This window comes from Asticcacaulis excentricus CB 48 (assembly GCF_000175215.2).
In the GTDB taxonomy this organism is placed as follows: Bacteria; Pseudomonadota; Alphaproteobacteria; order Caulobacterales; family Caulobacteraceae; genus Asticcacaulis; species Asticcacaulis excentricus.
In genome coordinates, this window is sequence record NC_014816.1 from 2544155 (window position 1) to 2588221 (window position 44067).

A 44067-nucleotide genomic window follows, 5' to 3' on the forward strand; every position below is an offset into this window, starting at 1 on the left:
GAGAAGAACGAGGCACCGAACTCGGCGCAAACAGTCTATTTGTCTTGAAAAACGATTCCGCTAAGAGCAAGGCTGTAGCCCTTGTCATACACACGCTTCATGCTGTTCGAGTCGAAAGCCATCAGGCCGCCTCCAGTAAAATCATCTGGCAGAGAGGCGACAGATACCTTGAATCCGTTGCGAGTGGAGAAGGCCTGTATCCCAAACAAGGTTGCGCGCGCCTGGGCCCGAGCCAGGGTGTCGATGCTCCTCGTGATGATATCGACCGCGCCATACTTCGTGAAGGTAAAGCGTGGATTGATATTACCATTGATGAGAACATAAAGCCGCGCGTTCAGAGCGACATCGGGCGGTACCTGCCATGTCAGCATCGACTCCGGTAAAATAAACAGGGGCATGGTCACGCTCCCGTCCGCGTGCATTTCTTGCAGCACATGGGACGCGCCGTCTTGCGCAAAGGATGCCGGGATAAACGCGGGCGCGAAGGCCCCAGGGATACTGGCCGAAGCCACCAAAATTTCGCGAATCAGATCACGGGCGCGGACTTTCCCTGCTGGCCCCTGGGCCACCCCCTGCGACGCAATGGCACCGAGATCCCAGATTACACCCGTCTGCGAATCGAGATTGGTTGTCCCGATTTGAAGGCGTCGGCCTTTGCTGTTTTCATCCGCTATGTCCTCGACCATCTGGATACTGACATATTTGGCTACCCGCGCTTTGAGACCCTCAGAGCTGTAAGCGCCGGGGCTGAAAAAAGCGCCCAACCCCTTTGACTTCAGCAGGTTCGAGGCCCCTTCACCCAGATAGGCCTCTTTCAACTGAGCGTCGTAACTGGAGCCCAGATACGCAAAGGGCGCAATCAGAGCGCCTGTGGACACGCCGGTAACGACACTGAACTGCGGTCGGTCTCCCCTTTCCGACCAGCCAGTCAGGACGCCTATGCCAAATGCACCATCAGCACCGCCACCCGACAGAGAGAGAATGGAGATTTCGGCGCTTGGATTGGTCCGCAACCCGTTACGCAGATCATTTTCCAACCTTGCTGCTAATCCTGCGTCCTGGGGCGAAACGCGGATATTACTAAATCCCGCGGGTTGCGCGAGCGCCGCCTGGGCTGCGTCAAAGGTCTCCCTATGAGGACCTGCGCAGCCACACAAGAGCACGAGGCCGACCGCCACGACGACTGAGATTTTCAATTTCGTCTCCCCAAAAACGGGCTTCAGGGAGATCGTGGAGCGCGACCAACCCATTAACAATACGAAACGGTTTCGTTTATTATTTTTACCTGCCTGTATTTGTCAAGAAGGAAACGCTAAAGTGCAGATAATCGCATCAAGAGGACATTGAATTGAGAACACATAATAAGCTCGGCACGCAGCGACGCCAGGGGCGCCCGGCGGCAATTGACGTTGAGGCGTTAAATCAGCTTATCCTTCAGACGGCAAAATCGACCTTTATTAATGACGGGTATGAGGGCGCATCCGTCGAGCGCATCTCCGCTTTGGCGGGTATTGGAAAGGTCACCATCTATCGACGATACGAGTCAAAAGAAGCTCTGTTCCTTGCGGTTCTCGAAGACATGACGGCCGGGATGTGGCGAGGTCCCGAGTCCCTCAGCGCAAACACGGATCCTTTAGAGTTGCTGCGTGCACGCTGCGAAGTCCTTCTAGAAATGACCTCGACAGCAGATGGCCTCGCGATTTACCGCGTCCTGATTGACGCGAGTCGTCACTTCCCGGATTTAGTGTTGTCCACGGTTCAGAGAATGCGTCTCCCTGTCGAGGGGAAAAATCTCGAACTCCTTAAACTTGCGCAACAGCAAGGCTCTGTTCGGTCTGATATTGATGTTGCCAGTCTGGCTCGAGTACTCTCAAGCATGATAACGGGGTGGCCTCTTCTTAATGGACTCGTTGGAGATGCGGGCCTCCGAGACTCCACGGAAAGAGCCGCCTACTTTGAAACGGCGTGGTCACTGTTTCTAAGGGGCATACGCCCATAGCCCGGGTCACGGGCCGCGCGCGGCCCATCAGGCTTCCAATTGTAGCTATTGCATCAAACTGACCAGCATTCGAATTATCCAAAGATTACAGATGAAATGACCTGGCTACCGCCCGCGTAAAACTTTGTTCCACTCACGCCCGCGAGAAAGCCGCTTGACCCCTTATCGGCACTAAATTATACGATACGGTATCGTTCTTTTTTAAAAGGAGGTCTAAATGCGTAAATTCTCTTATCTTCCCTTGGTCGGACTTTTTATGGCTGTGGCGGCGTCTGCAGCTCACGCCCAAACCGACAGCCGCGCCTACGGACGAATTGGTGTTGGCGGTGCAAAGGTGAACGACGAGACTTTTGAAGCCGTAACACTTGGCTTTGGTTATAATCTGACGCCCCACTTCGCTGTGGAAACGGATGCAAATGTAGGTATGACCGACAAAGAAGTCGATCTAGATGGCGTTAAGCTAAAAGCCAAACTCGACTATACCGCGGGTGCCTATGCCCTCTACACCTTCCCCATTGGCGAGCAGTTCGATATTTTCGCCCGCGCCGGCTATTTGTGGTCGAAGACCTCACTTCCAGTGAACCGAACGTCAATTAAGGAGTCCGCAGACGGCCCCGCTTATGGCCTCGGTTTTCGCTATTTCCCGGGTGCCGGCAGTAACGGTGTGCGGCTGGACGCCACCCACTACGATTTCGGCAACGACCTCAAAGGCGAAATCTACCAGCTCTCTTATGTAAGAAAATTCTGACAGCAAGGGCAGACACACCGAGGATGCCACCTGTAAATGCATCCTCGGCTACAAGCCAATGTCGTTTGCAGGAGGGGCAAAACAACGCCGTTACGATAAATCTTGGCGCACGTAAGAGCCTCCCAGCAAGTCTAGCCCGCCTAATTCACGGTGCCGGCAAAAAGGTGCAGCGGGTGTGGCGCAAGGCATTGTTTTGTAATAGATTTTGCTTACCACACCTGACCTAACCCCAAGACACGCGAAGCCACACCCTGTTGATTTTCACCTAAGCTTGACCCTGCATGTTCGCCACGGATTGACCCAAGTCTACCCTTCTCGTGTAACGGGTCCATCACAAAAACGAGGGGCAATATGAAATGAAAATTTCGACCCCCAAGGGGTCATTTTCTGGCGAAACTCAACACATTTGTCACATCCGCCTTTCTCAGCGACGTGGAGATGGCGCTAGCTTATTTGACCGCTGTCTTTGAAGACGGTGGGATTGCGGAAAATTGCTCTGCCGCAAACGAGGCAGCGATCGCCTTGGGTCTTTCGGACGAAGACGCGGCCCTTTCTGAGGAGCCAACCCTCAGCGCCTTTCTCAAGGTACTGGATCTCCTTAAGGGCAGGGTTTCGATTTCAATCGAGCCAAAACGCACCTGTTAACCCCAGACTAAGGGGGCACGTAGTCACCGCTCTGGCCATTCGTCTTCACAACCGTACAGTTAACCGCTACCATCAGGTCATGCAGGCGCGTTTATGGCGTCCAAATGGGAAATGCGTGGAAGGCCATGTTCGGCCTGCTATCCCGTTTATGCGAGTTTTGACGGGGGACGGATCATGGCTATCACTGACATTCTTTTTTTAGCGGCGGTTGCAACGGTGGGCTCTGAACCGCCATTGCCTCCCGACATTCCTCCGAATGCTGTTTTCTACACGCAGGAGGACGTAAAGCGCTACCGATTCCCAAAGCCTTACCTCCCACCGGAGGCGAAGGCTGCAAAGGTGGACGCGGACGCTGTCGTCGCCTGCGAGGTCAACACGAACGGCAGGATGAAGCGTTGCGCAGTCGTAATTGAAAACCCACCCGGGATGGGATTCGGCAAGGCCGGCGGCTATCCTGTTTTTGAAGAATGCTAAATTAGAAACAGAGACAGGAAAAATCTCACCGGGCACTTGGAAGAAGTTCAGGTCTGTATGGCGCTATCAAGATTATAAGTAGACAGCACACACGTGGTATAACGGGTCAATAACGATACGCCAGCCATAGGCGTCGGCCCCAGCCTTGTATGGCGAGGGCGCACCGGAGACGCAGGTCGGGCGTCAACAACCTCAGCTGGCGTGTAAAGCGCTAATGCGCCACCGTTGCCTGTCTTTGAAATTGAGCCCTCTATGCGCGAAGGTTGATCCACCGCAAGATGGAGAAGTCAACCATAGCTAATAGCCTGCCGAAGTCGGCAAGATCATGTCGGCGCATGCCGACGCTGAATCAGCTTTTTCGTTCGAGGAAAACCCCTTACACAGTTGCCGAAGCGAAGGTCGGGATCGCAGGTGTGAAAAAGCAGCTTCAGATATTCGAGAATAAACTGGACGAAGATTTGATCGTCGATGTCGAGATGTATCCGGACCGCTACGTTTTGAAACCAGGTGACGTGCTCCACATTACTTACGACCATGATGGTGACGGCTACGGCCTACACACCATCGTTCATAATGGGGCGCTGCAAATCTACCTTCAGCACTTCGACACCGCCGTCGTGACCATCAGTGGCAAACCTGCCGAACCGTGGTCCTAATAGCATGTGAATTTATGAGTTTACGACCTAGTTCAGAGTGGACATGACCTCGTGCGCAGACTTTCCCTCCTTGATAGCGTCGATGGCCTTCTGAAACCGTTGTGCAGACTCACGGTCGTGAGGATTGCTGACGAAGGGGGTGAGCAAGGCAATGGCTTCTGGACGCTTATCCTTGGCGAGGTTCACATATGCGGCATAGACCGCGTATTCACGCACGCTTGGTGCGAGGACATGTGCGCCATTGGCGGCGTTTAGAGCATTGGTATTCGGATAGTCGGGCTGGGCCTCATAACTCTGCGAAAAGAAATACAGATTGGGGGCATTCAGCTTGTTGATCTGATAAGCGTTCATGAAAAAACTGCGAGCGGCATCGGTGTAGTCGGTTCGGTCTTGTCCGCTCGCTGCCTGCCCCATCTGATAATAGACGCGCCCCATGAGATAGTTAGCTTCAAAATCTTCCGGATTCTTTTGGACGATGGGACCGATAATGGCCTCAGCGTCTTCCGCCTTGCCAAAAAGCAGGTGAGCGCGTGCGAGCGCAGACTGATACGCGATGTCGCCGGCAAAATCGCCCTTCAATTTCTCCAGGCGCGCCAAAACCGCCTTGCCCTGTTCAGCTTGCATGCAGGTCGTAAGAAGCGAACGGTCAAGAAGGTAGGCGCTTGTGGCCGGATTAAGCTTCGTCACCTGAATCTTGTTTTCGGGATAGTCAGGTATCGGAATGCTTAAGTACGACATACTCGCACGATACCGCTTCAGGATCGACGACAACTGATTAACCTTGATGCCCGTGCTCTCTTCGAAACTGGCAATCGGGTCAGCGCCATTGCCAACCTGAGCGAAATAGGTGTTCAGGTCGCGGGCGCGCTTTGGATCGCTGAGCATGTAGTGGGTCAGGAGCCACGACTGAGCGTAGAAACGCTCGACATCCCAATCCCTGTTCGACTTATCGCCGGCAAAGCCAAAACTGGGATTGAGTATTTTCTCAAAACCTATCCAGCGGTCTTCGGCGAGCGTCCAGCCACGAATAACGGAGGGCTCACCGACCGTGATCTTCCCTTTGGCAGGATATGCCGTGGACATATACTCGGCAAACCCCTCGATATACCACGCCGGGTAGTAGGAGCGAGCATGCTGGAACATGATGTAGTGGCTGTATTCATGGAACAGAATAATTAAGCTTTGATCGACATTGCCCTCACTGGCGCCGTCCCCAGGGGCCGTGCCGTAGGCGCTCGTTCCTTCGCCACAGTTGAAATAAACGCCCGCGACATTATTGGAAAAGCTAGGCCTTACGACCTGGATGTCATCCCTGTTTTTAAGCAAATAGATCTCAAACCGAACCTTGGGTCCGGCATCGCCGCTGCCAAGGAGAAGATTGGTCAGGTTACGAAAGACTTCGAGCTTTTTTACATAGCCGCGTGTCGTCTTTTCCGGGGCAGAGCTATAGACGGTGAAGTTCTCAGACTCCGCCTTTATCCAGGTTTCCGCTTGCGCCGGCATGGCCGCAAGGGTCGACAGCCCCAATGCGAGAAGGGCCCACGCGAGAACGCGCTTGATGCGGTTATTTGTCATGATTTCCCCCGAAACCTGTATCGATCGCAGACACCCACATGTCACAGGGCTCTGACTCATTTTTTTGCCATAATATCAAACAGTCAATCGCCTGTGAAGTCGGTTTGCAATGAACAGTGCATACCGATTAAACGGCGTGGGACAGCTTTGTGCGCTATAGGATCGACATCGTTGCGTTCATCGAGGCGCTGCGAAGACAGGCCTCTGCACCATCGTTTCGCCTTCACGACGGTACGGTTAAAGACTATCGTCTCACCCATCAGCCGAAGGGTGTTCAAGTGAGAAATGCCGGTGACACATTCTAGGAGAGCCCGGGTGCGTTCATTGCTTACAGGCCTTTGCACCGCCGCGCTTCTTATGGCCGCGCCGGTTATGGCCGCCGACATCAGCTTCTGGGACACCCCGCGCCACGGCGGCAACAGCTTCAATGAGAAGGCGCCCGACGAAGCCTATTTCCGTGCGCTGAAGGCCATCGGTGCGACCTGGGTACGCCTCACCTTCTCGAAATGGAAAGGCGAAGACCGCGACTTCCTGATCGGTAATGCCGACGACTACAAAGCCATACCCGCGTCAGATCTGGCGCTTCTCAAAAAGACTCTGGATGCGGCGGACGCCGCCGGCATCAAGGTCGTCCTCACCCCTCTCTCCCTGCCCGGTGACAGGTGGGTCCAGCACAACGCCAACACGCCAGATGATCGTCTTTGGAACGACCGCAAATACTGGGATCAGTCAGCCGCCTTCTGGCGCGATCTCGCCGCCGCCGTGAAAGACCATCCGGCGATCGCCGGCTATAACCTGCTCAATGAGCCGACCCCCGAAAAAGGCATGGGCCTGGACGAACACGCCGCGCCTGAGGTGCGCATCGCCTGGTACCAAAAACACAAGGGTACGACCCATGACCTGCCGGGGCTTTACGAGCACCTGATCAAAGCGGTGCGCGAGGTCGACCCCACCACGCCGATCATGGTCGATGGCGGCTGGTATGCCAATGCGTGGAGCTTCAGCTACTGGACGCCCTTGAGCGACGACAAGGTTCTCTACGCTTTCCATATGTACGAGCCTTGGAACATCACCAGTACGCCACAGATAAAGCGCAAGCCACAACGGCCTTACCCGGGCTCCGAGGTCACCTGGGGCGAAAAGACCCTGACCTTCGACAAGGCGGCGATGCAGGACTTTCTGGCCAAACCGTTCGACTGGGCGAGGGTCAATGGCGTGCCCGCCAATCGCATGGTCGCAGGCGAGTTCGGCTGCGTGCGCGTGTGGACCGATTGCGGCGCCTATCTCGGCGACGTCATCGATACCCTGAACAGTCACGGCGCACACTGGGCGTTCTACAGCTTCCGCGAGGACGTCTGGGAAGCCATGGATTACGAGATTCCCCCCGCCTACCCAGCCGGCCAGGTCTATTATCTGCGCGAACAGGGCAAAGGCGACAAGGTGCCGATGGACAGCCCTTTGATGGAGATTATCAAAAGCAAGATGGCGAAGTAGCCGAGACCGTCAGGAACCAGAGCTTTCGGGTAAATCAGCCAGAAGATCAGGCCTGTTCGCCAGTGTTGACGCCCAAACTTACGCGTAAGAGCTCTCAGAACGGACGCGAAGACAGCAAGGGGGGCCGAGACTGACATAGAGCACGGCCTTGCGTAGATCGGCTGGCATCCGGTTCTAAAAAACCGCCCTGAGCGGGTTATGCGGCTCAGACTCAAGCGCACAAAAGGCGCCACAGGCGAGTGAATAGCCTCACGGGGCGCGTTGTGGAGACATGATGCGTGATAACGGTTGTCCATCTTTACCGTAATGGGTTCGACAAGCTGAGTACGCGAAGGTCTGATCTGCAGCGGGCGCGCATAGATCGGGCGATGATTTGGGCGGCCATCCCCGACCCAGCACGCCTTACAGGTCCGTTGACACCCGCTTAGAGGCGTGGGATGCGTTAATGCAACCGGGGCAATACCGGGGGGAGGGAAAATGATTACCAAACGTCAGTGTCTGGCAGGACTGTCGGGTCTTGCGCTCGCCGCATCTTCTGCGCAGGCAAACGAGATTTCAGTACCGATCGCCGTGACCCGATCGCGGCGGATAATGACCAGCCTCACCATCAACAACCAAGGTCCATTCTACTTTTTCATAGATACGGGTGCATCCATAAGTTTCATCCGCCCGTCCCTGGCCCGCAAACTGGCCCTGCGCCGTGTTGAGAGTATGCGCACCTTAGGCCTTGGGGGCAGCGATTACACCCAGATCTACGAGGCAAAAGATGTGGTCTTCGGCGAGAGCTTCCGCGTCAAGGCGATGGCCTTGGGCGGACTGGAGATGCTCGAAAACCGTGATTACGAGGGCCTTCTGGCTGCGGGTTTTCTGACAGGGGTGACGAGCCAGCTCGATTTTGAGTCCTCACGCATTCGGTTCCAGTCCGGCAGCGAAACGATAGACACCACCGGATATCAACCCTGGCCCAGCCGACGCGAGCAGCAGGGTGCGGGCGAAAAAATCTATGTCGACATCCTGATTGACGGCATAAAGGCCAATTGCCTGCTCGATACAGGCGCTCCTCCAGCCCTTACTCTGCATCCCAGTTTTGTAAAAAAGAACAAGCTCTGGGACCGCTATGCCAATCCTCGGGAGCAGACTGTCAAGGGTATACACGGCGACACCACCAAGTCGCGTTATGTCCACGCGGACTCTCTCGACATAGGCGGGTTCCCGATAAAGGGCGCCCCCGTGACCTTGTTGGACCCTGAAGGCACGCGCGGTTTCGGTCTGGATGACGGCATTATCGGCATGGGCGCTATCGGCCGCTTTAATCACATCTTCGCCAAAGAGGGTCTACTCGTTAAACCCAACCGTTATTTTGACAAGGTGGAACCACTTTTCTCGGCGTGAGCAAAGTCACCTCTCTTTCCTTTCCGGGCGCAAGGCGTATATGTAAACCGTGCGCTTCGACGATCGGTTTCTGGAAGAATTAAAATCCCGCTTGCGGCCATCTGAGGTCATCGGCAAGGCGGTCAAGCTGCGCCGCAACGGCCGCGAATGGGTCGGCCTGTCGCCCTTTTCCAAGGAAAAAACACCCTCCTTCTACGTCAACGACGAGAAGGGATTTTTCCATGATTTCTCTTCCGGAAAGCACGGCGACATCATCTCCTTCCTTCAGGAGACAGAGCGTCTGAGCTTTGTCGAAGCGGTCGAACGGCTGGCCAGCGAAGCGGGCATGGCCCTGCCGGTGCAAACGCCGCAGGCGGCGCAGGCCGAGCAAAAGCGACAATCGCTGAACGACTGGATGGAACTGGCGGCCCGATGGTTCGCTGCGCGTCTGCACGACAATACCCCAGGGGCAAAGGCTGCGCGTGACTATCTGAAAAAGCGCGGCCTGTCTGATCAGGACGTGGCACATTTTGGTCTGGGCTACGCCCCGAAAGAGCAGACGGCGCTGAAAGACGCGCTGGTGCAAAAAGGTGCCAAGGTTTCCGAACTGGTCGAATGCGGGCTGCTGATCGAAATCGAGGGCAAGGCCCCCTACGACCGTTTCCGCAACCGCCTGATGTTTCCCATTGAGGACGCCCGCTCAAAAATCGTCTCGTTCGGTGGACGCGCGCTCGATCCCGACGAAAAAGCCAAATATCTCAACGGGCCGGAAACCCCGCTGTTCCACAAGGGTTCGCTGCTGTACGGCCTACCCAAGGCATTGAAAATCTTAGGCTCAAGCCAGACCGGGCCGGAACTCGTCGTGGTCGAAGGGTACATGGACGTGCTGGCGTGTCAGCGGGCACAAATAGCCGCCGTCGCACCCTTGGGTACCGCGCTGACCGAGGAGCAGATCGACATTTTATGGCGTCGTCATCCGGAGCCCACCTTGTGCTTCGACGGTGACAAGGCGGGGATGCGTGCTGCCAATCGGGCGCTCGACCGTGCCCTGCCGAAACTCAAGCCTGGCAAGTCATTCAAGGTCTGCCTGATTACCGGCGGCAAGGACCCGGACGATGTGCTGCGTGAAAAAGGCGCTCTGGCCTTGCGCGAATCTCTCAGCGAGACCCAGCCCTTCGTCGAGGTGCTCTTTAAGCGGGAGAGGGAGCTAGAGCCGCTCGACACACCCGAGCGCAAGGCCGGCCTGCGCAAGCGCCTGCGGGCACTGGCGGCGCAGATCGAAGACAAGGACCTGGCTGACTCCTACCGGCAGGACCTGATGGCACGCTACGACGCCCTGTTCCAGCGTCAGCCACAGAATTTGCAGCCGCGATTTCAAAGTGCGCAAGGGCGCGGACGCTTTGCGTACCGAGACGCGCAAGGCCGCCTGATCGAGCCGCCAACCATTGCCACCCCAGAAGGTCAAATGGCCGCGCGCGCCCTATCGAAAGCCCTCGATCCGATGGCGGCGGCGCTGGCGCAGGGTCTGCTCGATCATCCCGACTGGATGTTTGATCATATGGAAGCGCTGGAATCCTATGGGCTTGGCGACCCGGCGCTCGACGCCCTCGTTCGCGCTCTGGTGTCTTTAAGTTTTTCCACAAGCCCCCTTGACTCAGGCGCTGTGAACCGCCATCTGCAAAATCAAGGTTTCGGCGCATTGTTGAGCGAGATACAAAAGGCGGCCCTCAGATCGGCCTCGCCAATCCTCGCACAGGACAAGACTCTCGCAGATGCGCAGGCCGGCTGGATCAAAGCGTTCAATGCGTTCGCGCGTTTGACGGCCTTGGATCGTGCGTTAAAGGCGGCCCGTGACGACGCTTCGGCAGAATTTGATGCTGAAATTTTCGCACGGACCAAGCAGGAACGCGACAGTCTGCGCAAAGCCTTGAAAAGCGGACAAATTTTTGAAGCGGAAAGCGACGTCTAGGTTAAGACTTCGTTGATCTTCTTCGTAAATATAGGTTTGGTGCGGCAAAAATGCCGCATCTGGTTCCAAGGTCTCATGGCGGTTGCGTCATGGGCGGAGAGATAGATGAGCACAGCGACGGACAAACCCGAAGCCGATACGCCCTCCGACGGCCCCCTTCTCGACCTGACCGATGCCGGCGTCAAGAAATTCATCAAGAATGCGAAGGCCCGCGGCTACGTCACGATGGACGAGCTGAACAAGGTTCTGCCGTCCGAAGAGTTTACTTCGGAGCAGATCGAAGACACGCTAGCCATGCTCACGGAGATGGGCGTGAATGTCGTCGATTCCGAAGAGGAAGCGACCGAAGGTGGCGAAATCGCCGTCCGCGAGGAAACCGGCGGCGTGGTCGTTGCCGAGAAGACCTCGGCTTATGACCGCACCGATGACCCTGTACGCATGTACCTGCGCGAAATGGGCTCGGTGGAGCTTTTGTCGCGCGAAGGCGAAATCGCAATCGCCAAGCGCATCGAAGCCGGTCGCGACACCATGATCCGTGGCCTGTGTGAATCAGCCCTGACCTTCGAAGCCATCATGATCTGGCGCGAGGAACTGGAGTCTGGCCGCATCCTGCTTCGCGAAATCATCGACCTCGAAGGCACCTACGGCGGCGGGCCGTCAGAAGGCCCGCCTCCGGGTGCATTGGATGATGAGGCCGAAGAAGAGGACGCCGACGCCCCGATTGCGATGCGGGCGCCCGAACCTGTTGTAAAGGCCCCAGAACTCAAGCCCGAACCCAAGCCAGAACCGCAACCTGAGGCCAAGAAGCCGGAGCCGAAAAAGAAGGCGGACGGCGGGGACGAGGATGAGGACGATTACGTCCCGATGGATGAGGAAGAGAAAAAGCCTCAGCCGGAAGAAGAAGAGGAAGACGATTTCGACGATGGTGCCGGTCCTTCGGTGTCAGCGATGGAATCCGAACTGCGCGAAGGCGTAATGTCGACGCTCGACGCTATTGCGGGTGAGTTCGAAACCTATCGCGGTCTGCAAGAGCGCATCCTGGGCGCTCGCCTCGAAGGCTTGCCTGTCGACCCTGCCGACAAGGTGGCCTATGATGAAGTCACCTCGGCCATCACCCGTCACCTCAAGACGCTGAAGCTCAACAATCAGCGTATCGAAGCCCTGGTGGAACAACTTTATACGATCAACAAGCGCCTGATGTCACTGGAAGGCCGCCTGCTGCGTCTGGCCGACTCCTATGGCATTTCACGCCAGGAATTCCTGCAGAACTACTACCACCGCGAGCTCGATCCTCAGTGGACGGATAAAGTGCGCGCGCTTGGCGTGCGTTGGCAGAAGTTTGCTGACAATGAAGCCGGCTCCATCGGCCGAATCCGCGCCGACATCATCCAGCTGGCTACGGATATGGGCGTGGCCGTGGATGATTATCGGCGTATCGTTCAGACGGTGCAAAAAGGCGAGCGCGAGGCGCGTCAGGCCAAGACCGAAATGGTCGAAGCGAATCTGCGCCTCGTCATCTCTATTGCCAAGAAGTACACCAACCGTGGCCTCCAGTTCCTGGACCTGATTCAGGAAGGCAATATCGGTCTGATGAAGGCGGTCGATAAGTTTGAATATCGCCGCGGATACAAGTTCTCAACCTACGCCACCTGGTGGATTCGCCAGGCCATCACACGCTCGATAGCCGATCAGGCGCGCACCATTCGTATCCCCGTGCATATGATCGAAACGATCAACAAGATCGTTCGCACATCGCGCCAGATGCTGCACGAAATCGGACGCGAGCCGACCCCGGAAGAACTGGCCGAAAAGCTGGCCATGCCGCTGGAGAAGGTGCGCAAGGTTCTCAAAATTGCCAAAGAGCCGATCTCCCTCGAAACCCCGATCGGGGACGAAGAAGATTCGCACCTGGGCGATTTCATCGAAGACAAGAACGCTGTTCTGCCTATCGATGCGGCGATCCAGTCGAACCTCCGCGAAACGACAACACGCGTTCTGGCCTCACTGACGCCGCGTGAAGAGCGCGTCCTTCGGATGCGCTTTGGTATCGGCATGAACACCGACCACACCCTTGAAGAGGTGGGTCAACAGTTCTCGGTGACGCGCGAGCGTATTCGTCAGATCGAAGCTAAGGCTCTGCGCAAGCTAAAGCACCCCAGCCGCTCGCGCAAATTGCGTTCGTTCCTCGACTCTTAGTCGGTATAAACGCTTAGAGAAAAAGCTCCGCTGGCATCCAGCGGAGCTTTTTTTTGTCCCCGACGTTTCGTCTAACTACTCCTGATATGTGGTCACGCCCGAGAGTTGTGTTACGCTGTGGAAAAAAACACAGGGGCTCAGGGTGGACAAGACAGAACCGCTTCGTGGCGACGACAAGGATAGGGTGCGCTCACATTCTCCGATTTCGGCAACGAAATCTGCCGCATTAACCGGGCTCGCGTTTCCCCTGTTGAGCGCTTGTGGCGGGGGCGGCGGCGGCGGGAGTGCCACGTCCGCATCCCCCACACCTTCATCCCCAACAACCTTAAGCTACACGCCACAGGAAGCCGCAAGATTTCTCCTGCAGGCCCAGTTCTCGTGTTCGCCTACAGAGGTTCAAAGCGTAAGAACCTTAGGCTTTGAGGGGTGGCTGACCCAACAATTCTCGGCACCTCAAAGCCAGACCGCCACCGCGTGGCTAGACTCAAGAAACTTCTACGTGCCTGACGAAAAGGATAAGTATTTCAATCCCGTCCCAGGGGACTGGATGGCCTGGCGTATGATGATGACGGGTGAGGATCAGCTTAGAAAGCGGTGTGCCCTGGCCCTTTCTGAGATGATTGTTGTCTCGCTCAGCCCCATCGACGGCTTTTGGCCACCCTATGTCATTGCGGGCTATTGGGATCTCCTCAATGCACACGCCTTCGGGAATTTTCGGACCCTTCTGGAGGAAATCACCCTCAATCCCGCCATGGGATTTTATCTCAATACCAAAGGCAATCAGAAAGCCGATCCCGCCACCGGGCGGGTCCCTGACGAGAATTATGCTCGTGAGATCATGCAACTCTTCACCATTGGTCTTACCCAGCTCAATAGCGATGGCACGCACAAATTGGACGCTCAGGGCCGTACACAAGACACTTACAGCCAGTCCGACATAACAAATCTGGCACGTGTCTTTACCGGCTATGACTGGAATTACGATCGGGTGACCTGGCAATCTGTACCGTGGCTGACCTATAAGATCCCATCGCCCGAGTTTAGCCGTGACCGGATGAAACTCGACCCGGCAAAGCACTCCGGTGAAGCCGTTTCCTTTTTGGGTGTAAACATTCCGGCGAACACGCCGGCTTCAGACGCCCTGAGGATTGCCCTCGATACGCTTTTCAACCATCCGAATACGGCGCCATTCGTCGCCAGGCAAATGATCCAGCGGCTCGTTACCTCAAACCCATCACCCGCCTATGTGGGACGCGTCGCTGCCGCCTTTGCAAACAATGGGACGGGTGTGAGAGGCGATATGAAGTCTGTGTGGCGCGCCATCCTTCTCGATTCCGAGGCAAGGACCCTGTCCGGCAGCGTCACCTCCGGAAAATTGAGAGAACCCATTGTGCGCTTTACGCAATGGGCCAGAACCTTCCAGGTGTCCAGTTTGACCGGCAAATGGGAGATCTATGACACATCAAACGGCGATTGGGGACTGGGCCAAAGTCCCTTGCGTTCGCCCTCTGTGTTTAACTTTTTCCGTCCCGGCTATGTTCCGCCGCAAACGGCTTTGTCCACCAGTCAACTGGTCGCACCGGAGTTTCAGATTCATAATGAAACAACGACGGCTGGATATCTTAACTTCATGACCTCGGTCATCAAGTCGGGATACCAGGACGTAAAGCCAGACTATAGTGCAATCATCGGCATTTCGCATCAGACCCGCGAACTGCTCGACTGGCTCAATCTCTATCTCGCTGCAGGCCAAGTCTCTGAGACCACACTCGCTCTGATACAGTCAGCCCTTGACGCTCAACCCCTGACCTCAACCTCTTCGGAATCCGCCAAGCTGGATCGCATCTACAGCGCGATCTTACTCATCATGGCCTCCCCCGAATATCTCGTTCAGAAATGAGCCCGCAGATGAACAGCGCATCGATCCGCAATGTCAGTCGTCGTGTTTTTCTTGCCCGCGCCGGCGCCCTGGGGGGAATGGGTCTTGCGGCGCCCATGGCCATGAGCCTGGCGGCTGCCGGAGACGCCGCAGCCTTTACTTCTAGTGATTACAAAGCGTTAGTCTGCGTGTTCCTTTATGGCGGCAATGACTGTCACAATACGCTTATCCCGGCAGATATTCCAAATTATGATCGCTATAGCGCCATCCGCGGCGGGGCGAGTGGGCGAAAGCGAGGCGGGATTGCCTACGGTCTCGATGAGCTTGTCAGCTTAAGACCCGCTATCAATCAAACACTGACCGACGCGCTAAGCTACGGCCTTGCGCCATCGCTCATCAAAACGGGTGCACTCTTCAACAGCGGCAAGCTCGCAATCCAACTGAACGTTGGCCCCCTGGTCGTTCCCCTCACCCGCGCTCAGTTTCAGTCGGGCGCTCTGCCGCTTCCGCCAAAGCTCTTCTCCCATAACGATCAGCAATCGGTATGGCAGGCGCTAGGCGCCGAAGGTGCGACCGTGGGCTGGGGTGGCCGCATTGGTGATCTCGCCCTTTCGAGCAACACCAATAGTCTTCTGACCTGCATATCGGCATCGGGAAATGCGGTGTTTTTGTCAGGCAATGACGCGCTTCAATACCAGATCAGCCCGGGCGGTGCGATTCCGATATGGGCCGCAAAAGGCGCAAGCTTCGGCTCCTCGCGGGCGTCAGAAGTGCTCAAAACCCTGATAACTGAGCCCAGGGCCCACGTCCTTGAGAACGAGTTTACCCGGGTGACAAAGCGTTCAATGGTAATGGAGGATATCGTCAATACGGCCCTTAGCCCCGTAACGCTTACGACGTCCTTCGACACCGATAATAAACCGAACAGCCTGGCCAACCAGTTAAAGATTGTGGCGCGCCTGATTGGCGCACGTAACGCACTGGGCTCAAAGAGGCAGGTTTTCTTTGTCTCACTCGGCGGCTTCGACACCCATGATGGATTGATGGAGACCCATCCAAACCTTCTGGCGCTCCTTGATGAGGCACTCTCAAGCTTCTACGCCGCCACTGTAGAAATGGGCGTCGAGAACCAGGTGACGACATTCACGGCGTCTGATTTTGGCCGCACCCTAACCTCTAATGGCGACGGCTCTGACCATGGATGGGGCGGGCACCACTTTGTTATGGGGGGCGCCGTCAAAGGCGGACGTTACTTTGGCACAGCGCCCCAGGTGTCCGTCACCTCAGACGATCAGGTGGGGCAAGGACGGCTTTTGCCGTCCACATCCGTCGATCAGATGGCGTCTACCCTTGCGCGGTGGTTTGGCGCCTCTGAGAATGAACTAACGACTATTCTCCCGAGGATCACCAATTTCTCATCCTCGGATCTCGGTTACTTCTCCGCCTGAGGTGTAACGCATTAAGTCGGCCAGGTGTCCGGTGATAGGGCCAGGACATCTCCGGCCAGGTATAACGAACCACAGATCAGCACGCGCACCGGCCCCTCTGTGATAGGCGCTAAAGCGTCCGTCACGCTCTGCGCGACGTTCGCCGCAAAGCCGCTTTCCCCCGCCCTGGCAGCCAGTTCGGCGGGTGGGATGACGGCCTCAGACGAAAACCCGACGCAGGTCATCATGGCGTCAAGCGCTTTGAAGTGCGCGAAAAACTCAGATGCATCCTTGGTATTGATCAGCCCGCAGATTAAGTGCAACGGCTTGGGATCACGCGCCTGGAGGCGCTCGATGTGGGCGCGCAGGGCGCGCGCCGCGTGCGGGTTATGGCCCCCATCGAGCCAGAGTTCCGAACCGGGGGGTAGTGCCGCCACGAGAGGGCCAGACTTTAGACGCTGCATGCGGGCAGGCCACACAGCGCTTTTCAGGCCCTGATCCATAGCATCTGAGCTCCAGCCCAGCAGCCGCGCTGCCTTAATAGCGAGCGCCGCATTGTCGATCTGATGATCACCTGCAAGGCGTGGCAGGCTTAGGTCAAGTAAGGCATCTTCATCCTGAAAGACGAGGCGACCATTTTCTTCATGCGCCTCAAACCCCTGCCAGGCCGTATAGAGGGGGCTGCGCGCCTTCAGCGCGGCGCGTTCGATCACGGCGTCAGCCTCATCCGCCTGACGCGCGCTGATGACCGGGCAACCCGGCTTAATGATCCCCGCTTTCTGCTTCGCAATTGTCGTCAGATCGTTGCCCAGAAAGGCCTGATGATCATAATCAACGGGCGTGATAATGCTGATGTTCGGTGTACGGATTATATTGGTAGCGTCCAGCAAACCACCGAGCCCGGTTTCCAGAAGAAGCACATCGGCCTCAACCTCTGCAAAGGCCAGAAAGGCCGCCGCTGTCGTCGCTTCGAAAAAGGTCAGGGGCTCGCCGGCATTGGCCTTTTCAACGCGATCCAGTACATCCGCCAGATAATCATCCGTAATCAGATGACCGGCTATGCGTATGCGTTCGGCAAAGCGCACCAGATGCGGCGAGGTGTAGACGTGGACACGCAAACCCTGCGCCTCGGCCATGGCCCGAAGCAGCGCCAGGGTAGAGCCCTTGCCATTTGTCCCCGCCACATGGATGACGGGCGGGAGGTGATCATGCGGATTCCCCAGCGCCTCACAGACCCGCATCATACGATCGAGCGTTAGATCGATCTTCTTGGGATGAAGCGCTTTGAGCCGCTCCAGCGGTGCGTCGAAAGGCAAAAGTCGGTCGGTCATAATGCGCTCTTAGCACCTCTACGGATCAAGCGGTATAGCCCAGAACCAAAGTGCAACTTTCGCAGGGATCTGGATTTAATGCCGAAAGCAACGAGACAGGGTTGATGCCAGCGGGGCAAGAGGTGCACGATCAAGCCAACGTGGCTCAATTAAGAAGAATAAGATGCCAAATTTGGCTCTTTATATTGGCTCTGCAGACATAAGGGGTCAAATCTGGCACCTTAATGGGAACAACAAACCCGCGCATACAAAAGGCGTCCGTCATACTTGACGCCACGGCTCGAACTTTAATCCCATCCGAAAATCACTGATGCGCAACCCGAGAAACGTCTGACTCGCCAGGCTCTCACCCAATTACCCTCCCCCGCGGGTTAGGACCACGTCCAGCATGAGCGCCAACGCAATAACTGGGTCCAGCCCCTGGGAAACTCTGAAAACGCCTAGAACGAGCTCAAATTCAAGAAGAGGTCTCCAAGGCCATTTCCAAAGAGCGTTGCCATTGTGATGACAATAGCGACCACAACATAGGCCACCCAACGACGCCGAGCGCCATGGCTAAGGTTTAAGAGGGCCAGCTCATAATCCGAACGCGCAATTCGGCCGTTTTCCAACTCAAAACTGAGCCTAGACTTGACTTGAAAGCGCTTTATTGAATGGACCACAAATACGAGCGACATAACGAGAAAGGCGATGCCTAATTGCTCGCCTGGATCAGAAACCAATAAAAAACCGTCCACTATATGACCTCCACGACATGGTTTTTGGAGACGATGCTATCCCCATGCAATATAGAGGCCCTGAACAGGTTCAGCGGATGCAGTAAGCTGAATTAAATTTAAGCAATGTGGTGCCACTCAAAAACGAATGACCTGGGTCAATGCAGCCGCGGGCCACATGAACGCGAACGCCGCCGCTTACCGCGTTGAAAAAAGCCCGCATGGAGTGTGCAACCGGCCAGCAGCCTTTCGCCGTCACAGGCTTCTGTTCGTCACCGGCTACGCGTTGGAAGGCAGGGTCAATAACCCTGGCGGCGTTTACCATCCATCAGCATGGACATCAGAGCACCCAGAACTTCGGGAAGTTCCGCACGCGGAACAACGCGATCTACCATGCCCTTATCAACAAGATACTCGGCGCGCTGGAAGCCTTCGGGCAGCTTTTCGCGGATGGTGGTTTCGATCACACGCGGTCCGGCAAAGCAGATCAGCGCACCAGGCTCCGCCAGATGAATGTCGCCCAGCATGGCGTAAGACGCCGACACACCACCCGTCGTCGGGTCGGTGAGGACAACGATATAAGGCAGTTGCGCGGCCTTCAGTTCCTGAATAGCGAGCGTCGTGCGCGCCAATTGCATCAGGGACAGTGTCCCTTCCTGCATTCGCGCCCCACCCGAAGCCGTAATGGCAACCAGAGGCACCTTTCGCTCAGCGGCATAACGGCAGGCGGCGATAAAGGCTTCACCGGCAGCCATGCCAAGCGAGCCACCCATGAAGGTAAAATCCTGCACCAGCACCACGCAAGGAACGTCCGCCACCTTGCCATAGCCGATCTGCATGGTGTCCTTAGCGCCAGAGGCGTCACGCGCGGCCTTTAGGCGCTGCGAATAGGGTTTGCCATCAGAGAAATGCAGCGGGTCTTCCGGCACGGCCGGGGTGTCGAGGGCTTCGTATTCACCGTTGTCGAAGGTGAAGCTGAGGCGCGTCTGGGCATTGATGCGCATATGCCGGCCCGTCGGCGTCACCCAGAGTGAGGCTTCGAGATCGGGGCGGTAGATCATCTCGCCCGTGTCTGGGTCCTTGACCCAGAGGTTTTCAGGCGTTTCGCGCTTGGACACAAATTTGGAGACGCCGGGGGCGATCTTGGCGAGCCATCCACCGCTGTCGCGGCGGTCCGTGGGTCGGGCGGTATTCGTCAAAGCGCGTCTACTCTTGGCTAATTTATCGGCAATGGCCATGTAAGGTCACTAACTCCGGGGGCGCTCAAAAATCTATGCATTTTTCTGAGGTCAGCCGTGCCAAAAAAGGGTTAATGAACCCTTTCATTGACAGGCTTCCACAGTTTGAGGGCCTAGTTTCTCGCGTTACGGACAGCCTGAGCCAAAAGGCTCGCGGTTTCCAGCACTTTTGTGTTGGATGGGGAATTTTCAAGTAAAGATTTCGCTACTGCGTCTACCAGCACGGAACCGACAACGCTGCCGTCGGCGATACGGGCGACTTCGGCGGCACGCTCTGGCGTCTTGATGCCGAAGCCCACCACAACGGGCAGGTTGGCAACCTCACGCACATGGGACACGGCCTCGCGGATCCCCTCGGCGTCGGCTTCCTTTACGCCGGTGACGCCTGCCACGGAGACGTAGTAGACGAAGCCCTTCGTGCGCTTCACCAGCGTTTTCAGACGATTGTCGTCGCTCGTCGGCGTTATCAGGCGGATCAGGGCCACGTCAGCGGCATCGAGCGCATCGATCAAACGCTCGGCCTCTTCCGGCGGACAATCGACGACGATCACCCCATCAACCCCGGCTTTGGCACAGGCTTCAGCAAAGGCCGGATAGCCCATATTCTCAACGGGGTTCATATAGCCCATCAGAATGAGCGGGGTTTTGGCGTCGGATTCACGAAAGCGTGAAGCCAGCGCAAAAACGTCGGCCATACGCGTGCCATTCTTCAGCGAGCGTTCGGCGGCCAGCTGGATGATCGGGCCTTCGGCCATCGGGTCGGAAAACGGGAAGCCCAGCTCGATAATATCGGCCCCGGCCTCCACCAACCCTTTCAAAAGGTCGAAAGAGGTATCGAGGTCCGGATCGCCGGCCATGATGTAGGAGACAAAAGCCGCCCGATTCTGCGCCTTGAGTTCGGCGAAGCGGGCGTCGATACGCGCGACTGACACGGTTAGAGATTCCCCATTTGCTGACCGAGCGCCTTGGCGACGGTGAAAATGTCTTTATCGCCCCGACCCGAAAGGTTGAGCACGATGACGCCGCCCTTACCGATCTCCTTGGCCAGATCACCCAGGCGGGCGATGGCGTGCGAGGATTCGAGCGCCGGGATAATGCCTTCAAGGCGCGACGTCAGCTGGAAGGCCTCCAGAGCCTCCTCGTCCGTGGCATAGACGTAACGGGCGCGACCCGTGTCGAACAGGTGCGCGTGTTCCGGCCCAATGCCAGGATAGTCGAGACCGGCCGAAATCGAGTGCCCTTCAAGGATCTGCCCGTCCTCATCCTGAAGCAGATAGGTGCGGTTGCCGTGCAAAACGCCCGGTCGGCCGCCGTTCAGCGAGGCCGCGTGGCCATTATAGACATCAAGCCCGTGACCGGCGGCTTCAACACCGACGATCTTCACGCTCTCATCATCAATGAAGGGGTGGAACATGCCGATGGCGTTCGAACCCCCACCGACGCAGGCGATAACAGCGTCAGGCAGGCGGCCTTCGGCCTCCAGAATCTGTTGGCGCGTCTCCTTGCCGATGATGGTCTGAAAGTCGCGCACCATCTCCGGATAGGGGTGCATGCCGGCGGCGGTGCCAATCATATAATAGGTATCGTGGACATTGGTGACCCAGTCACGCAGCGCCTCGTTCATGGCGTCTTTCAGCGTGCCATTACCATTGGTCACCGGGTGCACCTTGGTGCCCATCAGTTGCATACGGAAAACATTGGGTTTTTGGCGTTCGACGTCGAGCGCACCCATATAGACCGTACACGGAAGATCGAACTTCGCGCACACGGTAGCAGAAGCGACACCGTGCTGACCGGCCCCGGTTTCAGCGATAATTCGCGTGCGGCCCATACGGCGCGCCAGCAGGATCTGACCGATGCAGTTATTGATCTTATGCGCGCCGGTGTGGTTCAGTTCTTCGCGCTTGAAATAGATTTTGGCGCCACCAAAATACTCTGTCAGGCGCTCCGCCAGATACAGCGGGCTCGGGCGACCGACAAAATATTTGAGAAGATGGTGGTACTCCGCCCAGAAGGCCTCATCCTCTTTCGCCTGCGCCCACGCTTCGCCCAGTTCGAGAACGAGCGGCATAAGGGTTTCGGGGACATAAAGCCCACCGAACTCACCGAAACGGCCCTTGGCGTCCGGCATATTGTAGCGATTGGTCAGGATGGCATCATCCACGGTGAAAGGTCCTTCTGGATTAAAGCCCTTTTACGGCCTTAAGAAACTGAGAGATCAGTGCTGCGTCTTTTAGTCCCGGTGCCCGCTCAACACCAGAAGAAACATCGACCATCTTCGCTTTCGACTGTGAAACCGCTTCGGCAACGTTCCACGGGTTGAGCCCGCCGGCGAGTAACCACGGGCGTAACGACGGGTAGCCTTCCATCAGCGTCCAGTCAAAGCGCGCCCCGACCCCGCCGGGCAGGGTGGCATCCTTCGGCGGTTTGGCATCAAACAGCAAATGCTCAACCACCTCTTCATAAGGCGCGGCCGCCAGCACATCGGCACGGCTTTCGACACTGATGGCCTTGATGAGCGGAATGCCAAAGCGCGCGCGGATATGACGCACACGCTCAGGACTTTCATGGCCATGCAACTGGATCAGGTCGGGCCGAACGTTTTGCGCGATTGTCTCAAGCAGGGCATCATCCGGATCAACCACGACACTAACGCACTGCGTTTTTTTATTCATGTGCGCAGTATAAGAAGTCGCATTTGCAATCAACTGAGCCATGCGCTCCAAGTCAAGATGCCTCGGGCTTTTCGGAAATGAGATGAAGCCCAACATGCCAGCGCTGTCATCTATCGCGATGCGAGCGCTAACATCATCGGTAATACCGCAAATTTTCGCCAAAATGGTCATAAAACGCCTTGATTTTTAAATCAGATGCGCCGAGCTTTAAGAAAAATCAAGAATTAGCGCGCTAATTCTCGACTCACAAAAAGCGCGCCGGACAAACGGTGCACCGTACAGGGGATAGTATATGACCGCCGTTCTTTTGAGCGATCTCTCCAATAGCGCTCACATGAAGCTGGCACTTGTAACGCCAGGGGCGCGCCCGACAGAGGCAACCCTTTATCCATGCAAGTCGATCGAAGAATTTAACGCTTCCATAATCGATTTTCTCGAAGCCAACAACCAGCCCGAACTGATGGCGGCCGCGGTTTCAGCGTGCGGCTGGGAAGTGGATGGCGGGTTTTCCATGCCCAACCATGGCTACCGCATCGACCGTCAGCATCTGCGCGACCTTCTGAACATTCAGCGCCTGCACGTTGTCAATGACTGTGTATGTAAGGCCATGGCGGTGGATCGTCTGTTCACCTCCGAGCTCGTCAAGGTCTGCGGCGGCGAAGGCGAGGACGGGCAGGCCCGCGCACTGGTCGGGGCCGGACGCGGACTTGGGCTGGCCGGCATAATTATGGATGATCTGGGGCATCCGACCGTGCTGCCCTGCGAGGGCGGTCATGCCGATCTGGCAGTGACAACGCCGCGTGAAGCGCAGGTTTTTGAGCATCTGGAGCGCAAATACGGCCACGTCTCGCGCGAGCGCGTCGTCAGTATGCAGGGTCTGGCAGAAATCTATGAAATTTTAGGGCAGGTCGATGCGGGCGATAACCGCCGCGTGAATGCTTCCGAAGTGGTCGCCTTGGCCCATACCGATGATGCACGTGCGCTTGAAGCCGTCAGCCTCAGTCAGGGTTTTCTGGCCGCTATGGCCTCCGACACGGCTCTAATGCTGGGGGCGCGCGGTGGCATCTATCTGGCGGGCGAGTATGTGGAACTGATCAGCGACCTGATCGACTGGTCCGCCTTTGAGGCGCGTTTCAATGACAAGGGGCGCTTGCGCGGCTATATGCAGGACATACCGGTCTTTTTCGTCCGGGCGCGCGACCTGGAACTGATCGGTCTGGCGACGCTGTTCGGGTAAAAGAAAAGGCGCGGAAACCGCCGCGCCTTTTCATCTATTTCTTCTTCAGCTCTTCAAGGATACCGGCAAGCAGGTCCTTCTCCGAAGGCCCCGGATCGGCTGCGGGCGCAGCCGGCGGCGGGAAGAGGCGGTTGATCGCCTTGACCACCATGAAGATGGCCGCACCGATAATCACGAACTGAATCAGCGTGTTAATAAAGATGCCGTAGCTGATCGCCACTTCGGGCGTGTCGGCGACGGCGGCTTTCAAGACCAGTTTGAGGTCGGAAAAATCCACGCCACCCGTCAGTAACCCGATCGGCGGCATGATGATATTGTCAACGAGCGATGACACGATCTTGCCGAACGCGCCGCCAATGACGACACCGACAGCCAGATCGATGACGTTGCCGCGCATCAGGAAGGTTTTAAATTCTGAAACAATGCTCACGGGCACCCCCTCTGTTTATAGGTTTGTTTTATTCGTTGTCGTCGCCCGACAGGTTCAGGCGTTCGCGCAGTTCCTTGCCGCTTTTGAAGAAGGGCACGTGTTTGGCGGGAACCGATACGGCTTCACCGGTGCGCGGATTGCGCCCCACACGCGCCGGACGTGAGCGCACGGAAAAGGCCCCGAAGCCCCGAAGCTCGACCCGACCACCCTTTTCGAGCGTCTCTATCATGGATTCCAGAATCAGATTGACGATCCGTTCGACGTCTTTTTGCGTCATATGCGGATACTCGGACGCCAAACGCTCGATCAGTTCCGATTTTAACATCTTATCCCCCGAACATAGGTTCGAAATATGTAGGCGTCCATTGATCCGCGGTTTTGAATCTTATGACCACGTTGCAACGCAGCCGGACACCCGCCAGCACATCATCTTGCGAGCATGATCGAAAACGAAAGCCGCTTCAAGGGGTTGTTTCAAAAATTAATAGCCGCTGAAGCGAAATGTATACGGAAAATGCCGACATCAGCACGAGTCTGCACATGTTGAACGCTGCGGCGCACAAAAAAAGCCCCCGCATTTCAGTTCTTGCGAAGCTGAATGCAGGGGCAGCATTAAAGACGCTTGCGTCTAAAAGGCTTACTCTTTGGTCGAACCGCGCAGAGCCGCACCCAGGATGTCGCCCAGCGAAGCGCCGGAGTCCTGAGAGCCGTACTGCTCGATGGCCTGCTTTTCGTCGGCCATTTCCAGAGCCTTGATCGAGACGGACACCTTGCGGGCGGCCTTATCGACATTGGTGATCTGGGCATCGACGCGGTCACCCACGGCGAAGCGCTCGACGCGCTGCTCGTTGCGGTCGCGCGACAGGTCCGACTTACGGATGAAGGCCGAAACCTGCGCATCGTCTTCGCCAAACTTGACTTCGATACCGCCCGAAGTGACTTCGGTGACGGTCACGGTCACGGTCTGGCCCTTGCGGAAGGTGTCGCCCGACATCGGATCGCCGCCAAGCTGCTTGATACCCAGCGAGATGCGTTCCTTTTCGACGTCAACGTCCAGAACCTTAGTCTTGACGATGTCGCCCTTCTTGTACTTGGCAATCGCTTCTTCGCCCGCGACGTTCCAGTCGAGGTCGGAGAGGTGGACCATGCCGTCGATGTCGTTTTCAAAGCCGACGAACAGACCGAATTCGGTCGCGTTCTTCACTTCGCCTTCGATCACCGAGCCAATCGGGTGCTTGGACAGGAAGTCATCCCACGGATTGTTCTGAGCCTGCTTGAGGCCCAGCGACACGCGGCGCTTGCCGGCATCGACTTCCAGCACGACCACATCGACTTCCTGAGAGGTCGAAACGATCTTGCCCGGATGGACGTTCTTCTTGGTCCACGACATTTCCGAAACGTGCACCAGACCCTCAACGCCCGACTCCAGCTCGACGAACGCGCCGTAGTCAGTGATGTTGGTGATACGACCGGTGAACTTGCCACCGACAGGGTACTTGGCTTCGACACCGTCCCAGGGATCAGATTGCAGTTGCTTCATGCCGAGCGAAATGCGCTGCGTGTCCGGATTGATCTTGATGATCTGGACGCGCACGCTGTCGCCAACATTGAGGACCTGCGACGGATGCGAAACGCGCTTCCACGACATGTCGGTAACGTGCAGCAGGCCGTCGATGCCGCCGAGGTCAACGAACGCACCGTAGTCGGTGATGTTCTTGACCACACCGTCACGGATTTCACCTTCGGCCAACTGACCGACGAGCTCAGTGCGCTGCTCGGCACGAGCTTCTTCGAGGATGGCGCGACGCGACACAACGATATTGCCGCGCGGACGGTCCATCTTCAGGATGGCGAAGGGCTGTTCCTTGCCCATCAGCGGGGCGATGTCACGCACCGGACGGATATCGACTTGCGAGCCAGGCAGGAAGCCCGAAGCGCCGTCCATATCAACGGTGAAGCCGCCCTTGACGCGGCCGACGATGGTCCCCATGACCGGCTCGCCACGGTTGAAGATGGCTTCGAGACGGGTCCAGGCTTCTTCGCGACGGGCCTTCTCACGGCTGATGACCGCTTCGCCCATGGCGTTTTCGACGCGTTCCAGATAGACTTCGACGGTGTCGCCAGTCTTGATGTTGGCGGCGTCCGAGCCGAATTCCTTCAGCGAAACGCGGCCTTCGGTCTTCAGACCGACATCGACGATAACGAAGTCCTTTTCCAGGCCGACGACCAGACCGTGTACGACCTGACCTTCGAGCATGTCACGGCCGTGCAGGGATTCGTCCAGAAGGGCCGCAAAATCGTCACGCGACGGATTATAATCGCTCATGTAATCTCAGTTTGGGTTGGCGCTGAGGCGTGGCCGTTTCGAAGACGGCGTAAGCGGACAGGAACGGCGAAGCGCACGGCTTCGGCCACACGGACAGCGGCTTTTTTAAGGGAATGTCACATGCCGGACGCCCAGATTGGGTTTCCGCGGAGCGCCGTTCGTGATCCTGCCTGATAAAAGAGCGCCGATGAGATTGGCCCTTTTAAAAAGAGCCGCGGCGGTCCCTCACGATGCGTCGCGCATGTTCGATGGCCGCCTCTATACCTAAATCGGTCGTATCAAGCAAGACGGCATCATCAGCCATGGACAGCGGTGCCGACGAGCGTGACGAGTCGCGCTCATCACGCAGGCGGATATCGGCCAGCACATCTTCATAAGCCAGATCCGGATTACTCTTTACCAGTTGCAGCCAGCGGCGGTGGGCACGCACCTCGGCGCGGGCAGTGACAAAAATTTTGACTGGCGCATCGGGCGCAATCACTGTGCCGATATCACGCCCGTCAAGGACAGCGCCGCCCGGTTGATGGGCAAAATCGATCTGAAACCGCTTCAGGGCCTCACGCACTTCGGGAAGAGCGGCCACCTGTGAGGCCCATTCCCCGGCCTCGCGGCCACGCAGCTCGGGATTGTCAAGCGTTTGTGTATCCAGCGTCCGCGCGATCTCAACCAGTTGCTCAACGTCTTCGAGCGTCAGACCCCGCTGTGCCCGCAAAAACCCAACGGCGCGATAGATCAGGCCGGTGTCCAGCATCGGCAGGTCATAATCTTGCGCAATAACCGACGCCAGCGTCCCCTTACCGGAAGCTGCGGGACCATCGAAGGCGATAATGAGGGCATACGTCATAATCGCCGCTTTTAGATAGGCCTGAGAGAGGTCGCAACCCCTTTTACAGGCTTGCCTGCGGCACACAACCGGGCAAGGACGGTCGTAAAAAGGGGCAAAATGCCGAAAATCCGTTTTGACAGCCGAGCGATCTGGTGGCAAGGGAGGCCAAAGCTTTATAGTTTTCCACTTTATGAGGACGCTCCGTGGCTGATCCCGCCCTAGGCACCAAACAGATTTGTCCGAATTGCACGGCGAAGTTCTACGACCTGAACAAACGCCCGGCCCATTGCCCCAAATGCGCTTTTGAGTTCGACCCTGAAGAAGCGCTGCGCACCCGTCGCACCCGCGTCCGTCCGGTTGCACCGGATGAGTATGAAATGGACGATGAGGCCGAAGATCAGGTCAAGGGCAAGACCCCCGGCGAAGAGGATGAAGACGAAGAACCGGAAATCGTTACGCCGGAAATCGATGAGGTTGTCGCCGACGACTCGCTCCTGGCTGATGAAGACGATGAACTTGATCCGGCCGACCCGGCGCGCGTTGCGCCCGATGCGGTAGACATGGATATCGAAGACGCAGACCTCGTTGACGATGATGCCGACGATGTACCGTTCCTTGAAGACGATGAGGACGATACGTTCGACGAAGACATCGACGGTTTGCCCGGCGAAGGAAATGATGACGAAATCTAACCGTTAGGTTAGGCCGTCAACAGCCGCGAAGCTCAAGCTTCGCGGCTTTTTTTCTGCCCCCCTCCACCGGCCCTAATGGACCTGTGAAAAAATCAAAAAAACTTTGAAAAAGCGCTTGCAAGTCAAAATGCCTTGCCCTAGAAGTCGCGACCTCGGCGGCGGCAACGCAGCCCAGACCATCGAAATGAGATGGGGCTATAGCTCAGTTGGTAGAGCGCTTGAATGGCATTCAAGAGGTCAGCGGTTCGACTCCGCTTAGCTCCACCATTTCAAAGAAGCCAGCCTTGCGCTGGCTTTTTCTGTTTCTGCCACAGATGCTAGTATTGGCGCGGATATGAGCGGCGTTGCTATGTTCCGCTTACTGCCGACACGGGCGGTCCCCCTTGGATTGTGCGCCCCAAACCTCCTTATTCTCCGTTTGACCGATGGCTGTAGACGCGCGCACCCCTGTTTTCATGCAGGGTTAAGGGCCAGGGTTGCGCCCAGGCCGTCGGTCGAGGAACGGGCGCGGCAGATGAAGGGGCGAGTGGCCCCACTTAATCACCCAAGCCAAAGAACGCGGGCCTCCTGTCTTCAGCGAAACGCCGCAGCGCTTTCTCCCCGGCGTGCAATTTGATTTGGACCGATTCCCGAAGGCGCGGGCGAAGTTCGCTTAGAAGAAAAAATATTCAAGGACCTACTGGCGCGGACAACGCGCAAGTCACCTGGCAAGTCGGGATGCGGTTGTGGCGGATAGAGGTGCAAATAACCCGGCAGGCCATCCAAGATGCGCTAGGGCTGACAGCGAACGCGATTCAGAAATCTTGCCAGAAGACTATTTAAAGACTATATTTGGTCCCAGGCAATCAGGGGCGGATAATGCGATACTCATCACAAGTCAAACCGATCAGCTATCTCAAAGCCAACGCTGCTGAGGTTCTCACGCACCTCGCGGAGCAGCGGGAACCTATGGTCATCACCCAAAACGGTGAAGCGAAGGCTGTCCTGCAGGATGTCGCCTCGTTCGAAGAGACGCAAGAAACACTGGCAATGCTGAAAATCCTCGCGTTAGGCAACCAGGACATGGCGGCTGGCAAGGTCAAACCCGTGGCCGACGTTGTTGCCCGGCTGCGCGCCAAGCAAGCCGCAGTTTAATGGCTGGCACGTCAGACAAGTTCGAAGTCCTGCTTACCGAGGGTGCGGAACAAGACTTAGAGGCCATCCACGACTACATCTCCAATTTCGACTGCGTCGCCAATGCCAACTATGTGTTGGATGAGTTGATGCGCGTCGTAGAGACCCTGGCTAGGTTCCCGGAACGCGGAAGCTATCCGCAGGAATTGGTCGGCCTAGGCATCAAAGAATACCGCCAGACCTTTTTCAAACCGTACCGCTTGATTTACCGTATCACGGGCAGCCAGGTGATCATCTACCTCATTGCTGATGGTCGTCGCGAAATGCAGTCAGTGTTGGCAAGACGGCTACTTGGCGCTTGAACGGCGCGAGCACGCAGCCCTGCCCATCGGATTCAATAGCGATGGGTTTGGATGCAAACTCCAGACCATCATTAAAAACGCTCTCTTTCGGGAGCTCTTATTAATGATGGTGTGCCCGGACGCGAGCCGGCCGCAATCGCGTACCGCCGCAAGTAAGCCGCTTCACACGGATTCAAAACCTCTGTCCTTCGCACGCTCCCCCGGCCTGGTTCTAATGAAGTCGTCAAGATGGGACCCCACGGCGTCAGGCATGATCAATCGCCCCGGTCGAACCTCATAATGGTCTGATCAGCTTCGCCGATTTGAGGGCCTTCCGGACGTCGCGCCAGGACGGCATAAATGCACCGGGGGCCGATCTTAAAGGAATGCCCTAAAAACATCACACCAGACGACCGCACACCTATTGGGCTAAGAGGCTTTTACGGGCCGCTTAGCCGGCTGGGCGCCGTCAAGGGAAGCGCTTGAAACCACGTCTGCCTTCGCACAAAAGTTCGGCGCGAGCTTTCGGCGTGCCTTGCACCAGTCTTTTGAAGCCGTCAGGCTCTTGGGATGGGTTTGAACATCAATGGCCAGGTCCAGCACACCGACAGGACCGAGTTTGTCATAATTGGCGGATTTCAGATCGTAGACAAAATAGCTGACGCGCAGCGGATCTGTGTTCGCAACTTCAGACCCAGCCTTTCCCACAGGCGGAACCACCGTAACGTGGATGAATTTCGCCGTGCCGGTATCAACCTTTTTACTCTGAATAGTGCGCCCGACAGCTTCAGAAACGCGCGCCGTCAGATCGATCAGTTTATCGCTACGCCATTCTCTGGATACTGTGCAGTAAACGCTGATCGTCTCCCATTCGGTCTTTCGCGCTTCAATGCAGCGTGAAACGTCAATGGGGGCTGGCGTGGCCGTAGCCGGTTTGCTTGGGACTGCGGCCACAACGGACGCCGTTGCCGTCGCCGGCTCAGCCGGTACAACCGCGGCAACGGATGTTGTGTCACTGGCTGTAATGGCCTGGCTAGAGGCGCTCGCAGGCTCTGCGCTCGCTTTTTTGCCGTCGTTGCCCTCAGTCTCCGATGCGCACCCGCAAATAAGAAGGCCTGCCGGGATCGCTATCGCCCACGACATATGCATGGAGACCTCCTGTTAACTATATATCCCGCGTCGCACAGCCTGACAGAAGATGTCAAGACGCAGCCTCTCGCGCTTGCGAATTTACGCCTGCTTTTTTTTGCCCCTGGCACGTAGCGTCCTTAACTGGGGGGCCCTCGTCCTCAGTCTGAATGCCCAAGATCCAGCGCCGGACAGGCCACGCTTTGCCCGTTAAAAAAACCCACCGCGTTTTACGTGCGGCGCAAAAGCCGGCGTCCTGTTACGCCCTTAACCTGGGACGCCCCCCCCTTATCTCTTTGCAAGCTTCGATTTGCTTCGGCGTTAGCGTTCGGGGGGGCTTGGTTTACCCGGCGCGACATCCCATGTGTCGAGAGGAAAGATAAGGAGAAAACGTCATGACGCACGTCACCGACAATTCCACCCAAAGCCGCTTTGAGCTTACCCGCGATGGCCACACAGCCTATGCCGACTATCATCTCGATGGACAGGTTCTGAACATCGATTACGTCTTTGCCCCGCCCGAACTGCGCGGCACAGGAGCCGCAAGCGACCTGATGAAGGGCATCACGGTCCACGCCCGCTCCCGTGGTTTTAAGGTGCATCCCGTCTGCGGCTACGCAGCCGCCTGGCTCAAACGCTCGTCTGAAAGCCAGGACCTCATCATTTAGCCCAGCGCAGAGACACCATGACCGCGCGCCGGTTATCGTAGCTCATTATTCCGTCGGCGGTACGCTGGATAGCTATATCCGCGTCCAGCGCATTATCGACGATTACGCGCAGGCTGAGATTCTCGCTCACGGGTCTTTCGGCCAACAGACGCAGTCTGGAAGCCGGAGCCAGCCGCTGGCGATTGAGATCGTCTTCAAAGCTCTCCCCGATAAACAGCCAGTCGGCACTTAATCGCGTCCGGCCCAGCTGATAATCGCCACCCACCGACAACAGATAAGACGGTGCCTGAGCCGGACGCTTGCCCTTTAAGGCCACATCTGCACCGCGCATTTCGGCATCAGTAATGGTGCCTGACACCGTCAGGGTCAGCCGCTCGGACGCCGCCCACCGCCCAGACAGTTCAAGGCCCGTCGCGCGCACCTCCCCTGCGTTTTGACGCTGACGCAATACCCCGCCCGCCGGAATGAAGCCCGCTGTCGGGAAGGTGCCCGGCCCGAAACCTGTGGTGATATTGCTGATCGGATCCAGAAGGTGATTATAAAACCAACCCACATCAAGGCTCAGTCCTGACGACCCATACCGCCACCCGGCCTCGATGCCGTTAAGCTTTTCAGGTTTCAGGGCGTTGTTGGCCTCAGTGACGTCATTGCCGACACGAAAAGGGCGATAAAGTTCGTTAAGTGACGGCGGTCGAAAGCCGTTGTAGAGCGCGATGCGCCATTGCTGTGCACCCGCTTGCCGTGCCAGACCCAGACGCGCCGATACTACCGTTTCTTCCGCGTTCGAAGGGCGCAGATCCAGTAAAGGCGCGCCCGTGCTCACGTCGGTCTCGCGACGAAAACCGCGTGTCGCCTGCCAGGTATCCGCACGCACCGCCCCGGTCAGGCTGGTTTGACCGAAGCGCCGCGTTCCTTGCGCATAAAAGCCGACGAGATCCGTACGACCACCGGTCTCACGCAAGCGCGTGGCCATACCATTGACGTAACGAAAGCGTTCGCGCGTCTCACCCAAGCTACGCCGCGCGTCTATTCCGGCCTCCCATTCACCGCTGTTGCTTTCACGACGCCAGGCGGCATTGACGCCATAGCCCTTGGCGGGCGTGGCATACTGGTCATTGGCCACACTTGTGCCCACACGTCCACTGACGACCGACACAGAGCGGTTGGAGAGATGGCTGTCGCGATACCAAAGCTGGAGCCGGTAGCCCTGGCCCGTCGCTTCGGTGGGGCGCGTCAGGCTTAGGGCGTACTGATGACCGCTGGCACGTGCCGTGGCCCCCGAAAGGCCGGTATCGCGGCGACTGTCGTAGCTACCGGCTATGAGGGTCAGGTCGTGGCGCGATACCTCACCGCGCCATGTGGCCAGCATCGCTTCATCGTCACCGAAGACGCCTTCATCAGCGGCTCCGCGCTGCGGTGCGCGAACGGCGGCATCGCCATATCGGCGGGCGCGACTATAGTGAAGGCTTAGATCTCCAATGCCGGCATTAATCTGCGCGCCTGAGCTTCCGCTATCGCCCCAATCCACACCGCCCGACACCCCGGTTTGCGGGGGCGCAAGGTCCAGATCGACAACACCGGTCAGCGCCCCAGCCCCATAGGCCCCTCCACCCGCGCCGCGCACGACGCGAGCCCGGTCTATGGCATCGACGGGCAAACTCGCCCAGACAACCCAGCCGCCAAACGGATCATTTTGCGGCACACCATCAAGCGTCACCAGCGCCCGTCCGGCTCCCGAAGGGGCGATCGCGCGAAGGGAAACCCCCTGAATGGTCGGATTGGCACTCAGGCTCGATTGCCGGCGGAACAGGGAGGCCTGTGCGCCTGACTTCAGAGCCTCGTCGAGGCTGCTGGCCGCATCTATGGCCGGCTTGCCTGCAGTGACGGTTGAGAACGCGGCATCGCCGCGAAACGGCTTGAAGCGGCCGCGCACGATGACTTGCGCCTCTTCCGCCAGGGCTGGGGCTGTGAGTGACAGCCCGATCAGCATCGGGATATACCGCCTTATCACCCCTACCACCGCGTGGGCTTAGGGTTACGGTCAAAGCCCATCTGGTGCCAGTAAGGATAGATCGGCTGACGCCGGCTCACGGCATCGAGACGCGCGACCTGATCGACAGTGAGATCCCAGCCGACCGCCCCCAGGTTGGCCTTAAGCTGATCGGCATTACGCGCCCCAATGACGATGTTGGCGACGCCCGGGCGCTGCAAAAGCCAGTTGAGCGCCACCTGTGGGATGGTCTTGTCCACCTCACGCGCAATTTCACCCAGCACGTCGACCACACTGTAAAGGTGCTCATTGTCAACCGGCGGACCACCCGTGTCGCCGCCCTGGGCAATGCGCCCTTCGCTGGCCGGCTGATCGCGGCGAATCTTGCCCGTCAAACGCCCCCACCCCAGCGGCGACCACACCATCGTTCCTACGCCCTGATCGAGCATGAGTGGCATGAGTTCCCACTCGTATTCACGCCCAATCAGTGAATAATAGCCCTGATAGGCGACATAGCGGCTGAGGCCCAGCCGCTCAGAGGCCGCCAGCGACTTCATCAGGTGCCAGCCAGAAAAGTTCGATGCCCCGATGTAGCGCACCTTGCCCGAGGTCACGAGCGCATCCAGGGTCGAAAGCACCTCCTCAACCGGTGTGAGGGCATCGAAGCCGTGCATGAAATAGACGTCGATATGGTCGGTGCCCAGACGTTTCAGGCTGGCTTCGACAGCACGCAGCAGGTGGTAGCGCGAGGACCCTTTGTCGTTAGGGCCATCGCCCATGGTAAAGGTGGCCTTTGTCGAGATCAGGACATCGTTACGACGGCCTTTGAGCGCTTCACCGAGGATTTCCTCTGACGCACCCCGCGAATAGACATCGGCTGTATCGAAGAAGTTGACCCCGTGATCGAGGCATAGGTCGATCAGGTTGCGCGCTTCGGCGACATCGGTCGTGCCCCATTTGGAGAACATGTCGCCCTTTCCACCGAACGTGCCCGTGCCGAAGCTCATGACCGGCACTTTCAGGCCCGAACGGCCCAGTTGCCTGTATTGCATGTTCACTCTCCCGATCCTGATAACGCGCTGCCAAACGGTTGCAACGCAACATTATACGTGCACCCATGGGAAATAGGGCAACGCAGATGGCTTTACATGGCCGTCCGAATGAATTTATGGTAGGGCTACCGCACCGCCAAAAAGTAAAAACATATCCGAGGATTACCGCATGGGCCAGATGATTGAACTCACCCGCCCCGATGGTGGCAAGATTTCGGCCTACCGCTCGGAGGTCGATCCCGCACGCGCCAGTGTCATCGTATTGCAGGAATGGTGGGGCCTCAACGATCATATCAAGACCATCGTCGATCGCTTCGATGCCGAAGGCTTCAATGCCCTGGCACCAGACCTCTACCATGGCCGCGTAACGAAGGACGCCGATGAGGCCAGCCACATGATGAACGGCCTCGACTTCCCCGGCGCCGTGCATGAGGATATTGCCGCGGCTCTGGCGAACCTCAAGGCGATCAATGACAAGGTGGCGGTGATGGGCTTCTGCATGGGTGGGGGCCTGACCATTGCCTCGGCGGCGCGTCTGAGCGGGTTTTCGGCGGCGGTCTGCTTCTATGGTGTCCCACCGCGTGAATTTGCCAACCCAGGCGATATCGCCATACCGTTTCAGGGTCACTTCGGCAAAAAGGACGACTGGGTCACGCCGGAAGTGGTGGCCAAGATCGAAAGTGACATGCGCGCCGCCGGTCGCCATCCGGAGCTTTATAGCTACGACGCCGATCACGCCTTCTTCAACAAGACCCGCCCGGAAGTCTATAATGAAGATGCCGCCGATCTGGCGTGGGAACGCACCATCGACTTCCTGGGTGACAATCTCTGATATCTACTGCGGCGCCATATGGGCGCGTCGCGCCGTCAACGCCGAACCGGCGGACGCCAGTACCACCAGTGCTATGGCCAGCCATTGCTGCGGGCTTAAGGCCTCATGCAGAAGTATCAGGCCGGTCAGAGCCGCGAGCGCCGGTTCCAGACTCATCAGGATGCTGAAGGTACGCGTCGGGATGCGTTTCAGTGCGAACATTTCAAGCGTGTAGGGGACAGCCCCCGATAACAGCGCCACCATCAGGCCGGTCAGGAGTATCTGTGGCTTAAACAGTGGCGCGCCTATGGTGATCAAGGCCAGCGGCAGGGTGACGAGACAGGAAAAAGCCACGCCAAAGCTGACGGCCTGACCTTCGGGTACGCGCTGCGCGACCCCTTGCCCCAACAGGATATAGCTGGCCCAGCCCGCGCCCGCGGCCACTGCCAGGGCCACGCCGATGGGATCAAGGGCCCCGCCCCCCGCATGAGGAAGCAGCAACCACAAACCAAAAGCGGCGCAGGCCACCCAGACGAAATCGAGCGCCCGGCGGGAGTTCCACACCGCCACGCCGAGCGGCCCCATAAATTCGATGGCAACCGCAACGCCCAGCGGGATGCGCTGAAACGACAGATAGAAGCACAGGTTCATCAGGCCGAGATTGAGCCCAAACAGAATGAGCCACTTCCACGCCGAGCGCTCTGGCAAATTACGCCACGGGCGAAAGAGCGCCATCAGGAAAAGGGCCGCCAGCGTCTGACGAAGGGCCGTAGCGCCCAGCGGCCCGACGCTGCTGAACAGCGACTTGGCAATGCCGGCACCGAACTGAAACGACAACATGCCACCAATGACGCCGATGATGGCCCAAAGGGCGTAACGTCCGCTCGCAGCGTCAGTCATGGCTGTGCGATCCTAACCGTTCACCGACAAACAGAACGACGCGTCCAATCACTACGCTCATCGTCATGACCACCACAATCGGGGTCAGGGTCTGCGCCTGAAGCGCGGACACCACTGCCGAGACGATGGTAGCCAGCCCGATCTGGGTAAAACTCATGAGGGCCGAGCCGGAGCCGATGTCGCGCGTCAGACTGCCTATAGCTGTAGCCGACGAATTAGGACCGATAAAACCGAGGCAGGACAGGATAAGAAACAGCATGATCACCGTGCCCCAGACATTGAGCCAGCCATTTGCCGCCGCCAGCAAAAAAGCCAGCACAAACACGCACTGCACACTCAGGCCCACGCGCAGAATCTGTTTTGAGCTGTAGCGGCGGTTGACGAAGACGTTGAGCTGGCTGGACCCGATAAAACCGACGCTTAGGCCTGCGAAGATCAGTCCGTAAATCTCCGGCTTGATGTGGAAAATCTCCATGAAGATGACGGGTGAGGCTGAGACATAGATGAACAGACACCCGAAAGAAAATCCACCCGCAAACAGATAGGTCACAAAGGCGGGGTTGCGGTAAAGGCCCAGAAAGGTCTTCAGGATCGGCAGGGGCTTAAGCGATACGCTCGGATCAGCTGGCTTGCCGTCGGGCAGTACCGTTATCACGAGTATGAGGGTCAGGCCTACAATCGCGGCCAGAAAGGCAAACACCCAGTGCCAGTCAAGCCAGGTGGTGACCAGCCCGCCGAGCGTCGGCGCCAGCAATGGCGATACGCCGATGGTCAGTATGATCAAAGATATGATCTTTGCCGTATCCTTGGGGGGAAAAAGATCACGCACCAGCGACATAGCCGCTACCGAGGCGGCGCAACCGCCCAGTGCCTGAAACAGCCTGAGCCAGATCAGCACGTCGATATTGGGCGCAAACACACACCCGACAGAGGTCAGAACAAACAGGGCCAGTCCGGCATAGAGCGGCGGTTTGCGACCGTAGCGGTCCAGCAACGGGCCATAGATCAGAGGCCCCAGCGCCATGCCCGCAAAATAACTCGAAAGCGACAGACCTACGGCGGCGGAACTGGTTTTAAAATCGGCGGCGATCTGGCCAAAGGCGGGCAGATACATGTCGATAGCGAACGGGCTGATGGTCGAGAGCGCGCCCAGCGTAAAGATCACCAGAAACGGATTTTTCAGCGCCGGCGGCGCAGCTTCAGGAGCGGACATGACACACACAAAAAAGCGGGAATAGCGGCGGTAATGACCCTACCCCGCCGCCGGGTCAAGTTATGTCACCGAAGAGGTGGTCAACAAATGTAACCTGATGCCGCCCGCCCTTTAGCTTAACCCTTCGCAGACGAGGGCGGCGACAAAGGCACCGGACAAAAAGTTACGTCCTTAATTCCAGATGCAATTCCCCGCGAATAAGGGCTGCAAAACGTTCGCGCTCCAGCGCCACTATGGGCATCTTACCATCGTAAAGTTCCTCAACAATCAGTCCCTCGGCCTCACACAGGTCGAGCACATCGGTGAGGAATTCCGCCTTATAGTGTCCTTTGGCGCAACCGAAGGTGGACAAGCGCGACCCATAGTCCTGCGCGTTTTGCCCCAGCACGTGTTCGATCAGCTTCTTGCGGCCACGCGGACTGTTGAAACGGTAAAGCGCCGACATCAGCATTTGCGCGGCTTCTGTAGCATCGACCACCGGCGCGCGCGACAGACAGTTGTCGCAGGTGCCGCAATTCTCACCCGGCGCTTCGCCAAAATAGCGGCGCACCCCTTTGCGGCGGCAGTCCGGACTATGGACAAAGCGAAAGAAATCCAACGCCTTTTGCTTTTGAACAGACAGGTCTGCACCCGTCTCAGTCTCACGCATCGACAACCGCCGCAGTGACCAGCCCAGATCGGTCGAACTAAAGAGACAGACGCCAAAGGCCGGTTTGGTGTCGCGCCCGGCGCGTCCGACCTCCTGCCAGTAGGCTTCCAGCGACGAAGGGGGATCCGCATGGATGACAAAGCGTACATCGGGCTTGTTGATGCCCATCCCGAAGGCAATAGTGGCCACCATGATCTTGGTACGATCCGACAGGAAATCGTGCAACCGCTCGTCACGTACCTTTGCCGGTAAACCGGCATGGTAGGCGTCAGCCTTAAAGCCTTCCGCGGACAATTGGCGCGCAAGTTTTTCGGCCCCGTCGCGCGACCCGGCATAGATGATGCCCGACGCATTTTTTTGCCGCCGCAACATGTCGAGGATCACCTTCTGCGCGCTGCCGGCGCGACGCATCAGGCGCAAAGACAGGTTCGGGCGGTCGAAGCTGTCAATGACCTCCGCGGCATTCTCGATATGCAGCGCTTTTTTGATATCCGCGCGGGTGTGCGGGTCCGCCGTAGCGGTCAGGGCCAGTGTCGGGACGTTACCGAACAGGGCCTTAAGCTTACCCAGTGCCCGATATTCCGGGCGAAAGTCGTGCCCCCATTGCGATACACAGTGCGCTTCGTCAATGGCAATCAGATTGACCGGCAGACGCGAGAGCTTATCAAGCACAAAGCCCTGTGTCAGGGCCTCAGGGGAAAGATAAAGAAGGTCGATTTCGCCGTCTCGCGCCCGGTCCCACAGCTGATAACGCGCATCCATAGACAAACTGGAATCGAGGCGCTCAGCACGCACACCCTTTTTGATCAACGCCTGCACCTGATCGGCCATCAGCGCGATCAGCGGTGAGATGACCAGCCCAAAGCCCGGCCGCATCAGAGAGGGAATCTGGTAACACAGGCTCTTGCCGCCGCCGGTCGGCAAGATAGCCAGCACGTCCTCGCCATTGAGGATGGCCGCAATCACCCGGGCCTGCTGACCCCGAAAATCATCGTAATGAAAAACACGTTTCAGCGTCTCGCGCGCCGCGCGCACCCGTTCCAGACCGGGGCCCGAGAGGCCGTAACCGGCCTCCGGTACGGGGTCATGAGGATGATCGAGAAGCATCGGGCGAGGTCCGTTTATCTGTAATGCGCCCCTCTCCTATAAGCTGCTTCGCGTGACAGGATACAAGAGCCAGAGGTGATTTTTTATCGCCCATAATTTTGCCCGAATTGCCGGTCATCTGTGACACGGGGACGACCATGACAGGATGACGTGTGCCGCTACAGGCGCGGCACGGAGAAATCAGGCGTCGGATGCGCAAATATAAGGGACGCGCGCCGCAGGCTTTGATATATCCTTAACGAAATCTTTGCATGAAGCATAAGCGAAACGCCGTTTGCCCGGCTGGGCAATCTCGGTGTCGTGGGGATAATGTATGGCTCTCGCCTTTAATATGAAGCGTCCGCCCGTGAAGGCTATCCTGTACTGGTTAATGGTATTCGCCGTTTGGGCGGTGATTTTCGCCGTCGGCTTTATCGCGTTCTTTTCGCTGGACCTGCCCGACACCTCGTCTTTGTACAAGACCGACCGAGCGCCCTCGATCACCTACCTGGATCGCTCAGGCGCGCTGGTGGCTGTGCGCGGCTCCCAGTTTGCGCCCCCGGTCGATATTGACGAATTGCCGGACTATGTCCCGGCCGCTTTCATCGCGATCGAAGACCGCCGCTTCTATCACCACTTCGGCTTTGACCCCATTGGCGTGGGCCGCGCCCTGATGCGCAACGCGACGCGTAAGGAAGGCGCTAACCTCGCCGGTGGCTCGACCATTACGCAGCAGCTGGCGCGTAACCTCTTCCTCTCCAACGACCAGAATGTGAAGCGCAAGGTGCAGGAACTGATCCTGTCGGTCTGGCTGGAGATGAAGTTCACAAAGAAGCAAATTCTGGCCCTCTACCTCAACCGCGTGTGGTTCGGCGGCGGCGCGACCGGCATCGAGGCGGCCGCTCAGCGCTATTTCAACAAACCGGCCAAGGACCTGAGCATTGGTGAAGCGGCCATGCTCGCTGGTATGATGAAGGGCCCCTCTCGCTATTCACCTTTGTCGGACAAGGACCGTGCTATCCGCCGCACCGAGATTGTGCTGAACGAAATGGTAGAGGCTAAGGTCATCACGCCGGAACAACGCGCCGACGTGTTCAAGACCGGCATCAAGGTGTCGCGCACACTCGCCACAGAACACGCGCAATACTACGTCGATTGGCTGCAGTCTGAGATCGGCCAGATGATCGACCTCAGCCAGCTCAAGGACGACATTATCGTTGAGACGACGCTCGACCTGCCGATTCAGACCGACGCCGAACGCGCCGTAAAGGCGATGATGGAACGTGACGCGAAAAAGAAGGTGGAGCAGGCGGCCCTGGTCTCCATCGACGGCGAAGGCCGGGTACGCGCGCTCATCGGCGGTGTTTCCTATTCTGAGAGCCAGTTCAACCGCGCCATCGACGCCAAGCGTCAGGCGGGTTCGGCCTTCAAGCCCTTTGTCTATCTGACAGCCGTGGAGAGCGGTCAGTTCTACCCCGATACGCCTGTGATAGATGAGCCGGTGACCATCGACGGCTGGACGCCTGCCAACTACACCAACAAGTATCTCGGTGAGATCAGTCTTACCACAGCGGTGGCGCAGTCGATTAACACGGTGGCTGCCCGTGTAGCGGATCAGGTGGGACGCTCTAACGTCTCTGCGACAGCGCATCGTCTGGGCATCACGTCCAAAGTCAATACCGATCCGGCCATGGCACTTGGTACCGCCGATGTGACGCCTCTGGAAATGGCGCGCGCCTATGTGCCCTTCTCCAATGGCGGGTATAAGGTGACCCCCTACGGCATTGTGCGCATTCGCACCACCAAGGGTAAGGTCCTCTATCAGCACACCGCCAGTGAGAGCCGCGCTCAGGTGATCAATAGCACCGCGCTCGGCTATATGAACCAGATGATGCGCGAAGTTGTGCGCTCAGGCACGGGGTCGGGTGTCCGCCTCTCGCAGTTCGATATCGCCGGTAAGACGGGCACGACCTCCGACTACCGCGACGCCTGGTTCGTCGGCTATACCGGCGGCTTCACCACTGCCGTCTGGGTCGGTCGCGATAACAATTCGCAAATGGCCAAGGTGACGGGTGGCGGGACACCGGCGGCGATCTGGCGCGAATACATGTCGCGCGCCCTGACGCGTATCAAGGTTTCGACCATTCCCACCGGGATGGGTACGCTCGATACGGGAGCGACCACAGCCGTCGATGACTTGCTCGGTACAGCCACCAGCGCCGAGGCCCCGACGGTGACCATCGAACCCGCCCAACCGGCGAAGACGGACACCGCTCAAACACTCGACGAAGTGTTTGAGGACGCCCAAAAGGATGCTCAAAAGCGCAATCCATAAACGTCAGACGTCTGGAAACAGCGGCATGAAACGTCCAAGGGGTTAACGGTTTTCAAATACCGTTAACCCTTTTGTTTTCGAGACGTTGCTTTCAGCGGTGAAAGACCGCTTTTTCCCGCAAATTTGTCATTAAACCCCGCGGATGTTCAGATGTTGTTTAACCTTTGACCGCAGAATCCCCAATATCAAAGGCCATAGCCTTTTGGAATCATTAAGGTTTGGGTAAGAAACAATGACAGCGGCTCTCGGCCTCGGATCAGCGCAATTCGGATGCGACTACGGCATCTCGAACCTGCGCGGCCGCGTGTCCGAAGACGAGGTCCGCCAGATCCTGCAATATGCCGCCCAATGCGGCCTGAAGGCCATCGACGTCGCCCCTTACGAGGGTGATGTGGAGCGCATCCTAGGTCGTTGCTGGCCCTTTCCCTCGCCGTTCAAACCTCAAATCCGCAGCGTGCGCGCTGAAAGAGGCCTCGACTGGGTAGAATCGCGCCTGAAGCGTTCGGTCGAACATATGGGCCTGGCCCGCGTTGGCGTCGGCATGATCGACGATGCGTCCGACCTGATGGGTCCTCAAGGCGATGCGCTTTGGGCGCGTATGGAAAAGCTGAAGGCCGAAGGCCTCTTTTCGCGCATCGGCATTTCGGCGCGCTATGAAGACGCTCCCGTAGCCCTGGCCAAACGGTTCAAGCCCGACCTCATTCAGGTACCGACCTCGATCCTTGATCAGCGGCTGGTGCGCGAAGGGGCTCTGGAAGCGCTGGCGGACATGGGCATTGAAGTGCAGGTGCGTTCGGTCTTCCTTCAGGGCTTGTTGTTCACGCCCCGCGAAGCCCTGCCTGCCAATCTGCAACCGCTGGGCCCGCAATTGTCGCGCATCCGTCGCCACCTGCTGGAAACCGCGACTGACCCCCTGCATGCCGCTCTCAGCTACGCCCTGAACCTCAAGGGCGTGTCTTCCGTGATCGTTGGCGTTACGACGGCAGCCGAACTGCGCGCCGTCATCGCCGCCTCAGATCGCCCTCGTCCGGACCTCGCCTGGCACGCCTTTGCCATCGAAGACCCGATCGCACTTAGCCCGGCGCTCTGGCACGCCGACCTAAGTGACGATCCGCGTGTGCGTGAGCGCCGCTCGGTCATCTGCGCCGCTTAAGGTCTGTCAGGGCTCCGGCCACCAAAACCCGGGGCAATTTTTTGTTCAAACGCGCATTTCCGGGGCCGTCTTTGCGGCGCGCGCCAGCGCCTGAGCAACCTTCGCGCTTTTCGGGATTAAACCACCGCCCTATATAAACGCTCCGCCGTCTGTCTTGTGAGCGTCATCCCTATGCCCGAACTGCCTGAAGTCGAAACCGTCCGACGCGGTCTGATACCTGCGCTAGAGCACGCCCAGCTAAGCGGGCTGCGTCTGCATCGGCCCAATCTGCGCTATGCCTTCCCGGAACGATTTGCTGAGCAGCTGGAAGGGGCAGAAATCCTGCGACTGGAGCGTCGCGCCAAATACCTGCTTTTCCACCTCGATACGCAAGCCGTGTGGGTCACCCACCTCGGGATGACCGGGCGGTTTCAGGTTACAGACATGAATGGGCATAGCCTCAGGCTTGATGGCGACTATTACCACGCCGTACGGCCTGATCCCCGACATCTGCACGTCCAGGTGTTGGCGACTAAGGAGGGTGTGACGCGCCTGATCGACTTCTACGACCCGCGCCGCTTCGGCTTCATGCTGTTGCTGCGCCCCGACGATCTCTATACGCAGCGCTGGTACAAGGGGCTGGGCCTCGAACCCCTGTCCGACGCCCTGAATACGGATGCCTTGCACGCTCTGTTCAGCGTCCGCCGGACGCCACTCAAGAGCCTCCTGATGGATCAGACGTTGATTTCGGGGCTCGGCAACATCTATGTGTGTGAGGCCCTGTGGCGGGCCGGCCTGTCGCCCGACCTGCCGGGTAACAGGCTGAGCCACGCCAAGGCCGCCTTGCTTACCCACGCCGTGCGGGAGGTGCTGGAAGAGGCCGTAGCGGCAGGCGGCTCGTCGATCAGCGATTTCACCTCGGCATCGGGTGAACTGGGCTATTTTCAGCACCGTTTCCGCGTCTATGATCGCGAGGATGAGCCCTGCCTGAGACCGGGTTGCGCTGGCACTATTGCCCGCAAAACCCATTCTGGGCGCTCGACTTTTTATTGCCCGGCGTGCCAGAAAGGTTAACCAGATCGTATAGGGCGAAAAAAGAGTCGTTCTGTGGATGATTCTTGCCCCGAAAGCGTTGACCTGCCTGCGCCCTTCGGTTATATCCCGCCCCCTTGAAATTCGTGTCGCGGCCCCCTTTAGAAGGCTGGCGCCGCGGCTCCCTTAACTTATCGTCCCCTGAGGTGATGAATGGCAAATAATCCCGGCGCCAAGAAAGCGATCCGCAAGATCGCCCGCCGTACCGAAGTCAACAAGGCGCGCCGTTCGCGCGTCCGTACCTATGTGCGCAAGTTCGAAGAAGCCCTGGCGGCTGGCGATGCTGCCGTTGCCAAGACGGCGTTCATCGAAGCGCAATCCGAACTGATGCGCGCCGTGTCGAAGGGCGTGGTGCACAAGAATACCGGCGCCCGTAAGGTGTCGCGTCTGGCCGCCGCTCTCAAGAAGCTGGCCGCCTAATTTCCATTTCCTGACGGTGACAAGCATCAGGCACGAAGCAATCCGCTCCGTGCCCTGATGTTTGTTGTCTTTAGGACTGTGATGCGTCCGGACGATCTTCTGAGCGTTCGCACTTTAGTTTTCTTTAATTTTTCAGTGACTTGCCAACTTTGCCGCTTCGTGGCGAAGAGCCTTTTTGCGTGCGGAAATTTTTCAACCCATGCGTCAAAATGACAACGTCTTAACAGATTGTA

Annotated in this window: 38 protein-coding genes and 1 tRNA gene; 21 read left to right on the forward strand and 18 right to left on the reverse strand. The window is 57.8% G+C overall.

The window, feature by feature from the left end; genetic code table 11:
• Window positions 1–35: 35 nt before the first annotated feature.
• Window positions 36–1196, reverse strand: coding sequence for a patatin-like phospholipase family protein (locus ASTEX_RS11565; protein ID WP_041659267.1), 1161 nt, complete (start codon window positions 1194–1196; stop codon window positions 36–38).
• 152 nt (window positions 1197–1348) lie between these two features.
• Between ASTEX_RS11565 and ASTEX_RS11570 the strand changes: the two genes are divergently transcribed.
• The 4 genes from ASTEX_RS11570 to ASTEX_RS11590 all read left to right on the forward strand — a co-directional run bounded on the left by ASTEX_RS11570 (window position 1349) and on the right by ASTEX_RS11590 (window position 4522).
• Window positions 1349–1999: a TetR/AcrR family transcriptional regulator gene (locus ASTEX_RS11570; RefSeq protein ID WP_013479824.1), complete on the forward strand. Its 651-nt coding sequence runs from the start codon at window positions 1349–1351 to the stop codon at window positions 1997–1999.
• Between the two features lie 217 nt (window positions 2000–2216).
• Window positions 2217–2747: a porin family protein gene (locus tag ASTEX_RS11575; RefSeq protein ID WP_013479825.1), complete on the forward strand. Its 531-nt coding sequence runs from the start codon at window positions 2217–2219 to the stop codon at window positions 2745–2747.
• 819 nt (window positions 2748–3566) lie between these two features.
• Window positions 3567–3866, forward strand: coding sequence for a hypothetical protein (locus ASTEX_RS11585; protein ID WP_013479826.1), 300 nt, complete (start codon window positions 3567–3569; stop codon window positions 3864–3866).
• Between the two features lie 335 nt (window positions 3867–4201).
• Window positions 4202–4522, forward strand: coding sequence for a hypothetical protein (locus ASTEX_RS11590; protein WP_013479827.1), 321 nt, complete (start codon window positions 4202–4204; stop codon window positions 4520–4522).
• A gap of 27 nt (window positions 4523–4549) precedes the next feature.
• Here ASTEX_RS11590 and ASTEX_RS11595 read toward each other — a convergent pair whose 3' ends face one another.
• Window positions 4550–6097 carry a hypothetical protein gene (locus tag ASTEX_RS11595; protein ID WP_013479828.1) on the reverse strand — a complete coding sequence of 516 codons (1548 nt, stop codon included), beginning with the start codon at window positions 6095–6097 and terminating at the stop codon, window positions 4550–4552.
• Window positions 6098–6412: 315 nt separating this feature from the next.
• Here ASTEX_RS11595 and ASTEX_RS11600 point away from each other — a divergent pair, with 315 nt between their 5' ends.
• The 6 genes from ASTEX_RS11600 to ASTEX_RS11625 all read left to right on the forward strand — a co-directional run bounded on the left by ASTEX_RS11600 (window position 6413) and on the right by ASTEX_RS11625 (window position 16454).
• Window positions 6413–7591, forward strand: a complete 1179-nt coding sequence (locus tag ASTEX_RS11600) for a glycoside hydrolase family 5 protein (RefSeq protein WP_013479829.1) — start codon at window positions 6413–6415, stop codon at window positions 7589–7591.
• Between the two features lie 477 nt (window positions 7592–8068).
• Window positions 8069–8983 carry an aspartyl protease family protein gene (locus ASTEX_RS11605; protein WP_013479831.1) on the forward strand — a complete coding sequence of 305 codons (915 nt, stop codon included), beginning with the start codon at window positions 8069–8071 and terminating at the stop codon, window positions 8981–8983.
• Between the two features lie 49 nt (window positions 8984–9032).
• Window positions 9033–10931 (forward strand): DNA primase, encoded by a 1899-nt coding sequence (dnaG, locus tag ASTEX_RS11610; RefSeq protein ID WP_013479832.1) that lies wholly within the window; start codon window positions 9033–9035, stop codon window positions 10929–10931.
• A gap of 105 nt (window positions 10932–11036) precedes the next feature.
• Window positions 11037–13127, forward strand: a complete 2091-nt coding sequence (gene rpoD, locus ASTEX_RS11615) for an RNA polymerase sigma factor RpoD (RefSeq protein WP_013479833.1) — start codon at window positions 11037–11039, stop codon at window positions 13125–13127.
• 142 nt (window positions 13128–13269) lie between these two features.
• On the forward strand, window positions 13270–15027 hold the full coding sequence (locus ASTEX_RS11620; RefSeq protein ID WP_245532504.1) for a DUF1800 domain-containing protein: 1758 nt from the start codon (window positions 13270–13272) through the stop codon (window positions 15025–15027).
• A gap of 8 nt (window positions 15028–15035) precedes the next feature.
• A complete protein-coding gene (locus tag ASTEX_RS11625) occupies window positions 15036–16454 on the forward strand; it encodes a DUF1501 domain-containing protein (protein ID WP_013479835.1) in 1419 nt (472 codons plus the stop codon).
• An 11-nt stretch (window positions 16455–16465) separates the two neighbouring features.
• Here ASTEX_RS11625 and ASTEX_RS11630 read toward each other — a convergent pair whose 3' ends face one another.
• From ASTEX_RS11630 to ASTEX_RS11655, 6 genes are all read right to left on the reverse strand, one after another.
• Complete coding sequence (locus tag ASTEX_RS11630) at window positions 16466–17764, reverse strand: bifunctional folylpolyglutamate synthase/dihydrofolate synthase (RefSeq protein ID WP_013479836.1); 1299 nt, start codon at window positions 17762–17764, stop codon at window positions 16466–16468.
• 440 nt (window positions 17765–18204) lie between these two features.
• Window positions 18205–18501 (reverse strand): hypothetical protein, encoded by a 297-nt coding sequence (locus tag ASTEX_RS11635; RefSeq protein WP_013479837.1) that lies wholly within the window; start codon window positions 18499–18501, stop codon window positions 18205–18207.
• A 278-nt stretch (window positions 18502–18779) separates the two neighbouring features.
• Complete coding sequence (locus ASTEX_RS11640; RefSeq protein ID WP_013479838.1) at window positions 18780–19718, reverse strand: acetyl-CoA carboxylase carboxyltransferase subunit beta; 939 nt, start codon at window positions 19716–19718, stop codon at window positions 18780–18782.
• A gap of 113 nt (window positions 19719–19831) precedes the next feature.
• On the reverse strand, window positions 19832–20650 hold the full coding sequence (trpA, locus tag ASTEX_RS11645) for a tryptophan synthase subunit alpha (protein WP_013479839.1): 819 nt from the start codon (window positions 20648–20650) through the stop codon (window positions 19832–19834).
• Window positions 20651–20652: 2 nt separating this feature from the next.
• Window positions 20653–21849, reverse strand: coding sequence for a tryptophan synthase subunit beta (gene trpB / locus ASTEX_RS11650; RefSeq protein ID WP_049781713.1), 1197 nt, complete (start codon window positions 21847–21849; stop codon window positions 20653–20655).
• Between the two features lie 52 nt (window positions 21850–21901).
• Window positions 21902–22564 (reverse strand): phosphoribosylanthranilate isomerase, encoded by a 663-nt coding sequence (locus ASTEX_RS11655; protein WP_013479841.1) that lies wholly within the window; start codon window positions 22562–22564, stop codon window positions 21902–21904.
• 121 nt (window positions 22565–22685) lie between these two features.
• On the opposite strand from ASTEX_RS11655, the gene ASTEX_RS11660 reads away from it, so the two are divergent.
• The gene (locus ASTEX_RS11660; protein ID WP_013479842.1) at window positions 22686–23630 is read left to right on the forward strand and encodes a glucokinase; all 945 of its coding nucleotides are present in this window, start codon (window positions 22686–22688) and stop codon (window positions 23628–23630) included.
• Between the two features lie 34 nt (window positions 23631–23664).
• Here ASTEX_RS11660 and mscL read toward each other — a convergent pair whose 3' ends face one another.
• The 4 genes from mscL to cmk form a co-directional block, all read right to left on the reverse strand.
• A complete protein-coding gene (mscL, locus tag ASTEX_RS11665) occupies window positions 23665–24060 on the reverse strand; it encodes a large-conductance mechanosensitive channel protein MscL (RefSeq protein WP_013479843.1) in 396 nt (131 codons plus the stop codon).
• Window positions 24061–24088: 28 nt separating this feature from the next.
• On the reverse strand, window positions 24089–24385 hold the full coding sequence (locus ASTEX_RS11670; protein WP_013479844.1) for an integration host factor subunit beta: 297 nt from the start codon (window positions 24383–24385) through the stop codon (window positions 24089–24091).
• A gap of 312 nt (window positions 24386–24697) precedes the next feature.
• Window positions 24698–26386: a 30S ribosomal protein S1 gene (rpsA, locus tag ASTEX_RS11675; RefSeq protein WP_013479845.1), complete on the reverse strand. Its 1689-nt coding sequence runs from the start codon at window positions 26384–26386 to the stop codon at window positions 24698–24700.
• 202 nt (window positions 26387–26588) lie between these two features.
• Window positions 26589–27230, reverse strand: a complete 642-nt coding sequence (cmk, locus tag ASTEX_RS11680) for a (d)CMP kinase (protein ID WP_013479846.1) — start codon at window positions 27228–27230, stop codon at window positions 26589–26591.
• 185 nt (window positions 27231–27415) lie between these two features.
• Here cmk and ASTEX_RS11685 point away from each other — a divergent pair, with 185 nt between their 5' ends.
• From ASTEX_RS11685 to ASTEX_RS11700, 4 genes are all read left to right on the forward strand, one after another.
• Window positions 27416–27904, forward strand: a complete 489-nt coding sequence (locus tag ASTEX_RS11685) for a TIGR02300 family protein (RefSeq protein WP_013479847.1) — start codon at window positions 27416–27418, stop codon at window positions 27902–27904.
• Window positions 27905–28095: 191 nt separating this feature from the next.
• Window positions 28096–28171, forward strand: a tRNA-Ala gene (locus ASTEX_RS11690).
• 591 nt (window positions 28172–28762) lie between these two features.
• On the forward strand, window positions 28763–29038 hold the full coding sequence (locus tag ASTEX_RS11695) for a type II toxin-antitoxin system Phd/YefM family antitoxin (protein ID WP_013479848.1): 276 nt from the start codon (window positions 28763–28765) through the stop codon (window positions 29036–29038).
• Complete coding sequence (locus tag ASTEX_RS11700; protein WP_013479849.1) at window positions 29038–29379, forward strand: type II toxin-antitoxin system RelE/ParE family toxin; 342 nt, start codon at window positions 29038–29040, stop codon at window positions 29377–29379. Before ASTEX_RS11695 ends, ASTEX_RS11700 begins: the two co-directional genes overlap by 1 nt.
• 408 nt (window positions 29380–29787) lie before the next feature.
• Here ASTEX_RS11700 and ASTEX_RS11705 read toward each other — a convergent pair whose 3' ends face one another.
• Window positions 29788–30507, reverse strand: a complete 720-nt coding sequence (locus tag ASTEX_RS11705) for a hypothetical protein (protein WP_013479850.1) — start codon at window positions 30505–30507, stop codon at window positions 29788–29790.
• 374 nt (window positions 30508–30881) lie between these two features.
• Between ASTEX_RS11705 and ASTEX_RS11710 the strand changes: the two genes are divergently transcribed.
• Window positions 30882–31154 (forward strand): GNAT family N-acetyltransferase, encoded by a 273-nt coding sequence (locus ASTEX_RS11710; protein ID WP_013479851.1) that lies wholly within the window; start codon window positions 30882–30884, stop codon window positions 31152–31154.
• Here the strand turns inward: ASTEX_RS11710 and ASTEX_RS11715 are convergent.
• A complete protein-coding gene (locus ASTEX_RS11715) occupies window positions 31147–33144 on the reverse strand; it encodes a TonB-dependent receptor (RefSeq protein WP_013479852.1) in 1998 nt (665 codons plus the stop codon). The two genes, ASTEX_RS11710 and ASTEX_RS11715, sit on opposite strands and share 8 nt — an antisense overlap.
• 23 nt (window positions 33145–33167) lie before the next feature.
• A complete protein-coding gene (locus ASTEX_RS11720; protein WP_013479853.1) occupies window positions 33168–34196 on the reverse strand; it encodes an aldo/keto reductase in 1029 nt (342 codons plus the stop codon).
• A 169-nt stretch (window positions 34197–34365) separates the two neighbouring features.
• On the opposite strand from ASTEX_RS11720, the gene ASTEX_RS11725 reads away from it, so the two are divergent.
• Window positions 34366–35028, forward strand: a complete 663-nt coding sequence (locus ASTEX_RS11725; RefSeq protein WP_013479854.1) for a dienelactone hydrolase family protein — start codon at window positions 34366–34368, stop codon at window positions 35026–35028.
• A 3-nt stretch (window positions 35029–35031) separates the two neighbouring features.
• Here ASTEX_RS11725 and ASTEX_RS11730 read toward each other — a convergent pair whose 3' ends face one another.
• From ASTEX_RS11730 to ASTEX_RS11740, 3 genes are all read right to left on the reverse strand, one after another.
• Window positions 35032–35907 carry an EamA family transporter gene (locus ASTEX_RS11730; protein WP_013479855.1) on the reverse strand — a complete coding sequence of 292 codons (876 nt, stop codon included), beginning with the start codon at window positions 35905–35907 and terminating at the stop codon, window positions 35032–35034.
• Window positions 35900–37120 carry a multidrug effflux MFS transporter gene (locus ASTEX_RS11735; protein ID WP_013479856.1) on the reverse strand — a complete coding sequence of 407 codons (1221 nt, stop codon included), beginning with the start codon at window positions 37118–37120 and terminating at the stop codon, window positions 35900–35902. The genes ASTEX_RS11730 and ASTEX_RS11735 overlap by 8 nt, the downstream gene beginning before the upstream one ends.
• A 163-nt stretch (window positions 37121–37283) precedes the next feature.
• On the reverse strand, window positions 37284–38876 hold the full coding sequence (locus ASTEX_RS11740; protein WP_013479857.1) for a RecQ family ATP-dependent DNA helicase: 1593 nt from the start codon (window positions 38874–38876) through the stop codon (window positions 37284–37286).
• Between the two features lie 313 nt (window positions 38877–39189).
• On the opposite strand from ASTEX_RS11740, the gene ASTEX_RS11745 reads away from it, so the two are divergent.
• The 4 genes from ASTEX_RS11745 to rpsT all read left to right on the forward strand — a co-directional run bounded on the left by ASTEX_RS11745 (window position 39190) and on the right by rpsT (window position 43834).
• Entirely contained in the window at window positions 39190–41190 is a 2001-nt protein-coding gene (locus ASTEX_RS11745; protein WP_013479858.1) for a transglycosylase domain-containing protein, read from the forward strand.
• A gap of 232 nt (window positions 41191–41422) precedes the next feature.
• Window positions 41423–42343: an aldo/keto reductase gene (locus ASTEX_RS11750; RefSeq protein WP_013479859.1), complete on the forward strand. Its 921-nt coding sequence runs from the start codon at window positions 41423–41425 to the stop codon at window positions 42341–42343.
• Window positions 42344–42514: 171 nt separating this feature from the next.
• The gene (mutM, locus tag ASTEX_RS11755) at window positions 42515–43396 is read left to right on the forward strand and encodes a bifunctional DNA-formamidopyrimidine glycosylase/DNA-(apurinic or apyrimidinic site) lyase (protein ID WP_013479860.1); all 882 of its coding nucleotides are present in this window, start codon (window positions 42515–42517) and stop codon (window positions 43394–43396) included.
• A 171-nt stretch (window positions 43397–43567) separates the two neighbouring features.
• A complete protein-coding gene (rpsT, locus tag ASTEX_RS11760; RefSeq protein ID WP_013479861.1) occupies window positions 43568–43834 on the forward strand; it encodes a 30S ribosomal protein S20 in 267 nt (88 codons plus the stop codon).
• Window positions 43835–44067 lie beyond the last annotated feature (233 nt).

Coding starts and splice junctions, on each gene's coding strand:
- rpsT (WP_013479861.1), top strand. CDS start 43,568: ATGGCAAATAATCCCGGCGCCAAGAAAGCGATCCGCAAGATCGCCCGC.
- ASTEX_RS11735 (WP_013479856.1), bottom strand. CDS start 37,120: ATGTCCGCTCCTGAAGCTGCGCCGCCGGCGCTGAAAAATCCGTTTCTG.
- ASTEX_RS11655 (WP_013479841.1), bottom strand. CDS start 22,564: ATGACCATTTTGGCGAAAATTTGCGGTATTACCGATGATGTTAGCGCT.
- trpB (WP_049781713.1), bottom strand. CDS start 21,849: ATGCCGGACGCCAAGGGCCGTTTCGGTGAGTTCGGTGGGCTTTATGTC.
- ASTEX_RS11575 (WP_013479825.1), top strand. CDS start 2,217: ATGCGTAAATTCTCTTATCTTCCCTTGGTCGGACTTTTTATGGCTGTG.
- ASTEX_RS11605 (WP_013479831.1), top strand. CDS start 8,069: ATGATTACCAAACGTCAGTGTCTGGCAGGACTGTCGGGTCTTGCGCTC.
- ASTEX_RS11585 (WP_013479826.1), top strand. CDS start 3,567: ATGGCTATCACTGACATTCTTTTTTTAGCGGCGGTTGCAACGGTGGGC.
- ASTEX_RS11590 (WP_013479827.1), top strand. CDS start 4,202: ATGCCGACGCTGAATCAGCTTTTTCGTTCGAGGAAAACCCCTTACACA.
- ASTEX_RS11695 (WP_013479848.1), top strand. CDS start 28,763: ATGCGATACTCATCACAAGTCAAACCGATCAGCTATCTCAAAGCCAAC.
- rpsA (WP_013479845.1), bottom strand. CDS start 26,386: ATGAGCGATTATAATCCGTCGCGTGACGATTTTGCGGCCCTTCTGGAC.
- mutM (WP_013479860.1), top strand. CDS start 42,515: ATGCCCGAACTGCCTGAAGTCGAAACCGTCCGACGCGGTCTGATACCT.
- ASTEX_RS11745 (WP_013479858.1), top strand. CDS start 39,190: ATGGCTCTCGCCTTTAATATGAAGCGTCCGCCCGTGAAGGCTATCCTG.
- ASTEX_RS11660 (WP_013479842.1), top strand. CDS start 22,686: ATGACCGCCGTTCTTTTGAGCGATCTCTCCAATAGCGCTCACATGAAG.
- ASTEX_RS11595 (WP_013479828.1), bottom strand. CDS start 6,097: ATGACAAATAACCGCATCAAGCGCGTTCTCGCGTGGGCCCTTCTCGCA.
- ASTEX_RS11670 (WP_013479844.1), bottom strand. CDS start 24,385: ATGTTAAAATCGGAACTGATCGAGCGTTTGGCGTCCGAGTATCCGCAT.
- ASTEX_RS11730 (WP_013479855.1), bottom strand. CDS start 35,907: ATGACTGACGCTGCGAGCGGACGTTACGCCCTTTGGGCCATCATCGGC.
- ASTEX_RS11700 (WP_013479849.1), top strand. CDS start 29,038: ATGGCTGGCACGTCAGACAAGTTCGAAGTCCTGCTTACCGAGGGTGCG.
- ASTEX_RS11640 (WP_013479838.1), bottom strand. CDS start 19,718: ATGGCCATTGCCGATAAATTAGCCAAGAGTAGACGCGCTTTGACGAAT.
- rpoD (WP_013479833.1), top strand. CDS start 11,037: ATGAGCACAGCGACGGACAAACCCGAAGCCGATACGCCCTCCGACGGC.
- ASTEX_RS11630 (WP_013479836.1), bottom strand. CDS start 17,764: ATGACCGACCGACTTTTGCCTTTCGACGCACCGCTGGAGCGGCTCAAA.
- cmk (WP_013479846.1), bottom strand. CDS start 27,230: ATGACGTATGCCCTCATTATCGCCTTCGATGGTCCCGCAGCTTCCGGT.
- ASTEX_RS11710 (WP_013479851.1), top strand. CDS start 30,882: ATGACGCACGTCACCGACAATTCCACCCAAAGCCGCTTTGAGCTTACC.
- ASTEX_RS11715 (WP_013479852.1), bottom strand. CDS start 33,144: ATGCTGATCGGGCTGTCACTCACAGCCCCAGCCCTGGCGGAAGAGGCG.
- ASTEX_RS11750 (WP_013479859.1), top strand. CDS start 41,423: ATGACAGCGGCTCTCGGCCTCGGATCAGCGCAATTCGGATGCGACTAC.
- ASTEX_RS11625 (WP_013479835.1), top strand. CDS start 15,036: ATGAACAGCGCATCGATCCGCAATGTCAGTCGTCGTGTTTTTCTTGCC.
- ASTEX_RS11740 (WP_013479857.1), bottom strand. CDS start 38,876: ATGCTTCTCGATCATCCTCATGACCCCGTACCGGAGGCCGGTTACGGC.
- ASTEX_RS11725 (WP_013479854.1), top strand. CDS start 34,366: ATGGGCCAGATGATTGAACTCACCCGCCCCGATGGTGGCAAGATTTCG.
- ASTEX_RS11705 (WP_013479850.1), bottom strand. CDS start 30,507: ATGCATATGTCGTGGGCGATAGCGATCCCGGCAGGCCTTCTTATTTGC.
- ASTEX_RS11720 (WP_013479853.1), bottom strand. CDS start 34,196: ATGCAATACAGGCAACTGGGCCGTTCGGGCCTGAAAGTGCCGGTCATG.